Genomic DNA, 57,671 nt, shown 5'->3' on the forward strand with positions numbered 1-57,671 from the left:
AAAGTACCTGCAGTGAAGCGTAGAACCTCCTGTGTTTATGCAGATTTGAGAAAGCTTTATGTAGAAGTAAACAATTTAAAAGCGGTATAAATGCAGGCAGATATACAGCGGACTACCTGTAATGTGGAAACCAGCCGTATCCGGCATGGGAAAAGTGCGTATCCGCACGAATTCTAAGTTACTGGCGTATCCGCCGATATTTAGTCTTGCCGTTTAAAACGGCTGAGAAGCATGTGACTTTAGCCATGTGAGGTTCACCCCCATGGACGAAAATGTTATAATTTTTATACTTTGGTTGCCGGAATCCTACGGCACAATAAATCGAAATGAGATGAATAAAATGCAAAAAAATCAAAATGATAAATCATACAAGAGAGTACAGCCAAGTGAAAAGCAGGAATCCCGGATTCCAGCGGAAGGCGTTCGTTTAAATCGCTTTTTGAGCGAGGCGGGCATCTGCTCCCGGCGGGAGGCGGATCGGCGGATCGCGGACGGGCGTGTGACGATCGATGGGCGCGTGGCAGAGGTCGGGCAGAAGCTGATGCCGGGACAGCGCGTGGCGTGCGATGGTGTAGCGGTGTCCGGCAAGGATGCGCCGGTGCTTTTAGCGGTCAATAAGCCGCGGGGGATTGTCTGCACGACTTCTGATAAAGATCGGGCAGAAAATATCGTAGAATTTTTAGGTTATCCGGTCCGGATTTACCCGATCGGGCGTCTGGACAAGGATTCAGAAGGGCTGCTTCTCATGACGAATGAGGGCGAGCTGGTCAACCGGATTCTAAGGGCTCGTTACGGACATGAAAAGGAATATCTGGTAACGGTGGATAAACCCATTGATAGTGAGTTTGTCCGGAAGATGAGCGCAGGAGTGAAGATTTTAGATACGGTTACCCGTCCTTGTGAGGTGGAAAAGACCGGGAAGACGAGTTTCCGGATCATCCTGACCCAGGGACTCAACCGCCAGATCCGCCGGATGTGCGAGGCGCTTGGGTACCAGGTACAGACATTAAAACGCGTCCGGATGCTGAACATTACGCTGGATGGGCTGAAAACAGGCGAGTACCGGGAAGTGACAGCGGCAGAGAGACAGAAATTAGAAGATATTTTGAACGGAAAGAAGAATGGCTGAGACAATGTTGTCTGGCAGTCAGTGCAGGTTCACATATGAGGTTGCATAGAAATGCTTGAAAACGCATTCAGAGGTAGTTGGAGAGAGCGATGGGAAAGGTGGAGTCAGATAGATGGCAGAGGACAAGACAAAACGGATACGGGAGCTGATTGGGACGCTGCGGGCAGCAGGGCGCGCCTATTATCAGGAGAGCCGGGAGATCATGAGCAACTTTGAGTATGATAAGCTTTATGATGAACTGGTTTCATTGGAGAAAGAGACGGGAATTGTGTTTGCGAACAGCCCGACGCAGAATGTAGGATATGAGGTAGTCAGTGCGCTTCCGAAGGAGCGCCATGAGAAACCGATGCTTTCGTTAAATAAGACGAAGAGCGTGGAAGAGCTGGCAGACTGGCTCGGCGGGCAGACCGGGCTTTTATCCTGGAAGATGGACGGTCTGACGATCGTCCTGACCTATCAGAATGGAACACTTGTCAAGGCGGTTACGCGTGGAAATGGTGAGATCGGCGAGGTTATCACGGCAAATGCAAAGGCGTTCGTCAATGTGCCGTTAAATATTTCCTACCAGGGTGAGCTTATCCTGCGCGGTGAGGCGATCATCCGATATTCGGATTTTGAGAAGATCAATGAGCAGATCGAGGATGTCGATGCGAAATATAAGAATCCGCGAAACTTATGCAGCGGTTCGGTGCGTCAGTTAAACAGCGAAATCACAGCGCAGAGACAGGTCCATTTTTATGCGTTCAGCCTTGTAAAGGCGGATGGCATTGATTTCAAAAATTCGCGGAAAGAGCAGTTTGAGTGGCTGAAAACACAGGGGTTTGAGGTCGTAGAGTACCATGAGGTGACAAAAGAGACGCTGCCGGAGACGGTCAAAATGTATTCTGAGGCGATTGCGGAAAATGATACGCCGTCGGATGGACTGGTGCTTTTGTATGATGATATTGCCTACGGCCAGTCGCTGGGGCGGACGGCAAAATTTCCGCGCGATTCGATCGCATTCAAGTGGGCGGATGAGATTCAGGAGACGAAGCTTCTCTATATTGAATGGAGCGCGTCGAGAACGGGGCTGATTAACCCGGTGGCAGTATTTGAACCGGTTGAGCTGGAGGGAACGACGGTCAGCCGCGCCAGTGTCCACAACATCAGCATCATGGAGGCGCTGGAACTGGGGGCAGGCGACCGGATTACGGTTTATAAGGCAAATATGATCATTCCGCAGATCGCGGATAACCTGACGCGCAGCGGCGTCCGGGATATTCCGGAGGCATGTCCGGTGTGCGGCGGTCAGACGGAGGTGCGCCAGCTCAACGATGTAAAATCACTCTACTGCACGAACCCGGACTGCCAGGCGAAGAAAATCAAGAGTTTTACTCTTTTTACAAGCCGCGATGCGTTAAATATTGCGGGGCTTTCAGAGGCGACGCTGGAGAAATTTATCGGTGTCGGCATGATTCATGAGTATGCGGACATTTTCCATCTGGACCGCCATCAGGAAGAGATCGTCGAGATGGACGGATTCGGGCAGAAATCGTATGACAATCTGATTGCGGCGGCTGAGAAAGCGTCCCACACGACCCTGCCGAGAATGGTGTACGGTCTGGGCGTTGCAGGCATCGGTCTGGCAAATGCCAAGATGATTTGCCGTCATTTTAAAAATGATTTTGAGGCGATGCGCCACGCCACCGTGGAAGAGCTGGTCGAGATTGATGGAATCGGGGAAGTTCTGGCGCAGGCGTGGACGGCATTCTTTTCGGATGGAAAGAATAATGCGATCGTCGATCATCTGCTGGCGGAGCTGACCTTTGAGGCAGGAGACGAAGAAAGCAGTGAGGGTGCAGATGAGGCATTCGCCGGGATGAATTTCGTCATTACCGGTTCGCTGGAACATTTCAAAAACCGGAAAGAGCTGCAGGAGCTGATTGAGCGCCGCGGCGGCAAAGTGACCGGAAGCGTGACGTCCAAGACGAATTATCTGATCAATAATGATGTGGCGTCGTCTTCTTCGAAGAATAAGAAGGCGCGGGAATTGGGGGTGCCGATTCTTTCGGAGGAGGAGTTTTTGAAGCTATAAGAGAGGTGAAAAAGCCGGACGCCAGACAGTGTTTAGCTGGCTTTTTTTTGCAGCTTGTGTTATGATTAGGAATGCTGATATAGTTTTTATTGTAAGTAGAAATGAATCATATCGGTATATAATAGAATCCTAAAATTCAAACGAATTTTATATAAAAAGGGGATATATAACCATGCCAATTAAAATACAAAAGGATCTTCCTGCTAAGGCAATTTTGGAATCGGAGAATATATTTGTGATGGATGAGGATCGGGCGATGAGCCAGGATATTCGTCCGCTTGAGATTTTGATTCTGAATCTGATGCCGATCAAGGAGGATACGGAGACGCAGCTTCTGCGGGCACTTTCGAATACGCCGCTGCAGGTGGACTGTTCATTCCTGATGCTGGAAACGCACGTTTCGAAAAATACATCGCAGACGCATTTGAATAAGTTTTATGTGACGTTTGACGAGATCCGCCGCAAGCGCTTTGATGGTATGATTATTACCGGTGCGCCGGTGGAGAATATGGAGTTTGAGGAGATTAACTACTGGGACGAGCTGACGAAGATCATGGAGTGGAGCAAGACGCATGTGACTTCGACACTTCATATCTGCTGGGGGATGCAGGCGGGACTCTATTATCATTATGGAATCCAGAAACATCAGAGAAAGACGAAGCTTTCCGGCATTTACAGACATCGTCTTTTGAACCGGAAGATCCCGCTGGTCCGTAGTCTCGATGATTATTTTTACTGCCCGCATTCCCGTTACACGGAAGACCGGGAAGAGGATATTCTGAAACATCCGGAATTGCAGATTCTGGCGAAATCGGATGAGGCTGGCGTATTTCTGGTGATGAACCAGGATGGAAGCCAGATTTTCGTTCAGGGGCATCCAGAGTATGATCGCATGACGTTAAACAACGAGTACCACCGCGATCTGAAAAAAGGCTTAAATCCGCAGGTACCGTGCAACTATTACCCGGACAACGATCCATTTTCCATGCCGGTGCTGAAATGGAGAAATATGTCCAACACGCTGTACACGAACTGGCTGAATTACTATGTATACCAGATGACGCCGTACGTGCTGAAGGAGGACGAGCAGGAGTAGGAACAGAAATCTGCTATTTATGAGAGTATAAGATATAGAAATAGAGATTTCGATAAAATTGATCGGGGAAAATATCTTCTTCGAACTGGATGGTGGGAGCCGCCGTCGGAGTGGTGCTGCTGGCAGCTGGAATGTTTTTGATTTGGAAGAACCGCAAATAAGGCTGCAGATTAATAAAACGGTAAAAAGATAGATATAATACAGATATGAAAAAATACAGGCAGGGCTGTCGGAATTTTGCACAGTGTGGTTGAAACCATGTGTGGGAAAGATTCTGACAGCCCTGTTTATGCGGATTTTTGTTTTTATTAATTCCAGAAATCGGTTTCTTCTTTCAACTCAATATCAGCTGCTTTAAAGACCGGATTCTTCCCAGCCTGTTTCTGTGCCCGGTAGTCTTCCAGGCAGCGGAGCGCCGGCTTGGCAATCAGGAAGATAATTGGTACGTTGATGACTGCCATCAGTCCCATCAGAACATCGGCGGTATCCCACACGATGCCGAGACTTGCCACAGAACCGATGAGGACAATCACGATAGCGATCACTCTCTGGGTAATCCGGATGCCCTTGACTGGAGTTTTGCCGCAGAGATAAGCCATGCCGGTTTCAGCAAAATAGTAGTTTCCGAGTAGCGTGGTAAAGGCAAATAAAATCAGGGCAACTGTGATAAATACAACACCTGCGGTGCCGAATACGTTATTCATAGCTGCCTGCACATATGCCATGCCAGCCATGTCTGCACTCGGTGCAACGCCGGAGCAGAGCAGTAAAAATGCGGTTGCAGAGCAGATGACAATAGTATCGATAAATACGGATAATACCTGAACAAGACCCTGTTTGACCGGGTGGCTGACACCCGCGGAACCGGCTGCGGTAGCGGAAGCACCGACACCTGCCTCATTGGAGAACAAGCCTCTCTTGATGCCGAGCATCACAACGGATCCCATGAAGCCGCCGAAGATAGCCTGAATATCAAAAGCCCCTTCAAAAATGCTTGCGAACATACCCGGAATCATGTTTCCGTGGAGAATAATCATCAGCAGGGCAGCTGCAATGTAAAGTCCGCCCATTACCGGAACAAGAATTCCTGTGATTTTAGCGATCTGTTTGCCGCCGCCGCTGATGCAGATGCCGAAGATAACAGCCTGGATGATACCGATGAGAATCGGAGTCAGGCTTGGATTGTAGAAACTGTATACTTTAAAAGAATCTGCCACATTGAAGGATGCAACGAGGTTAAATCCAACCATGTAAGTCAAAATCATGAAAATAGCATAGAGAACACCCAGCCATCTTTTTTTCAGAACGGCTTCAATATAGTAGGAAGGACCGCCGTAGCAACTTCCGTCCTCGGCACGGCGTTTGTAGATCTGTGCCAGCGTACTTTCTACAAATGCGGTTGCACTTCCGAGGATCGCGGTCATCCACATCCAGAAGATAGCGCCCGGACCGCCGAAACAGATGGCGGTAGAAATGCCGGCGATATTTCCGGTGCCGACGCGCGAAGCAGTGGAAACCATCAATGCCTGAAAGGCGGAAATAGACTCATCTTCCTTGTCGGATGGCTCCAGGATAACCCGGATAGATTCAAGTAAGTAACGAAGCTGTACCCCTTTGGTGCGGATGGTAAAATAGATGCCGCCGCCTACCAGCAGGATGATTAACACGTAGCTGTAAAGATAGTTGCTTGCTGTGCCGATTATCTTTGCGTATAAATCTGCCATTTTAAAATACCCCTCTCATACAATTTACATATTGTTTTTGCTATAAAGTGTGCCGCTGCGGATCAAACATATGGAGATGCAGTTCATGTGACATATATTCAAGCACGCATTCTCCAGCGACGCTGTTCCCCTTTTTATCTAACGCCGGTCCGAAGATGCCGATTCCCATCTCGCCGTCTACCACTGATAAGATACCGCCGCCGACGCCGCTTTTGGATGGGATGCCGACCCGGACGGCAAATTCGCCGGAACCATCGTACATACCGCAGGTAAACATGAGTGTTTTGACGATTTTAACCGCCTGGCTGCTTAAAAGCCGTTTCCCCGTGTCTGGATGAATGCCATCGTTGGCGAGAATCAGTCCCAGTCCGGCGAGGCTTTCTGCCGTCACGCTGAGAGAGCACATTTTGACATAAAAATGCAGGCTGTTTTCCACATCTTTATTCTTTTCGATGTACCCCTTGCTCTCCAGCAGATAGGCGATTGCCCGGTTGCGGGAAATATGAGACATTTCCGAGTGATAAACCTTTTTGTCGAGGTTGATGTCCGGATCCATGCAGAGAGCCCGGATGGTATCAAGCATGGTATCGAAACTGATTTCGGAAGCAAGGCAGCTTGCCACTACGATAGCGCCTGCATTGATCATCGGGTTGTAGGGGGAACTGTCCGTATTTTCCAGTTTCATCAGCGAGTTAAATGGATCGCCGGTCGGCTCCATGCCTACTTTTTTAAATACCTGGTCGAAGCCGCAGATTTCCAGCGCGACTGCAAGGGTGATGATTTTGGAGATACTCTGAATACTGAATCGGACTTTCGTATCCCCGACGGAAATCCGTTTGCCGTTCCGGCAAAAAACACTGACTCCGAGCTGACTGCCATCTACCTTTCCAAGTTCTGGTATGTAGGTGGCAACTGCACCCTCATGGGTATGTGTTTTTCCCAGTGCAACGGCCTGTTCAAGTACATCTCTCATACTTAAACGCCTCCTGTTTTTTATTCGGTGTTGCTTTCTGATAGTATGGTAGCATGGGGAAGACAGTTTGTATAATGCGTGTCAGCTTTAAGGGATATGACAAAAAGGTATAACGGGATATATATGTCAGATATGAATAAATATTTATGATGAACGGGGAAGAGGTGCTGAAAAGGATAAAAAAAAACTGCCGGGACGGCTGTGAATGTCCGGCAGCTTTGATGGTGTTTTTTTAGAGAAGTTTTTTCTTTAAGTCATAAATAAATTCTTGTACGATCGCCGTCATTGGCGTGTCTTTCCGCATTGCATATCCAAATTCCAGCATAAAACCACAGTTTGGAATCGGAATAGAAGTGGAGTGGTAGGAGGCTTCTTGTTTGGCGAAATCGTGGATGCCGATGCTGTAGCAGTCACTGATCGAGATCATGTACATCAGGGTGGCGCGGCTGGAAAGATAGGTGATTTTCGAGCGCATTTTTTCTGCATCCTGATCCCCTTCGGAGAGAAGCTGGTAAATATAATCATCGCATTGTCCAAGATACCAAAGAAAGCCGTACTCTGCCAGTGTGTGCAGGTTGACCGGTTTCTGTTGCAGCAGAAGCGGATGTTTGCGGGAAATGATAATGTGTGGTTCGATGTTGGCAAGAAAATGGTATTCCAGCCCTTTTGATTCGAGCAAGGCCTCCATTTCACGCCGTTTGCGGCTGTCAAAATGAAACACGCCTACATCGACACGCCCGGATACCACATCCTCGATGACTTCGTCTGAATTGCCTTCATACAGTCGATGGGAGAAGGATGGCTGATCGCGGTGACGCAGGATTATTTCACTGAAACTTTCCATGATATGAGAAAAACGTGTCATGGAGACAGCCAGCGGATCAGAAATTTTGATTTGTTCCTTCTTTTTCTGAAACCAGAGCTGTTCCATTTCGTCAATGATTTTTTCGGAATGTGTCAGAAATTCCATTCCTTCAGGCGTTAATGTTACGCCTGAGCGGCTGCGGTTAAAGAGCCTGGCGCCGAGATTTTCTTCCAGATCGTGCATGATTTTCCCAAGATACGGCTGGGAAATATAGAGCGCCTGGGCGGCTTTATTGATGGATCCGAGGCGCGCTACCTTGATAAAATATTCTAAATGCCGAAAATTGATATCGTATTTCAAAAAAGTTCCCCCTTTGTAAATCCCCCTGAATGTAATAAGTATAAAATAAAAAAATGTAAATTGCCAGAAAATACCTAAACATATTGCATTTAAGGGATATAGCAAAATAGCATATAATTTATTGTTTGACTGTACCTGTATGTAAGAGAAGCAGTCCTCCTATATACAGCAGGCAAAGGATACCGGACTGGATGAGGACAGGCGGAAACAGGTGAGGCAGGTAAGACGCGTTTGGAATAACTTCTAACATCCCAATCGAAACCAGCAGGCAGAATGCCGGTTTTACAATGCCCTGGCTGACTGGTAGGCGGATCGGGACTTCGCAGGCGAGGGCGTGGATGTGGAGAAAGGCGAGCACCAGTTCGCTGATGAGAAGCGCCGCCAGATAGGCGAAAATCCCCCATCGCGGGATGGCGAAAAGGACGAGCGACAGGGTGAGAAGCATGGAAACCGTATGGTGGATGAAGACGGTTCCCGTTTTCCCAAGCCCGTTTAAAATACTTCCCATGGTAGTGGAGAGGTAGAGAAACGGGCAGAGCCAGGATAAAATCTGGATGAAACGTCCGGCATCGGCGTTGTGGTAAAAGGTTTCGCCCAGTGCTGGACCGAAGCGGGTGAAGAGCCCGACGCAGAGAATTCCCATGTACAGGCTGTAGCGGAGTGCCATGGAGATGGTGCGTTCGATTTTGTCCGGCTGATTCTGCGCCTGCGCCTCCGAGACTGCCGGGAGCAGGACGACGGCGAGGGAGTTGGTAATGGCGGATGGAAAGAGGACAAAGGGGAGTGCCATGCCTGTGAGAACTCCGTAAATACTGACCGATTCAACCCGCGAGAGCCCGGAGAGGAGAAGCTGGTTCGGTACAAAGATGGCTTCGAGACTCTGGAGAAAGCTGAGCGTGAGGCGATTCGCCATGAGGGGGAGTGCCATGGTGAGGAGGGGGAGGAGCAGGGGGGGAGTGTGGGCGGATTTTTTTTGTGAGGGAGGCGTGGTGCTGGAAGTGTCAGGGGTATAAGGGGGCGTAGAACGGGATGAGTATTGAAAATGGGTGGTATTTTTTCGTGTTTGACGAGAATAGCTGGAAATATGCGTGTCTGTATTTTGCAGTGTGGCAGCAGGCTTCGAGCATCCATAAACCAGCAGACAGAACACCGCCGATGCCGCTTCCCCGATCAACAGCCCCCAGACAGCCAGCAGCACCGTGATCGGAATCCTGTTCGTGCGGCAGACATGGACGATCAGCAGGACGGAGAAAATACGGATGCACTGCTCGACCACCTGTGAAAACGCCGGGACTGCCGTTTTTTTGAGCCCGTAATAATACCCGCAGCAGCAGGCATGGATCGCGCAGAAGGGGATCGAGAGGGCGAGTGCGGGCAGAAGCGGCGCACATTCGGGCGCAAGAAGGACGCGCGCGGCGAGAAAATCGGCGAAGGTGTAGATCAAAGAGGTCAGCGGCAGGGCGATCGATAGTGAGAGTGCGAGGCTGACCCGCAAAAAGGCGCGTCCCTTTTCCGGGGAGGCGGCGGTCAGGCGGGAGAGCGAAGTCTGGATTGGACCGGCGCAGAGAGCAAATGCGATGCCATGTATGGGAAAAATCATCTGATATAAACCCAGACCTTCGGCGCCGATCGTCCGGGAGAGAAAGATGCGGTAGAAAAAGCCGAGAATCCGGCAGAAAAATCCGACTGCCGTCAGGAGCAAGGTTCCGGTAATCAAAGGATGAAATCTTCGCATGGCAGATCTCCGGGGAGGGTATGTCAGAAAAGTATATGAGGAGGAAGATGAAAGTAGAAGAAAACCAAGATGTTTATAAAACACTGGGGACACATTTTTTGGGAAACTGAAAGAAGACCCGAGTTGGCAGAAGGGCAGAAATAGCTTAAATTAAAGGATACAAAAATAAACTGTATTTAATACATAAATTAACAGATGGACATTGAGTTAGAACAGGAATATACTAAAAACATCAAAAAATAAAAAATTACTGCGAAAAATAACTGGTTGGTAGGGAAAAGAGTGTGAAGCTATGTTAGAAGGAATTGTATTACTTGCATTTATCGCGGCGCTGGCAGGCTGCGTGTTTACCGGCGTATCGGTGCTCTGGGCGCTGGCGGGCGGCTATCTGATCTTCTGTGTGTACGGTTTGATTCGGAATCACAGCCTTGCGGAACTCGGAAAAATGTCGCTTTCCGGCGTTAAAACCGTCCGCAATATCCTGATGATTTTCGGACTTATTGGCTTTATCACAGCGCTGTGGCGGGCGTCCGGCACGATCGCCGTGATCGTGTGCTGGTCGTCGAAGCTGGTGTCGCCGTCGGCATTTCTTGTGATCGCGTTCCTTCTTAACTGTATGGTGTCGATCCTGACCGGAACCTCCTTTGGAACCGGCGCGACGATGGGTGTTATCTGTATGGCGATGGGACGTGCGATGGAGCTTGACCCGTTCTGGATCGGCGGCGCGATTCTTTCTGGCATCTATTTTGGCGACCGCTGTTCACCGGTATCGTCCAGCGCGAATCTTGTCTGTGTGCTGACGAAGACGGATATTTATGAAAATATCCGCGAAATGGTAAAGACATCGCTGGTGCCATTTGTGGCTACATGTATTCTCTATTATATAGTGGGACGTTCCATGAGTGCCGGAAACGGACGGATGGATGTGGAAGGGCTGTTTTCCAATCGTTTTGTACTTCATTGGAGCGCGGTGATCCCAGCGGCGATTATCCTGGTGCTGTCTGTGTTCCGGGTGGAGGTCAAGAAAACGATGCTGATCAGCATTGTGTTGGCGGCGTTTCTGAGCGTGGTGTTGCAGGGGCGGACAATCGAAGAAATTTTACAGATGTGCCTGACCGGTTATCAGGCAAGCGATCCGGCGCTCAATGCTATGATGAACGGCGGCGGCCTGAAATCAATGATTAAGGTGGCTGCGATTGTGAGCCTGTCCTCCTGTTATGCAGGAATTTTCGAGGGAACTGGGCTCTTGAAGCCGATTCAGGGGAAAATAGAGGCGTTGAGCCGGAAAATTACTCCGTTTGGTGCGACCTTTGCGGTGGCGGCAGTTGCTTCCATGATCGCTTGTAACCAGACGCTTTCGATCATGCTGACCCATCAGCTCTGCAAGGAAGGAAATCCAGATAATAAACGATTTGCAATCGATCTGGAAAATACGGCGGTTGTGCTGGCACCGCTGGTTCCGTGGTCGATCGCCGGAGCCGTTCCTCTGGCAGCCGTCGGTGCTCCGATTGCGAGTGTGGTGGTGGCGTCGTATCTGTACATACTGCCGATCTGGAGTTTTTTGGTTCGTCTCATAAGAAGGCCGTAGGAAAAGGAGGAAGAGCCATATGAATTTACTCGAACTTTGCAACCTACAGGGTTCTTTATTCTTGATGATACTGGCGGGTGCGGTACTGAAACGGCGCGGGATCATCAGCAAGGAAGGCGAAAAATGTCTGACGGATCTCTGCGTGAATATCGTGATTCCCTGCAATATTGTGAAATCGTGCCTGATTTCATTTGATGCTTCGATTTTTAAAACGTGCGGGTTGCTGTTGGCGGTTGGATTTGTCTTGCAGCTTGTCTGTGTGGCACTCAACAAAGTGCTGTTTAAGGGATATTCAGAGCAGCACCGGAAGGTGCTTCAATACTGTACGATCGTTTCCAACGGCGGATTCCTCGGAAACCCGGTTGCGGAAGGCGTATATGGAAGTATGGGACTTCTCTACGCATCCATTTTCCTGATTCCGATGCGCGTTGTCATGTGGTCGGCGGGTACATCCTATTTTGTTGGAGGCGGTTCTGACCGGAAAAAGGTATTGAAAAATGTCCTGACGCACCCGTGTCTGGTCGGTGTCTACATCGGTATGTTCCTGATGGCGACACAGCTGCAGCTTCCGGGCGTGCTGAAATCGACGGTTACCTACATTGGAAACTGTAACTCGGCGCTGACGATGTTTATTATCGGTACGATTCTGACCGATGTGAAACTGCGTGAGATTATTAATCCGACGGCCCTCAAATTCAGTGTGCTCCGTCTGTTCCTTCTTCCGCTTCTGGCATATGGAATCAGCCTGGCGGCCGGATTGGATTCGGTGGCAGCAGGTGTGGCAGTCATCATGACGGGAATGCCAGCCGGTGCAACTGCAGCGATTTTTGCGGCGCGCTATGACAGCGATGCACCGTTTGCAGCGAAAACGGTAGTGCTCACGACGCTGATTTCGATGATTACGATTCCGGCGTGGTGTCTGTTTATAGGATAAAAAGAATAGGTAAGAAGCAACAATAATAGAAAGAATACTAGAAAAATTGAGAAAATAATGTAAATATGGTAAATGAATATAAAAAGACCTGAAAGGTGCGGTAAATGGCTGCTCTTCAGGTCTTTTATATTTTAAAATGAATAAAAGGATAAGCAAACAGAGGTTGAAAGAATTAGTTTATGATTCTTATTCATTCGTTTCACTCTTTCGTGAAATCCGCGCTTCTTCCAGATAATTATACAGTGTATACTTGGAAATCTGCATCGCGTCGCACAGGAGCAGGCTGGTTTTTGTGATCTTGAAGACGCCTTTCTGGTCAAGATAGTCGAGTGCACGAATTTTTTCCTCCTTGTTCATCAGCATCATCGGTTTTCCGATCATGGACTCTGCCTGATAAATATAGTGCTGTAAAATATCATCGACATTCTTTTTGAGAATAAAGTCGCGGTCAGACATGGCTGCCTGATTTGCGCCATTCGTGCCGTCCGTGCTGCCAGTTCCTGAAAAGGTGCCATCAGAAGCCATTCCGGATGGTGTGCAGCCAGACATGCCGTCGATCTGTGCGCCCACAGCTGCCGATACGCCGATGGTGCCTGGGCGTCCGATCAGATTTTGCAGGGCGCTCTGTGCCAGATAGAGATCGCGAACATCCATATTTAAGCAGACAGATCCGATAATTTTGTGATGTTCGTCCTCGATGAGCGTTGTGCAGGACTTAAAAAGCCGGTCTTTCTGGCTGGTATCGAGGGAAATGATCGAATGCTTGAGCGGCTCGATATCATTGCCGAGCTGTGTGATCATGCCGCCGCGCGGGGAACCGCCGACGTCGCGCCCGCTTAGCTGTGAGTTGAATGCGTAGACGATCGTGTGATCGTAGCCTTTGCGGTAATCGTGGACGATGATCTCACAGTTATCTCCGAGAAACTTTTGAAGTCCTTCGAGAAAACGGATGAGAAACTGAAAGTCCATGTAGTTGGAAATTTCCATGAATACCTCCTTTGGGGTGCTCTGTGCCCCGAGTGTGTATCGCAAAATTTTGCGGCTTAAAATAATTCGGAAAATGAAATGCACAGGGATTGTCTTTCTTTTGTCAAAGTTCCTGAAAAAAATTTTATCGCGTTCATTTTGCTGCGTCAATCCTGTTTCTATAGAAAAAAGTTAGTAGATAGGGAACATAAATAAGAGAATGTTCTCCTTTTTTGTTTAAAAATCAAAAATTCAGGTACAAGATAACGGGAAATGAGAGCAAACCTGTTTCTTTCATCATACTCTCAGACAAACTGTTTGTCAATTAACAAACCAAACTGTAAGTTTTTCTTGACAATTTGTCAGTGCATCCCTATAATCGAGAAAAAATCAAACAGACAGTTAGTCAAACAAAAAATAAGTTTGGAAAAATACAAACTGAAAGTGAGGGAGCAGGATGGACAGGGACAGTTATGTATATAAGACACCGGCTTCAAAGCTGGTACAGGTGTCTGCGATTGCGGCGGAATACAAGGGCAGACCGGATATGCTGATGACAGTGATCATCCGGGCGCAGAAGGTTGTGTCGGCATTTTCCAAGGAGGTGGCGTCAGTCATCGCCAGGGAGATGGATATTCCGATGAACAAGGTGTACAGTTTCATCACCTTTTATGCGATGCTGTCGGTAAAACCGAGGGGGCGCTACATTGTCCGGATGTGCAAGAGCGCGCCGTGCCACGTACATGGGGCGCAGGCGGTCGTTCAGGCGCTGGAGGATCAGCTCGGCATCAGCATCGGGGAGACGACCGAGGACGGAAGGTTCACCCTGGAATACTGTCCCTGCCTGGGACTGTGTGAAATATCCCCGGCGATCATGATCAATGAGCACGTGTACGGCAACCTGACGCCGGAATCGGTGAGGGATATTATCAAACAATATATACGGGAGGATGTGGAATAGTATGGAGGAAATGCACGTATTGCTGAAAAACCGCGGCAAGATTAATCCGAGAAGTTCACAGGAGTATGCGGACCGCGGCGGATTTGAAGCGCTGAAAAAAGCACTTTCGATGGACAGTGAAGCGATTATCGATGTGATCCGCGCCTCCGGACTTCGTGGACGCGGCGGTGCGGGATTCCCGACCTATCGCAAGATGGAGTTTACCGCCCACGCATCTTACCCAACGAGATACATCGTCTGTAACGCCGATGAGGGAGAGCCGGGTACGAATAAAGACCGGATTCTTCTCTCGACCGACCCGTGTGCGGTCTTCGAGGGCATGGCGATTGCTGGAAAAGCAGTCGGCGCCCATACCGGATATATTTATCTGAGAGCCGAGTATACATATTTGTTCCCGGTATTAAAAGATGCGCTGGAGGATGCGGAAAAACGCGGATTTTTAGGAAAAAATATGATGGAGAGCGGTTTTGACTTTGAAATCAAGTTCCGCTCCGGTGCGGGTGCTTACGTCTGCGGCGAGGAGACGGCATTGTTTGAGTCCATTGAGGGAAAACGAGGAGAGCCACGTTTCCGTCCGCCGTTTCCGAGCATTCACGGACTCTTTGGAAAACCGACCATGTTAAATAACGTAGAGACGCTGGCGAATATTGCACCGATCCTCTTAAACGGAGCGGAATGGTACCGCAGCATCGGCACAGCTAACAGCCCGGGCACAAAGCTTTTTACGGTCTGTGGAAATGTAGTCTGCAGGGGCGTATTTGAATTTCCGATGGGCGTGAACCTCAAAGATATCATTTATGAAGTGTGCGGCGGCATCGCGGATGGAAAAGGGCTTCTGGGCGTGCAGACCGGTGGTACCTCCGGTGCGATCATCAATGCCGATCAGATCGATATGACACTGGATATTGATACAGTTTCGGCATCCGGCGGACGTCTTGGCTGCGGTACGATTCTGGTCATCGACGACAGCAACTGTATTGTAGATATTGTGCGAAACAATTTGGACTTCTTCCGCGGCGAGTCATGCGGAAAATGTACACCGTGCCGCGAGGGCGGCCAGCAGCTGTACAATCTGGTTACCCGCATCAGCCGGGGGCTGGCGACTCTGCCGGATCTGGAAAAAATCGATGAGCTGACGGAGACGATGCGTCTGACCGCACTTTGTGGTCTGGGACATTCGACCGCAGTTCCGGTGCAGACGAGTATCCAGAACTTCCGAAAGGAATATCTGGCGCACATTGATCGGGATTACTGTCCGGTCTGTACACAGGCAGCTGTGGCGGAAGGCATTTATGAAGCAGAAGAAGATTATAGAAACGATGGGAACAGCCGGATAGGAATACGGCGTGCAGCAGTCGGTGAACGTGATGTCATGTATGATTCGTATGACGCGTATGCGAGACACCGCAGCCGGGGAGCATCCTACGCGGGACGATTTGAGCGGAAAGGGGGAAGAGAAGCATGATGGTACATCTGACAATCGACGGACAGCCGGTAGAGGTGGAGGAAGGAACGACGATCCTCCAGGCGGCGAAGAAAGCCTGTATCCACATTCCGACTCTCTGCTATCATGAGGATTTGAGCATCAAGGCGGTCTGCCGTATCTGTGTGGTTGAGGTAGAAGGACAGAGACTTCTTCCGACCGCGTGCAGTACACCGGTTTCGGAGGGAATGGTCGTGCAGACGGCATCCCCGAAGGTACTGAAAGCGAGAAGAAATATTCTGGAACTGATTTTTGCGAGACATCCGCAGGAATGTCTTGTATGTCCGAAGGATGGAAAATGCGATCTGCAGAAGGTAGCGCAGGATGTTGGTATGCATCTGGACATCCGCTATGACAAGCAGCTCCGCCATCAGAAGGAGGACTGGAGTTCCCCGGCCATCATGCGGAATCCGCAGAAATGTATTCTGTGCGGGCGTTGTATGGAGGTCTGCAATGAGATTCAGGGAATCAACGTCCTTTCGAAGGAAAACCGTGGATTCCATACGCTGATCGCCCCGGCCTATGGGGAAAAACTGGCTGATACCAACTGTATTAACTGCGGCCAGTGCGTGCAGGTGTGTCCGACCGGCGCATTGACGGTGCATTATCATACCTACGGATTATATCGCCAGAAAGAATTAGGCAAAAAACTGATTATTCAGGTGGCTCCGTCCGTCCGCATTACGCTGGCGGAGGCACTGGGCGAACAGCCGGGCGTTGTCAGCACAGGACGTCTGGTGTCGGCTCTCAAGCGCCTGGGATTTTACAAGGTATTCGATTCCGATTTCTCTGCCGATCTGACGATCATGGAGGAAGGAACCGAGCTTTTGAACCGCCTGCAGAACGGCGGAACCCTGCCGATGATCACCTCCTGCTGTCCGGCGTGGGTCAAATATTGTGAAACCTATGCACCGGAGTATACAAAGCATTTATCGACGGCGAAATCTCCGCAGCAGATGTTCGGCGCGCTGATTAAAACCTGGTTTGCAAAGCGCGAGGGAATCGATCCGGGTGATATCTGCAGCGTTTCGGTTATGCCATGTACAGCAAAGAAATTTGAGTGTACCCGTCCGGAAATGAAGGACAGCGGCTACCAGGATGTGGATATTTCCATCACGGTTCAGGAACTGGCTGCCTTGATCCGTGCCGGTGGAATCGATTTTGCCGAGCTTCCGGATACACCGTTTGACGATCCATTTGGCGAAGGAAGCGGCGCGGGACTTATTTTCGGTGCGACTGGCGGCGTCATGGAGGCGGCACTCCGCACCGTCTACGCGGTGGTAACCGGCAAAGAGATGGAACATCTCGACTATACACCGGTCCGCGGCTTCGAGGGAATCAAGGAATCACAGGTTGATTTGAACGGCAGAGTCATCAAGGTAGCGGTGGCACATGGCATTAAAAATGCGAAAGTTTTGCTGGAAAAGGTAAAAAACGGAACCGCCGATTATCAGTTTATCGAGATCATGGCATGTCCGGGCGGCTGCATCGGCGGCGGTGGAAATCCGCCTAAGACATGGTCGATCATGGAGAAGCGGAAGAAAGCCATCTATGAGGCAGAGGCAGAGCTTCCGGTCAGACAGTCGCACAAGAACCCGGCGATCCAGAAAATTTATGAGACGTATCTGGGAGAACCGTGCGGGGAGCTGTCACATAAGCTGCTGCATACAGAGTACTGCAACCGGCAGGATCTGTTGCAATAAATTATTTTATTCCAACCATCATTTTCTTAAAAACAAGGTGAAAACCTGAGAACGGCTTCCAGTGCTGCCGCTCTCAGGTTTTTCACGTCCCACTACGGCTCCTCCCAGGTTTCAATCCTCGCCTTACGGTTCAAAATTCCTTTCTCCCATATCATTAAATGCATCTTAAATTCAATCGAATCCTGCGCTGTCGTAAAGGGTTCTTCACGCAGCAGTTCGGAGCGGATGCCGCGCTTTTCAAGCTCTTTCTGTCTTTTTTTGGCAAGAAGTTCGAGAGCCAGGTGACGGGTCTGCTGGGCTTTTCCGAAGGTGCGGGACGGATAGGCGGAAGAGGCTTTTTGAAGTTTCCGGGTCAGGAGATCGACTGTCTTGGCATGGGTGTTCCGGTGCAGGAGGCGGGCAATCTGACGGGCACGGCGCTTGGTGGGGTGCTGCTCATAGTCCTTCAGGCGATGTAGCAGTTTTGGATCACCGGCTTCGACGGCGATGGACTGGAAGACGCGCGAAGCGTCTTCGGAGAGATGCCAGGGATTTTCACGGATGACGCGGTATTTTTCCGGGACCGCCGGGTAGCAGCAGACGTTTAGCGGAGGAAATTCCGCGAGGGAGGCAAGCTCCCGCTCGTTTGCGTTGCAGGAGTTTTCCCCCAGATAGTCGAGTTTGTCGCGCAGGATGGCGATGCGGTATTCGAGCTGGCGGAGGTATTCGTAGCCTTTCATCCAGAAGTGCCCGATCTGACTGTAGTCATAGTAGTGATTTTCGAGAGTCAGATCTTCGAAAAAGAGTGTGACAACCGAGTCTCCCTGATGGACGATCAGGGCGTAGCGTTCGTTTTCATCCTGGGTTAAGAGGGCATCGAGTTCGCCCTCGTATGCCGGATCGTAGGTACCGGTCAGGCGGGCGTTGTGGAAGAGAAGGAAACTTTCGACTGCATCATTCATCAGGTAAACCAGGCGGATCGTGTCGGGAGCAGAAGTGCCGGTTTCCGGGAGAATAAGTTCGAACTGGTTTTCGGATAATAGTAATTCTAACATGGAAAAGGGATCCATTTTATAAAACTCCTTAATGTATAAAAATCAAAATGTTTTCCGACACAGGCAGAAAAACGGAGCCAGTGACTATCGTATTCTCAATACAGGAAAACATAGAACAATCATGGTAATTATAAGAGAAATAAGAAGAGGATGCAAGAGAAGAGCAATGCTGCTGCCGGATTGTACAAAATTTTCAGCTCAGAAAAATTTTTCCAGTGAATCGTAACATTTTCTATGTTTCACAAAAAAAGATAGTAAAACCGCGCGATTCGTGTTAATATAAGAAAGCATAAGAATAATCGCGGTGTTTTTGCAGCGGCGGTGAAAACCGCAAAGCTGCGTAAGAGACTGCAAGTATGAATAGAAAGGAAAATTTATCATGGAAATCACAAAAGCAACCACGATGGGCGAGATGCTTCAGTATGATATGGGTATTGCATATGTTCTGATGGAGGCAGGCATGCACTGTGTTGGCTGTCCGTCTTCGATCGGTGAGTCTCTGGAGGAGGCCTGCATGGTACATGGTCTGAACGCAGACGAGGTTATGGCAAACATCCAGGAGTACCTGAACGCAAAGAAAGAGTCTGAGCAGGCTGAATAATTCAAATTTTAGATTTTAATAAAATTCTGGATAAAAAGACGCTGTGTACGAAGTAATGAGGCTTCAGCATAGCGTCTTTTTCGTTGTTTTATAGGAAAGAACGGCTCATAAAGCAAGAGTGAAAAATACTCGGATTGTTGTTTAGAGACTGAAAATTGTGTAAAATTAGTATACATTACAGAATTGACGTGATAAAAAGAACTCGTTATAATGACATAAAAAATATTTTTACTTTTTTTCGGAGAGTGGCTTAAACATATAACCGGACAAAAGATAAAGTAGTACGTAAAGATACAATGGAGGGATGGGAGTATGTTCAGTAAGCGTGAGTATGAATACGTGATGGAAATTGCGAAGGAAGGAAGTTTTTCAAAAGCAGCCCAGAAACTCTATATTTCCCAGCCGGCGCTCAGCGGTGCGATTAAAAAGATTGAGAAAGAGTTATATGGGATCTCGCTTTTTGACCGGAATGTGAACCCGGTGGCACTGACCCCGGCGGGGCAGTATTATCTGGAAAAAACGCGGAAGATATACGAGCTCAGCAATGAGATGGAGCAGCATTTTGCAGAGCTGGCGGGTATCCGTTCCGGTGTGATTAACATCGGAAGCTCCGGATATTTCTGTGCGTATTTTCTTCCGGAGGTGATCCGGGGCTATTGCAGACTGAATCCAAAGTGCCGGATCAACGTGACGGAGACGGATATTTCAGGGATGGATGCGGGGCTTAGAACCGGGCAGTTTGATATCACGATGGATGTCGAGGCACTCGACCCGGAGATGTTTGAGAGTGTGACGCTGGGGTATGAGTATATGATTATGGCGGTTCCTGCTTCCTTTGCTGTGAATGAGAAGCTGAAAGAGTTTCAGATCTCCAGGGAATCAATCCTGGAGCGGAGTTTTCTGGATGAAGCGGTGCGTGCGGTGGACCTTTCCAAAGTCTCGAAAGAACCATTTCTGATGCTGAAAAAGAATCAGGATTCTTATAAAAGGAGTATGGATATCTGCGCCCACGCTGGTTTCGAGCCGAAGGTGATTATGTATTTTGATCAGCTTCAGACTGCCTATAATGTGGCGCGGAGCGGACAGTCCGGTATCATCTTTTTTAGGGATGCACTGCTGAAATACACAGAGAAAACGGAAAAACTCTGTTATTACAAGATTGGCGATCCGCTGGCAAAGCGTGCAATCCTTTTGTCGATGAAGCGCTATCCGGGCGTGGGGGCAACAGTGGATGATTTTATCAAATACATTCTACTGGCTAAAAAATAGTTTAAAATTTCACAAAATACTGATAGGAATCTGCTTATAGAGCCATATTTAAAAATAACTCGGATTTTTAACCAGATAAAATACTGGAGTATATCCCATAGCTGAAAAAATAGAAACTCGGATGCAGAGCCTGGGCGGCGGCTATTCCCATAACTGTGCGAAAGCGATTGCACTGGTGCCGTTTTTCAAGGCTGCATATTAAAATAGGTGTTCAGATTCTCAGTGCCATGGACAGGCATAAGGATTCTCCTATGGACATCAAACATACTACTAGAATGATTAACTTATAAAAGCCATAAAGTACAGTTTACAAGGGACTACACAGGGTAGGTATCTGACGGGGGTTGCACCCGTCAGACTGTCCACCAGCTTTTCAATCTCGCTGTCCACATGGGCAAGCTCCACTTGCAGTGCTGCAATTTTCTGGTTTGCCTTTGCCGCTTTCTTTCTGCCTGTCAGAGTCTTGTAGCTTGCCAGTTTCTTTACCATCTGCTGATAAACAACCGCTTCCAGCTCCGAAGTGATGATTTTCCCGCACCCGGCACAGCTTTTATTGTCCAGCCGTTTCGTACAGCGAAGGTATTGCTTGCCGGAGGAATTGAAGATACTCATAAGGGCATACCCTCAGTTCCCGCACTTGATTTTTCCCGCCAGCCATGTATGGGTGGCTTTCCGGGCAGACTGGATTTTCATGTTGTTCATCAGCTTCTTGCGGCAGGTCAGCCAGATGTAAGAGGGGACAATGCCCTCATGGGGAGCCAGTACCAGCATTTGGTCTTTCAAGTCGTTCTTTTTGCTGGGCTTCACATCCCGCCCTTGATACAGATAGCAGCCGTTCATGCCAGTAAAATCGGCAGCGTCATTGACAATGACCGTCCCTTGACTTTTGAAAAACTCATACACATCAAGGTCTGCCTGCACATAGACAGGATTGCGTAACATCTGCGCCAGCGTGGGGCGTATCAGATCTTTGCCATGGAACAAAATCCCCTGTTCGGCAAAGTACCGGGTAATGTCCCCGTAGGAGGTTGTGGGCTGAGCATACATCTCAAACATCAGCCGGATATTTGCCGCTTCGTCTGGATTTACCACCAGCTTTTTTGTATTGATACCGTCCATCTTAATCGGCTCTGTATGGAAGCCGTAAGGGGCTTTCCCACCCATCTTGAAACCTCGCTGGCTGCGGGAATAGTAAGCGTCCGTTACTCGCTTCTGTATGGTTTCCCTCTCAAGCTGGGCGAACACGATACAGATATTTAACATCGCCCGCCCCATCGGGGTGGAGGTATCAAACTTTTCCGTAGAGAACACAAACTCTACATTGTACTGCTGGAACAGCTCCATCATGTTGGCAAAGTCCAGAATGGAACGGCTGATACGGTCGAGCTTGTAAACCACGACCTTTGCAATTAAGCCCCGCTTGATGTCCCGCACCAGTTCTTGAAACTTCGGACGGTCTGTATTCTTGCCGCTGTACCCTTTGTCTGTGTATTCCTTGCAGTTACCGCCTTTCAACTCGTATTTGCAAAATTCAATTTGGCTTTCAATGGAAATGCTGTCCTTTTTGTCTACCGATTGTCTTGCATAGATTGCGTCTATTCGATTATTCATATTGTCGCTCCTTTTCTTAAAAAAGAAACGGAGCTGCTGACACCTTTATTATACCGTCAGCAGCCCCGCAAATCAACGATGGCTTTGGAAAACCTTATGCCCCGGCTTCCTCACTCTGCCGTTTGTCGGCATACTTGCGGAACACCTCATAAAGCTGCTGTTCCAGCTCCCGGCGTTTTGCCGCTTCCTGCTCCGGCGTGAACACCGGGGAGAGATTTTCCAGCGTGATTTCCTTTCTCTGAAAAGTCACGACTTCGGTTTCTTTCTTGTATCTGATATGCTCCATAGTACCTCCGTATTTAATTTTCAAAGTGTAGTGCCGTCATACCGCGGCGTGAAATGTTTTCTGTCATCGATCACCGTTCCCTTGTGTGCCGCTGCTGCCGTTTCAGTTCTGCCAGCACCTCCGGCGGGATACGGTCTACCAGCCGCTGAATGTCTTTCAGCTCGCTTTCCAGCTTTGCCCGTTCCATCGTATCTTTCATCTTGCCTTTTTCGCTGGCTTTGGCTCTGGCTTCCAACTGTTCATTTTCTGCCAAAAGGTCGTTTATCGTGACCTTGTATTTTTTGAACTGTCCGAAGAAGTTCTCCATCTGCGGAAACCACTTTTTCAGCAGGGAGAGGGCTTCCTCTTTCTTCTTTCCGGCATTGAACGGGGTAATACCGTCCAGCGTGGCTTCAATGGCTCTTGCCTGTTTGGAGAGATTGACCGCCTGCTTAAACAAACGGGTGGGGATATGCTTCCTGCCTGTCTTGCTGGCACTTTCCCCACGCTCCAAGTCGGGATATTTCTCCACCATATAGGCGTGAAAATCGTCCTGCCATTTTGTGAGGTTGGCTCTATTCCCAATAATCTCCTTTGCACACAGGCGGTTGTCCTCTGTCAACGGGACAAAGACCAAATGCAGGTGGGGCGTTTTCTCGTCCATGTGTACCACCGCCGACACGATATTTTCTTTCCCTACCCGCCCGATTAAGAAATCAGCCGCCCTCTGGAAAAACGCCTGTATCTCCTTTGGGAATTTTTTCTTGAAAAACTCCGGGCTGGCGGTTATCAGCGTATCGACAAAGCGTGTGCTATCCTTGCGGGTGCGGCATCCGGCTTGTTCAATGCGGCTCTGAATGAAATGGTAATAGCGGCTCTCCGGCTTGACGATATGGAAGTTGTATTTACTCCGGCTTGTGTCAATGTCGGGATTGCTGGCGTACTGTTCCTTTTGCCGTTCGTGATGGGCTTCCAGCGGTCTTGCCGGATTGCCTTTGTGTTTTTCAAATCGCAAGATTGCGTGTTGTGCCATGAAACTCCTTTCCCTATTCCGTTCTTTTCCGGGACTTTTCCACAGGAAAATCCCGCAGAAAATATCTCAGATAGGATAGGAATGGATAAGATATAAATAAAATCGTTTTAATCTCTGTATTTCTATATACCGTCCGGTTTTCGTACTTCAAGAGGATTGATTATCGTACTTGTGGAGTGCGGTTTTCAGTCCTCCGGCGTACCATAACCGGATTTCTTGAAGTCGGTGTTTGGAACCGCTTCATAGGATTTGGGGTAAATGCGGTTGGGTTTTCCACAGCCCTGCTTCTGGATCTCCACCAGTCCGGCATATTGCAGCTCCCGCAGGGTGTTGACCGCCTTCTGCCACCCGCAGTGGAGCAGTTCCACTACCTCATTGATGGGATAGTAGAGGTAAATGCGCCCATATTCGTCCGCCCAGCCGTTTTTCCGGGACAGGTCTGTCCGGCGCAGGATAAAGGCGTACAGTACCTTTGCTTCGTTGGACAGGGGTGTGAATGTGGGGGCTTCAAAGAGGAAATTGGGAAGCCGGATAAAGCTGACCACCTTTTCCGGCTGATGGATATAAATGGTGTTTGTCATATCGTGTTTTGTGGACGGTTAGAAGCCTGTTTCCGGGGGCAGACGGTAGTTTCTATTGCCTACCCCTGTTCTGTGCTTGTAAAGCCTTGTAAATCAAGGACTTTTCAGCCTCTAACTGTCCACACAAGACCTCCTTTTCCGTTCACTTTCTGTTTTCTGCCGCCTGTGAACTCTGGCGGCGCAGTCGGGACAGTATTTCGCCCGGTTGGACTTTGGGACGAACACTCTGCCGCAGACCGCACAGCGTTTTAGCTCCTTATCCCGGAAAACCTCCGCTTCCAGCGTTCCGATTTGCGGCAAGACCGACCAGCGGAACCACTTGCAGCAGACCGAGAAAGAAATGGTCTGGGGGCAGGCGTGGATGTCTCCATCGTCAAGGAACATACAGTTCCCGTCCTCATAACAGCAGCACTCCCGGCGGATCAGGGCGTTTGCCTGTTTCCTCTGTGTCGGTGTCATGCGGTAAAGGGAGCCGTCCGGCTTGCGCTCTATGGGCGGCAGTTGTTTATATGGGTTCTCTCTCATGTGTTCCCTCCATTTTTCCTTTGCCGTTCTCCCCGAAAAGGCTTCCTGCCCCATTCCTGCGGCGTGTTCCAGCGTTGGCACGCTCCCCGGACTTCGGGACATTTTGTCCCGAAGTGGCTCGTTGCGGTGCTTCCCCTACCGGGGTATTCCTTTTCGGATGGTCATTCATTTTTCAAGGTGCAGTTCATCGATGAACTACCCTAAGTCTACACGAAAAAAATGCAATTCCCGGAATCTTGCGAGAATTGCATTTTAGGGCAATATTCAATTTCAAAATTGCAGTTCTGCAATTTTCTTGTATAATGGGAAATAGGAAAAGGAGGTGCTGTGTATGGCTTTACCCGGAACACCCGGACAAAGGATTTCTGATTTGTGCAACGGCAATCATATTTCTCAAAAGCAACTTGCGGAGAAGATAGGCGTATCTGCTTCCCAGTTGAGCCGCATTGTCAGTGGGGAAACAAAGACGGTCAGCAGCGATATTCTCATAGGCGTGGCAAAGGAATTTAAGGTATCAACGGACTACATATTAGGCTTGTCCACCTTGAGTGTCCGTAAAAGTTATGATATTTCTGAATTAGGATTGTCCGAGGGAGCTGTGAGAGGGCTTGTGGCAGGTACAGTCGATGTGCAAATCCTTAACCGTCTGTTGGAACACAGGAACTTCCCGAAACTGATGGATTTGATACGGATTTATTTTCAAGACACAGCGGCAAAGGGTATCATGGCACGAAATCAGCTGATTGAACTGGAAACGGCTTCCTTGTCCGATCTGATGAAAGAACACCCGGAACATCGGGCAGAAGCAAAACAGGATTTGCAACTTCTGAACGCACAGAAGATGGGAGAACATGAAGCGGAAATTGAAAAAATCAAGAATGTATTTCTTGCTATCCTGCGAGATATTAAGAAAGATATGGACAACAGAGAACAGCCAGGAGAAGCTGTGACCACCGCTATGTTCCAAACCATGCAGGAAACCATGAAAGACCACCAGCAGGAGCTGCTTTCTATGGACGATGTAACTGCTATGATTGCCGGACAGATTGGGAAGTTTCTTCCGATGGACGAGGAAACGGCGGAACAGTTCCGGCAGTTGGCAAAGAGGATGATGGAGCAGGTAGGAAAATAATTGCAGAAAAATATATGTAGTTTTATAAAACAATCAGGAGGATTACATGAGACGGGTAAAAAAAGAAAAAAGGAATAAAGTGCTTATTTTTAGTGTGATTATCTTGCTTCTTGTATGTGCAGGCATTGCGATAGCCAGTTTGCATAAAGTAAATAATATTTTGTTGGAAAACTCGTCTGAGGCAACAATAGAAATTATTGGAAATTCAAGTACAACTGAACCTGCACAAGAGCTTCGAGGAACTGTAAAAGATGCAACAATGAATACTCTAACTGTTCAAGGTGAGGATAATCGTGAATATTATTTTGGAACAGAAGGTGTAAATATTTCAACTGGTGAGACAGGAATAGTGATTGGGAATCCAGTGACAGTTTCATATCATGGCAAATTGGATTTGAATGCATCTGTACAAGAGGTTGAATTACTTTCCATTACGGTTACGGATTCCAGTTTGAATACCGAAAATCCTGAACCAACAACTGGTGAAACAGAGCCAAGTCCCCCTTCTGCTTCCGTGACACAGAAAGCACAAGAAATTCTAAATGCAATGACGCTGGAAGAAAAAGTTGGACAGATGTTTATTGCACGCTGTCCCGAAATAAATAGCGTACAGAAGGTAAAGGAGTATAATCTTGGAGGTTATATTCTTTTTAGCCGAGACTTTTCTGGAAAAACAAGAGATGAAATTATCCAGAATATTCAAAGTTATCAAAGTGCAGCAAAAATCCCCATGTTTATCGGAGTAGATGAAGAAGGAGGCACTGTCAACCGTGTTAGCACAAACCCTAATTTGCGAGCTGTGCCTTTCTGGTCCCCTCAAGAACTCTATGCTGAAGGTGGCTTTGATTTGATTCAAAGTGACACACAAGAAAAATGTGAATTATTGAATAGTTTGGGGATTAATTTGAACTTTGCCCCAATCTGCGATGTTTCGCAAAATCCAGAGGATTTTATTTATGACCGGAGTTTTGGACAGAACGCAGAGCAAACTGCCGCTTATGTCCACTTAGTTGTGCAAACCATGTTTCAAGAAGGTATGGGGAGCGTCCTAAAGCATTTCCCCGGGTACGGAAATAATGTGGATACACATACAGGTATTGCTTATGATAATCGCACCTATGAAACATTTTTGAACTCAGATTTCTTGCCGTTTCAAGCAGGAATTGATTCTGGAGCCAATATGGTATTAGTTTCTCATAATGTGGTATCCTGCATGGATAGTCAAACCCCTGCTTCGCTGTCTTCACAGGTACACAAAATCCTGCGGGAAGAATTAAAATTTACTGGAGTTATTATTACAGATGACTTAGCTATGGATGGTGTGCGCAATTTTGCAGAAGACACAAAAATTGCAGTTCAAGCTGTGAAGGCAGGAAATGATATGTTATGCTGCACAGATTTTGAGGTGCAAATTCCAGCCATACTTGAAGCAGTCAAACAGGGAGAAATTACAGAGGAACGAATCGATGAATCTGTTTTACGCATATTAGAATTAAAAATTTCACTTGGGATAATATAAAGGTTTATTTACAAATAGTCTAAAATTTCAGTTTTTACGGGAGTGTGTCCACAAGTTCGGTGTAGAACGAGGAACGGGGACTTTCATATACGCCCTGTCTGCTGATGAAACCAGTCCTGCGCTTGCGGCTCCACGTCACGCAATCACAACCCTGTTTTCCTGCTGCTTCAAACGCCTTTGCCCTCCCCGGCGGCAACCTTATTTTCGCAGCAACGCCGACAGAGCGTATAACACACTACACTTTGCAAGCAAAGTCGTGTGCCAAGGGGCAAGCCTCTTTGGAAACCCCTGACAACAAAACAGGCTGAATATCCCGCACTTTCCCGGTGCTTGATACTCAGCCTTTATTTGTTGTCAGCAGCCCGTTTCTCGGTCTGCGTGTAGTTCCTTGTAAACTGACCTAATAAAACGATTATATATATTTAAAATCATACGTCTGGAACAGGCATTTCCACTTCCTCCAACTACAAGGAAAGCCTGTATCCAGGCGTATTTTCGCTTATTAGGGAAGGTCAAGTATCATTTTAGACACGTTATGGTCCATAACCATTTACCTATACGTCCATATTCGAAAGAGAGTTGGAACATTTTTGGTGGGAATGGTAAAGTAATGTCAGAAAGAAACAGAGAGCTTCAAGAGGTTGGGTTTCAGACGCTGAAACAAAATGAAAAGAAACAGACAAATAGAACTTCTGAAGAAGCAATCTCTGACAGATAAAGGAGGAAACCATATGAGATTTGCAACTATCAAAGTGAACGGAACAGAAAAAGCCGGTATCGTCTTAAAGAATGGAGTGCTTCCGATTGAGGCACTGAATGCAGCAAAGGGAACTGCATGGGCCGAGGATGTCATGAGTCTCATCCAGAAGCAGCAGATTCCGGGACTGACAAAATGGTATAACGCAGGCGGCAAGGAAGAGCTGGAAAGTATTCCGGGACTGGTTCCGAGCGAGAAAGTTGTATACGGACCGCTCTACCGCAACCCGAAACGTATCTTTGGTATCGGCCTTAACTATGTAGACCATGCCGGAGACATCGGTTCTGCAGCTCCGAAGGGATTTCCGGGAAGCTTCTTCAAACAGGCAGACACCCTGATTGGTCCGGACGATGAAATCCTGCTTCCGAAGTTGAAAGAAGCACAGAAAACCACCGCAGAGGCAGAGCTTGGAATCATCATGGGCAAGGATTGCAGAGATATATCCGAAGAAAACTGGCAGGATGCCATCGTCGGTTACACCACCATCCTTGATATGACTGAGGAATCCATCTTAAAGGGAAATGATTATGTAAGCGGCAACCCGAGATATTTAACCATCGTAAAGAACTTCCCGACCTTCTTCTCCTTCGGTCCGGAGCTTGTAACCCCGGATGAGGTACCGGATGTCAATGAACTTCTGGTCCAGAGTGTTCACAACGGTGAAGTTCATGCAGAAAACGTAGTAGCAAACATGACCCACAGACCGCCGCGTCTGGTATCCCTGCACAGCAGCATCCAGGGATGGTACGCAGGAGACATCCTTTCCACCGGAACACCGAGAGCGTTCCACATCCAGGATGGCGATGTAGCAGAGTGCCGCATCACCGGACCGGACGGATTCGAGATGACACCACTTGTAAACCCGGTTGTTGACTTAAAAAAACATCCGGAAAAGGAAGTGTAGGAAAATAAAAAATTCAAACAGAACATTCAAATCATTTTATATATTCATTTTACAGGAGGTAACAGTATGGATTTAGGATTAAAAGACAAAGTAGTTCTCTGTATGGCATCAGCAGCCGGACTTGGCAAGGGAATTGCAACCGAGATGGCAAGAGAAGGTGCAAAGGTTATGATTTGTACCGCAGAACCGTTTAAAGATCAGCTTCTGGAAGCACAGGCTGAGATTGAGAAAGAAACCGGAAACCGTCCGGAGACCTTCCTCTGCGATGTTAACAAGGCGGAGGACATTGAGGCACTTGTAAAACACACTGTTGAGACACTGGGCGATATCTACGCACTCGTAAATATGTGTCCGGGTCCGAAGCCGGGACCGTTCGTAAGCTTTGATGATGCGGCATGGGAGGGCGCTTTTGAGATGTGCCTGCTCTCCTACGTAAGAACCATCCGTGCGGTACTCCCGTCCATGAAACGTCTCGGCGGCGGCCGTATCGTAAACTCAACTTCTTCTTCCGTTAAGGATTGCCTGGATAACCTGATTCTTTCCAATACCATGAGAATGGGCGTTGTCGGCATGAGCAAGACCCTGGCAAGTGAGGTCGGCAAAGACAATATCTTAGTCAATGTCATTGGACCAGGTCGTATCGGTACCGCAAGAATCGAAAATCTGAACAAGATGCGTGCAGACAAGGCTGGCATCAGCGTAGCAGATTACGAGAAGGAAGACCTGAAGAAGTTCCCGATGGGACGCTACGGCACCATCGATGAATACGGACGTCTGGCTACATGGCTGTGCTCCGAGGCAAATACATACGTATCTGGTCAGACCATCCTGTTAGACGGTGCGATGACAAGAGCATACTAATTGCAAAACATGGCAAAGATGCATTTCCGGAATGCAGGACATCCGGAGGAGTTCACGGAAGGCATGTTTTGCAGGTGAATTGGGAAATTTACCCGGAACTGCAGATACCTCTCTCCCGGAGGACATTTGGGGAAATGAAATCTGGGAGAGAATATAGCATAGAGGAGGTTGTTTAAAGCAGGCACTTTTGAAATAGAAAGTGCTGTGAAACAACATGGTGGTCACATATGTGTGAACAGTAAGTGAGGGTATTGCATAAGAAGGGGAATATTCATGAAAGAAAAAAAGAAATTGAGCTTGGCGACAAAGACGTTCATCGGTTTTGGCCTTGGTATTGTCATCGGACTCGTATTTGGAGAAAAAGCAACCATTGTAAAACCTCTGGGAACCATCTTTTTAAATATGATTAAAATGATTGTCGTTCCGATGGTATTCTTTTCCATCACAGCGGGAGTCGCGAGCTTAGGAGACTTGAAAAAGCTTCGGAACATTGGCGTGAAGGTGGTTGGACTGTATGCGCTGACATCTGCACTCTGTGTAGGATTAGGGCTTATCATGGCAAACATCATCAATCCAGGAAAAGGATTTGATTTAACCGCGTTATCACAATCGACTGATTATGAGGCGCAGGCGATGCCGAGTATCATTGATACGTTAATCGATATGTTCCCATCCAACATTTTCACTTCTTTTACCAACACAAATATGCTGCAGATTATCGTATTTTCGGTATTCTTAGGCGTAGCACTTATCATGATGGGAAAAGAGGGGGAACGCCTTTTAGCAGGTGTACAGAGCTGTGCCAATGCAATGTATAAAATCACAGCCATTGTTATGGAGTTTTCTCCGATTGGTGTATGTGCACTGTTAGCAGATTCAGTTGGTGCATATGGTCTGAAAATCTTTGGACCGCTCGGAAAGCTGATTCTCACGGTTTATGCTTCCGATGTAATCCTTGTTTTACTGATGTATATTCCGATGGTAGCGCTTCTGGCAAAGTTCCCGGTAAAGAAATGGCTGCAGGGTATCTGGAAAGTATGGGTTGTAACGGCCAGCACCACCAGCAGCAGCGGTTCTCTTCCGATCACAACCTCTGTTACGAATGATGAGTTTGGCGTATCTTCCGAGTTATCATCGTTCTCCCTGCCGCTTGGCGCAACCATCAACATGAATGGTGGATGTATCTACTATGCAGCAGCTATCGTAATGACGGCACAGATTTATGGAATGAACCTGACACCGTCCGCATTGGTAAACATTATTATTTCTACTGTATTAGTAGCTATGGGCTGTCCGGGTGTTCCGGGAGGCGCGATCATCATGACCACGATTCTTCTGACGAACATGGGACTTCCGCTGGAGATTGTAGGTCTGATTGCCGGTATCTTCCGACTGATTGATATGGCAAATACAACCTTTAACGTAACCGGTGATGTGGTAACCACCATGGTGGTAGCACGCAGCGAGGGCATGATGCATACGCTGGGAACTGGTGCGGAAACCGAGACAAAGGCAGCGTAAGGGCTGGAGAACAGAAAAACGGAATTCCGGCCGGCTACCAGGAAAAATAAAATATTCTTGGAAAAGTGTCAGCAGATGCGGACCAATGAGAATCTGAGAGTATATGCAGAATGAAAAGGAGATTTTATTATGGATAAATTATTCGCAAAAAGAATGGATGAACTGGTTCCGTCTGGAATCCGTAAAGTAAACGAAAAGGCGCTGGCAATGGAGCGCGCAGGAGAGACGGTCATTCACTTTGAGTTAGGGCGTCCGGATTTCGATACACCGGAATACATCAAGAATGCCTGCATCGAGGATATCAAAAAAGGCGATGTATTCTATACTTCCAACTTTGGTACCATGGAGCTGCGGGAGGCGATTGCCTGGAAATTAAAGACGCAGAACAATGTAGAGTACAAACCGACTGAGATCATCGTCAGTGTAGGTCTTTCCGAGGCAGTTTTTGATGTCATGGCAGCAATTCTCGACGAGGGCGATGAGGTTCTGGTTCCGAATCCGGGCTGGTTAAACTACTTAAATGTTCCGAAGCTTCTGGGCGCGGTTCCGATTACCTATACATTGAAAGAGGAGAATGATTACCAGATTGATCTGGATGAGATTCGTGCAAAGGTTACCCCACGGACCAAGGCACTCGTTCTTATCACTCCGAGCAACCCGACCGGCGGTGTGCTGGCAGAGGATGTGCTGAAAGAACTGGCAGAGATTGCTGTGAAGAACGATATCATGATTATATCAGATGAGGTATATGAGAGACTGTTATACGATGATGCAAAACACATCAGCATCGCCTCTCTTCCGGGCATGAAGGAGAGAACCATCACATTAAACGGCTTCTCCAAAGCGTACTCCATGACCGGCTGGCGTCTCGGCTACGCAGCCTGCAGCGAAGAGATTGTCAAGACTGTCAATAAGCTGCATCAGCACGTGGTTACCTGTGCAAGTTCCTTCGTACAGAAAGCCGGTGTCGTAGCGCTGAAAGAAGAGAAGAACGAAGTAGCAGACATGGTAAAAGAGTATCAGAGACGCCGTGACTATGCAGTTAAAGCAATCAACGAGATCGACGGACTGAGCTGCCGCTGCCCGAAGGGTGCGTTCTACATCTTCATCAACATCGAAAAACTCGGCATGAGTGGACAGGAATTTGCCCCGTTGCTTCTTGAAAATGCCAAGGTAGCAATGGTACCGGGCGATGTATTCGGAAGCGAAGGCGACCACTATATCCGTATGTCCTTTGCAAACAGCTATGAGAATGTGGTAGAAGGGTGCAAGAGACTGAAGGAATTTGTGGAGAAGATCCGCAAGTAAAAGTTACTTAAAAAATTTGCTTTACGAATTGAAAGACCGAGTGAATGGTCGGAATCTGGATAAGGAAGAATAGTAGAATAAAAATTCTTCAAATGTTAAATAAATTCGACCAAGAAATGATAGAAAAATATGAAATAAAACACAGGCAGCTTCGACGGATATCGTCTAGGCTGCCTGTGTCTATTAGGGGCTGAAGTCCCATTTTGTACGTTTTGTGCAAAAATTCTAAAATATATGTAGAAACAGAATGCACAGAGAAAGAGCAAATTCTTATGCCTTAATCTTCTTTTCCTCCAGATTCCGGTAATACTCCTTCACCATATCGATAAAATCCTTCGCGTGTGGTGAAATAATGCTGTTCTTCTTATATAAAAGCAGCAGCGGCACGCTGAACGGTGGATTGTCTACGGTGAAGAATGCAAGCTGCTCCACGTGGGCAGTGTGGCGGATTCCGCCTTCCGGGAGGAAGGTGATGCCGAACCCTCTTGCCGCCAGGTTGACCGAAGTCGTACTGCTGGTGGTGTATAGGGCATCTTTTGGCTCCATATTCATCTTGGCAAAGAGATTTTTCATGGCGTGTCCCATGACCTGATCCTCCTGCAGCAGGATGAAGCGTTCCCGGCGCAGCTTTTTCATATCGATTGGAAGCGGATGGTCCGGAGTGCCTGCTTCCAGACCGCGGATAGCCGGATGGTCCTTGCTGGCTACCAGAAGGAGGCGCTCATTGAAGATGGTGTCATAGACGAAATCATCCAGATTGAGCGGCATATTCATCAGGGCAAAATCGATCTGATCCTCCTGTAACAGCTTGGAAAGCTGGGCAGTGTGGTGTTCACGTAAGGTGATGCGGACATCCGGGTGGCTTTCAGAGTAGCTTGGCAGGATATCCGGCAGCAGGACGGATCCGCGCCACAGCGTCATGCCGACATTCAGAGTACGGCTGCGCCCCGTTTTCAGCTCGCCGAGCTGTTCCTCAAACTGCCCGGTCAGGACTCCGACACTTTCCAGATAACGCATATAGATTTTTCCTGCCTCAGTTAGTTTGAGTGGCATATGGCTGCGATCGAAGAGCTTGACGCCTAATTCTTTTTCGGTTCGTGCGATACACTGGCTTAAATATGGCTGTGACAGATATAATTTTTCAGCCGCTTTGGAAATGCTTCCCTCACGGACGGTGGTAATAAAATACTCCGGGTTTTTAATATACATTTTTCTGCCTCCATTTGGCTTAATTAGCCTTTGCTTTATAGAACTATTTTTAAATGCTTATATTATTGTAAAAAAACAATATTTATATTCTCGTTCCGGGGATGGCATTTCAAGTCGATGCGTGTTATATTATAGCCATCAGGAAAAAAAAGAGTTTTCACTTAGAAGTATCCTAATAATATATAATAATATTACAATAGCGATATGTCAAGTGAAGAACCAACCTGATTCAATACCAATCCCTTTTATGTATAAGTATTGACAGGTATCCGTTACCAGTTTATTTCTTTTTATTTATGTAAACCCTATTGCATCAACCCTCCATGTGCGGTCAGAAGCCAATGACAGCACTACAGCAGTTATCCGAAGATTCCCTCTTGGAGGATAACATGCGTTTCCACGGAATTGCTGCCGATTGGGTAACGGATTTCAAGGCAGAAGTGGAGCAAAGATTTAATAAAAAACCGTTTAGTCAGGAGTTGACCCCTCCTAGCTGGACGGTTTTTTATTGTCTGGATAAGTAGGGTGGAATAGCTTGAGCACATTATATACCCCATTTTTAACTAGGTTTTTTCAAAAACCCGCTCATTCTTGCTTGTATTTTTTCAATTTTCCTATATAATAATAAAGAACGTAGATGAAGCTTTTACCTTTATTGCTACAAACTATGTACGCAGCAAATGTTTACAGGTGGGGAGTTCCTGCCGTGAGATTCCGTGTGATACAATCACAATAAAGGCAGGCGTGCATACACTAAGAAGAAAGGCGGATTTATTAGTTATGAAACAGTTGATTTATCTGGACAATGCGGCGACAACCAAAACGCGTCCGGAAGTAGTGGAGGCAATGCTCCCGTATTTTACGGAGTATTACGGCAACCCGTCTTCCGTTTATGAATTTTCGGCAGAGCCGAAGAGAGCGATTGCACAGGCCCGCGAGACGATCGCGAAAGCGCTGGGCGCAAAGTCCAACGAGATTTACTTTACCTACGGCGGCACGGAGTCTGATAACTGGGCGCTGATTTCTACAGCAGAGGCATATCAGGCAAAGGGCAAGCACATTATCACGACCAAGATTGAGCACCATGCGATTCTGCACACCTGTGAGTACCTGGAGCAGAGAGGCTTTGAGGTTACTTATCTGGATGTAGATGAGTTCGGTGTTGTTAAATTAGACGAGCTGGAGAAGGCGATCCGTCCGGACACCATCCTCATCTCTGTTATGTTTGCAAACAATGAGATCGGTACGATTGAGCCGATCAAGGAAATTGGTGAGATTGCGAAGAAACACGGCATTTTATTCCACACCGATGCGGTACAGGCATTTTGTCATGTTCCGATCAATGTAGATGAGTGTCATATCGATATGCTCAGTTCCAGCGCCCACAAGTTAAATGGACCGAAGGGAACCGGCTTCCTTTATATCCGTACCGGATTAAAGACTCGTTCCTTCATCCACGGCGGCGCACAGGAGCGTAAACGCCGCGGCGGTACCGAGAATACGGCTGGTATCGTAGGATTCGGCAAGGCAGTTGAGATTGCGATGGCGACGATGGAAGAGCGCACAGCAAAAGAAAAAGCGATGCGTGACCACCTGATCGAGCGTGTATTAAAAGAAATTCCATTTGCACGCCTCAACGGACATCCCTCCCAGAGACTTTCCAACAATGCAAACTTTGCATTCCAGTTCATCGAGGGTGAATCCATGCTGATCATGCTTGACATGGAAGGCATCTGTGGTTCCAGCGGTTCTGCATGTACCTCCGGATCCCTGGATCCGTCCCATGTACTTCTGGCGATCGGGCTGCCGCATGAGATTGCACACGGTTCCCTGCGTCTGACCCTGTCAGCCGAGACAACCATGGAGCAGATTGATTTCACGGTAGACTGCTTAAAGAAGATTGTAGAACGTCTTCGTTCTATGTCTCCACTGTATGAGGATTACATTAAGAAACATCCGCAGCAGTAAGATTTAGACATTTTAAGCAAAATGAACATCCACAGATAGGTACTTTTGCAACTGAAAGTGCCGTAGGATAACGTGGTGGCAGCAGAAATTTGCCGTATTTAAAGACGAAAGCACGGCAAATTCCGTTACTGTACACATACACAGTGAATGAAGATATAGAGAGGAAACACCCGATGTATTCAGAGAAAGTAATGGATCATTTCCAGCATCCGAGAAATGTAGGCGAGATTGAAAATGCCAGCGGTATGGGTACCGTCGGCAACGCAAAATGCGGTGATATTATGCGTATTTACCTGGATATCGATGACAACCAGATCATCCAGGATGTAAAATTTAAAACATTTGGCTGCGGTGCAGCCGTTGCGACCAGCAGCATGGCGACCGAGATGGTAAAAGGAAAAACTATCCAGGAAGCGATGGAAGTTACCAACAAAGCTGTTATGGAGGCACTGGACGGACTTCCGCCAGTTAAGGTACACTGTTCTCTGCTCGCAGAGGAGGCAATTCACGCTGCTCTCTGGGATTATGCTCAGAAGAATGGCATTGAGATCAAAGGACTCGTAAAACCGAAGACGGATATCGGCGAGGAAGAAGTCGAAGAAGAGTATTGATGAAAAAGAAAAAAGTAGTAGTCGGCATGTCAGGAGGAGTTGACTCCTCCGTGGCTGCCTGGCTTTTAAAAGAGCAAGGATACGATGTGATCGGCGTCACAATGCAGATCTGGCAGGATGAGACGAATGTAGAGCAGGAAGAGCATGGCGGCTGCTGTGGTCTGAGCGCTGTCGATGATGCCAGACGGGTTGCGGAACGGCTTGAGATCCCGTATTACGTGATGAACTTCAAAAAAGAGTTCAAAGAAAATGTCATGGATTACTTTGTACAGGAATATCTGGACGGACACACGCCGAATCCATGTATTGCCTGTAACCGATATGTAAAATGGGAGTCCCTTTTGCAGAGAAGTCTGGAAATTGGGGCTGATTATATTGCAACGGGACATTATGCGCGTGTGAGGAAGCTGCCGAATGGCCGCTATGCGATCTGCAAGTCTGCGACGGCGGCGAAGGATCAGACCTACGCGCTTTATAACCTGACCCAGCATCAGCTTGCACACACTTTGATGCCGGTCGGCGAATATACGAAAGACAAGATTCGAGAGATGGCGGAGGAGATTGGACTTCCGGTGGCACACAAGCCGGACAGTCAGGAGATCTGTTTCGTGCCGGACAACGATTATGCAAAATTTATCGAGGAAAATAGTAATTGCCGGATTGACGAAGGCAATTTTGTAGATAAGTACGGCAATATTTTAGGTCATCATAAAGGAATTACCCATTATACAGTGGGACAGAGAAAGGGCTTAAATCTGGCACTTGGTCATCCGGTGTTCGTGACGGAGATCCGTCCGGAGACGAACGAGGTTGTGATCGGGGAAAATGAGGACGTCTTTTCTAACCGCCTGACCTGCCGGAACCTCAACTGGATGGCGATTGAGGATCTGGGCGATCAGGAGATGCGCGTCAGTGCGAAGATTCGTTACAGCCACAAAGGGGCATCCTGTACGATCCGCAAGATTGGCGAAGATCGGGTGGAATGCGTATTTGATGAGCCGCAGAGAGCGGCGACGCCGGGACAGGCAGTCGTTTTTTATGACGGCGAATATGTCGTAGGCGGCGGTACGATCGAATAATTTAGAAATGAAAGAAGATTTTAATTGGGCAGAAATGTCTGTCGGCATCAAAGTTGTGTTGCGATGCGATTGATTGGAAACAGTGAATGCGCGGATCATGGAGAGGTTAGAATCTTCTGTAAGATTGGAGTTTTTTATAAATGGCAAGAGGAGAAAGCAGAAAAAGAAAGCCAGGCACACCGGATTACCGGAAACGTTTCTGGGCGGCGGTAACCGCGATTGTGGTCGCGGCGGGTTCCATTGGCGTAAGCCATGCGGGATTTACCCTTCCGAATCAGGCACAGAAGCAGGTGCAGATGGCGGCTGCTGAGACAGAACCGGCGGAACAGACAGCGAAGAAACAGGTGCCGAATGCGGCAAAGCGAAGTCTGGAGCTGGAAGATGCACAGGGCATTCAGGAGGCGGATGCAGCGGCGGTTGCGGACCAGAGCGAGCTGGAGAGTGACAAAACGACGGCGAGCGGCTTCCGGAGTGTCGATGAGACAGTGTATGCGACTGAGAACCTGCTCAATGTGCGTTCGGGCTGTGGAACGGAGTATGAGATTGTGACACAGCTGAATCAGGGTGACAGCGTGCAGCGCGTCGGTATCGGAGACGGCTGGAGCGAGGTGCTTTATAAGGACAAGAGCTGTTTTATCCGTTCCGAATACCTGACGACGACCGAGCCGGGCAGTGAGGAAGCGACGGTCACAGCGCAGGGGGCAGAAGCGGATGCACAGGGTGCACCGGTGTCCAACGGACGTATCGTAGCGATCGACGCGGGACATCAGGCAAAGGGCAATCCGGACAAAGAACCAGTTGGACCGGGCTCCTCGACCATGAAGGCGAAGGTGGCTTCCGGCACCGAAGGTGTATCGACGAAGCTGCCGGAATATGAGCTGACTTTATCAGTTTCGAAGAAGTTAAAACGGATTCTGGAAGAGAGAGGCTATCAGGTCGTCATGATCCGGGAGTCCAACGATGTCAACTTAAGCAATGCGGAGAGAGCGGAGATCGCCAACAAGAGCGGCGCCTCCATTTTTGTCCGGATTCATGGCAATTCGCTGGATAACACGACAGTCAACGGAACACTCTCCATGTGCCAGACGGCGACCAACCCGTACAACGGCGGGCTTCACGCGGCAAGCTATTCTCTTTCCAAGAAGATCACGGACTCTGTCTGCGCGGCAACCGGCTTCAAGAACCGCGGTGTGCAGGAGACAGACAGCATGAGCGGCATCAACTGGTGTAAGATTCCGGTTTCCATTGTCGAGATGGGCTTTATGAGCAACCCGGAAGAAGACCAGAAGATGGCACAGGATGATTATCAGGAATTGATTGCCGGGGGAATTGCGAACGGAATTGATGCGTATTATCAGTAAAATCGTTCAACAGGTAGAATAGAGATAAAATCAAAAATACCAGTTATTTGAGAAATGTTTCTTTGGAATGAAGACGCATATTTCAGGTGACTGGTATTTTTTTGGTCACAGAAAGAAATTAAAAAGGATAAGGGAAACATTTTGAATAAAAATAAAAAAGTGTTCTAAAATAGGAATTGGAGTTTCTAAAAGGTTGACAAAGAGACTGGTTTTTCGTAGTATAGAAAGAAATGACAACTATTCGACGGATTTTAGAAGGGAAAAAGGTATAATGGTTGTGAAGCGAAGGGAGAGGAGCCTATGAATTCATCGGAAAAAACGGCAACTTTATTAAAATTATTGGGACGGGCACCTTATGTACATAGTGTGACGGAGCTTGGCGAGCAGATCAGCTGTAGTAAGAGTGGGACCTTTAAATTGCTTGCATCACTGGTAAAAACAGGACTGGCAGCGCAGACACCGGAACATAAATATACATTGGGACCGGCGGTTTATGTGTTGGGACGTACATATGAAGACAAGATTGGTTTATCAAAGATGGTGAAACCATATCTGGTTCGTCTCCGGGATATGACAGGGGAAAATGCTTCATTCAGTATGCTGATCAATGGAAAGGCAATTCTGATCTACCGGGAAGAAAGTCAGCAGCTTGTTCGTGTTATGGGAAATGTTGGACAGGAACGTCCCTTATATGCAGGAGCAACCGGCAAGATTCTGGGCGCTTATCAGGAAGAAAGTGTGATTCGCAAACGTTTGATGGAAGAACCGATGAAAGCGTTTACAGAAAATACAATCTTGTCCCCAGAGGGACTTTTGAACGAATACGCGAAAATACGTGAGCAGGGATATGCGATCAGTGATGGAGAACTGAATTCAGAAACAATCGGAATCGGCGCACCGATTTATGATGAATCTGGAAATGTCTGGGCGGCGGTTTCGATCGGCGCGCCTAAAATGCGGGTGGATGCAGTCAAGATGGAACGTTATATCTTCCTGATCCGGGAAATTGCGAAGGAAATGTCGGAGCAGATGACGCAGGGAGAAAGCATTTCTGAATAAAAATACTGAATAAAAACAAAAATAGTAGATGACAAACAGGGAAAAATCGGGTATAATAGTACAGGTGTTTCGAGTAGAAGCACCTGTATAATTGGAGACGTAGCGAAGCGGCCGTAACGCGGCGCACTCGAAATGCGTTTGTCGGTTCATCCCGGCACGAGGGTTCGAATCCCTCCGTCTCCGCTTTCTATCCCCTGAACAGACTCAGGGGATTTTTTTTGTTCTTCTATAGGAAATCGTCTCTTATGAAATAGATAGTGGAAATAAAGAAACAAAAAAGAGAAAAAGAAAATATAGAAGCATATAGGAAACAGTATACAATAATGTACTCAAATAAGAAACAAATTGAATAAAAATACTCAAAAATATATTTTTCGTATTGACTTTTTTCGTCATTAGTGATAGTGTTTCTTATATAGAAAACAAGGTTTTTTATTAGAGAACGTTCGCCAAACGATTCATGTAAATCAATTTGTAAAGGAGCAAGCAGATTAGTGAAGTTTTAGGGTCAAAGGAGAATGTAAGATGAAAAAGGTAATTTGCGCGGCAGCTGCAGTTTTGATGGTAGCATCCCTGACCGCTTGCAGCGGACAGAGTGGAGAATCAGCAGCGGCAGGAGAGGGAAACACGCAACAGGCAGATGGATATCCGAATAAAACGATTCAGGTAATTGTACCGTTTAACGCGGGCAGTACGACCGATACACAGTGCCGATTTATTCTTCCGTATCTGGAGAAAGAACTGGGAGTTTCCATGGCAGTAGTAAATAATGGTGGCGCTTCTGGTGTTATCGGAACAACTGATTTCTTAAGCCGGGAGGCAGATGGATACAATGTTCTGTTTTCACTGCCGACACCTACTCTTTACAAACCAGCAGCGGGAGAGACTGAATATACGGTGGAAGATTTACAGCCGGTTTCGGAAGTGTTCAGCGCTCCGATGTACTTAATTGTAAAGAACGATTCGCCGTATGAAAATGCAGAGCAGCTGATTGACTTTATCAAAGAAAATCCGGGCAAGTTTTCGTATGCAAATGCAGGTAACGGAGGAATTGCCCAGCTTGCATTTAGCGTTTTTCTTCATGGCGAGGGGTTAGATGCAACGAGCGTACCGTCTGCAGGCGGTTCGGCTGACAATTACACAGCTGTTATGGGCGGTCATGTAGATTCTTATTCAGGAAATGAGAGCGAACTTTTAGGAAGAGACGATGTGCGCCCGGTTATCAACCTTGGAAGTAAATCCAATAATCCGGAATATGCCGACATACCAACCTTAGAAGAACTGGGATATAAAGGATATTGCACAGATACATATTCAGGCTTCTATTTCAGCAAGGATGTAGCACCGGAAATTGTAGAGACGTTTGATGCGGCAGTTAAGAAAGTATTAGAGGATCCGGAGGTAATTGCAGAAGCAAAAAAGCAGTCCCTGACCTTGTCTTATGCAGATTCGGAAACATTTGCGGCTGAGATCAGCCAGTCAAAAGAAGCGATCATTCCGGTTCTGGAAGAACTTGGCTTTAAGAAATAGGAGGACGCGATGAATCGAAAAAATTGTGTTTCTGGTATTTTTTGGACACTTTTTTTCCTTTTCTTTCTTTATCTGGATGTACAGATGGGAGAAAATGCATCGTATTGGCCGGGGATCATTGCGAAACTTGGCATTGCCCTCTCCCTTTTGTCAACGCTGGTATCAGGAATGAAATGGAAATCGGAAAAAGATGAGAAATTATTTCCGTTCACCGGCGCACAGTTAAAACGTCTGGGGATTGCATTGGCGCTTTTAATTATCTGGGTTGTATGCATCCGTATTCTGGGCTTTTTAACTTCCTCTGTGATTGTGATGGCGGCAACGGGGCTGATATTTGAACTGGCGCTTTCGTCGAAAACAGTGGTGCGTGATTTGATTGTAACAGTTATTTTTGCAGTAGGAATGTACGCACTGTTTACAGCACTTGGTATTACCTTCCCGAAGGGCATATTGATATAGGAGGACGGAAGATGGCAGATATTCTTACATATTTTGGAATGGCATTTACCGGGATCAATTTGCTGCTGGCACTTTTGGGAACGGTAATTGGAATCGTAATCGGTGCACTTCCAGGCTTTACTCCGACCATGGGTATTGCGGTGCTGATACCGGTTACATACACATTAGAGCCGACAGCAGGTCTGGTTTTTCTGGGCGCACTGTACTGCGGTTCTATGTTTGGAGGCTCGATCTCGGCGATTCTTATCAATACGCCGGGAACCTCGGCGGCCGCTGCGACAGCGATGGATGGTTATCCGATGACACAGTCTGGCCGGGCACACGAAGCACTGACAGAGGCAGCGGTTGCCTCTTTCTGGGGCGGCTGTATCAGTCTGATTGCACTTATTTTCCTAGCGCCGCCTCTGGCAAAATTTGCGTTTGAGTTTGGTCCACAGGAACGCTTTATGATGGCGGTGTTCGGGCTTACGATTATTGCATCTTTATCCGTAAAAAATGTTCTGAAGGGTCTTATGATGGGCTGCGCGGGACTTCTGGTTGCTTGCATTGGCATGGATCCGGTTCTGGGGCGGGCACGTTTTACCTTTGGACAGACGTTTTTAATGGGTGGAATCAATATGATTCCAGCAGTTATCGGTCTGTTTTCGGTTTCTCAGGTTCTGGGAAATCTGAAGAATCCGATTGAAATCGCGGACAAATCATCGATTGCACAGTTCAAATCAGCGCGGGTACGGCTGCTTGATTTAGTCCGGTATCCGGTTACATATATCCGTTCGGCAGTTCTGGGAATTATTATCGGAATTATTCCGGGTACAGGCGGAGATGTGGCTTCCTATGTTGCACACAATGTTGGTAAAATGTTTACCAAGGAGGAAAACTTCGGAAATGGAGCAAGAGAGGGCGTGGCGTGCTGTGAATCTGCAAATAATGCGGTAACAGGCGGAACCCTGATTCCAACTCTGACGCTGGGCGTACCGGGCAATGCGACAACGGCAATTCTGTTGGGTGCGCTGACAGTTCATGGACTGATTCCAGGATACGGGCTCTTTACAACCCAGAAAAGCATTACATATCCATTTATTGCGGCACTTTTTATTGCTAATGTGATTATGATGCTGATTGGCCTGTTTGGTGCAAAACATTTTGCGCTGGTTACATTGACCCCGAAAAATATACTTTCAGTCTGTGTTTTGATGCTGAGTATTATGGGATCCTACGCAATCCGCGGAAACGTGGGCGACGTCTTCGTAATGCTGGTATTCGGCGTAGCAGGCTTCTTTATGAGGGCATATCAGTATAATGTTGTTCCGATTGTACTGGGACTGATTTTAGGACCGATTGCGGAAGAAGGACTTTCTCAGGCATTGACCCTAAATCAGAATTCATTATCACTGGTTTTAGGTTCCTTGTTTACGAGACCGATTTGTGTCGTATTGATGATATTTATGGTTATTTCCGTTGCATATCCATTTTATACAGAATGGAAAGCGGAGAAGAAAAAAGAAACGAAATAAAGAGATAGAAAAAATGCTGTTGTGCGGGAAAGCTGCATGACAGCATTTTTTTGCAAGAAACAAAAAGAAGTCCAATGACACATAGTTTCTTAATAAGAAATAATAAAGCATAGATAGAAAACAAAATGTACAAAAAGTGAAAAATTATTTGTGCATGACGACAAAACGTGTCGAAATAGAAAAAATGGATTGACAATAAAAGATTGGTGTAGTATTGTTTAATTACGAATTGAGAACAAGGTTTTCTAATGGCGAACAGATAACCGAAACAAAAATAAATCTGGTAAAACCAGTGAAGGGAGAACAAAAATGGATTTAGATCAGGTAAAATCTTACAATGAGGATGTAGCAAAACTTCGCGAGCAGAGAGATGCAGATTATGCAGAATATGAGAAAGCTGGAAGAATCTGGGGACTGGTTCCAAGAGAGAGAATTACCAAGATTAAATTCCCGCGTGTTAAGAAAGAGATTATCGATCGTTATTATGCACTGGAAGATATGTCCACAACCGTTTCGGATATTCTGGATGGATATGGAATCGACGGAGCTATCCCAACTTCCTATTTAAAACCGGTCATCCCGGGTTCCAAGATTGTGGGACCGGCTGTTACGATTCGAAATATTCCGGTTCGTAAGACTCCGACACAGGGCGCACATGACCATGATTTCATTGCAATGTCTACCCGTGATATTTATTATATCGGCGAGCCGGGCGATGTTCTGGTATCTGACTTCGGCGGAAACCTGGAAGTATCCAACATGGGCGGACAGAGTTGTACTGTTGGTAAAAGCTGCGGATTTGCAGGAAACATCGTAAATGGCTGCTGCCGTGATGTAAGCTCCATCCGTGAGATGGGATATCCGGTATTCAGCTGCGGTACAACCCAGGTGACCGGAAAGTATCGTATGGAGTGCGTAGAGATGAATGGACCGATTACCCTGTGCGGCAAATTGGTTGAGCCGGGCGATCTGATGGTTGCAGATGATTCTGGTGTCTGCATTGTACCGGCAGAGCTGGCAGAGGCAGTTATCGAGGAAGCAGAGAAGATTGCAGCATCTGAGGAAAGAATGCGTCAGTTAATCGAGGAGAAGAAACCGATCAGCGAACTTCGCCCACTGTTCAGAGCACGTTACAAATAAATCGAAGCGTGTAGGGCGAAGTAAGAAAAGGAGAAATAGTTATGATGGATCCGAAGGTAGAAGCGGAGTATGAGGAATATAAAGCGGCTGGAAGAATCTGGGGAGTCATTGATAAGGAAAATATCAAAAAAATCAAATTTCCACGGGTTCCAAAAGAAATCGTAGATGGTTTTAAGGCACTGGAAGACGATCTAACCGGTACAGTCAGCGATATTCTGGATGCACTGGGATATAATAAAGTGATTCCGGGAAGCTATTTAAAACCGATTGAACCGGGACATATGATTGTCGGAACAGCAGTGACACTTCGCAGTATTCCGATTGAGAAAACAACTACACAGGGTTTGATAGACCATGATTTTATCAAAATGGCATCGAGAGAGGTAAATTATCTGGCAGAGCCGGGTGATGTCCTGGTCGGAGATGCCGGTGGAATGACCGATATGAGCAGCATGGGAGGACAATCCTTCGTATCTGCAAAAGCACGTGGTCTGGAAGGTGTTGTAATCGATGGCGCGGTACGCGATGTGGGTGAAATTCGAAAATATGGCGTTCCTACCTGGTGCCGTGGCGTGACACCAAAGACTGGAAAATGCCGTATCGAAGCGATGGAGATCAATGGACCGGTTGTCCTGAACCGCATTCAAATTAATCCGGGTGATTTGATTATCGCAGATGATTCCGGTATCTGTGCGGTTCCGCCGCAGCACGCAGAATTTGTCCTGAAAAAGTGTCAGGAGATTCTCCCGGATGAGGAAATCATGCGTGAGTTGATTGAAAAAGATGCTCCGATTGCGGAAATCAAAAAATTGTTCCGGAAACGATATGTATAAGTAAGTTTGAATAATCGTGAAAACTATATAGTACGCTTAACAGAAAGTACGACTTCCTCATGCTAGGAAAGATGTTAAGTGTATTATATAGTTTTTTCGTCATTTAAGAAATGTTGCATTTACATACTATTTGGGGACATTTTTTAAATTTTAAATTGAACGTATTTAACATATTTTTCACAAAATACTATCATTATGGTAACGTAGATCTCAGCGTATAGATTTCAGCAAAGGAAAAGGATACAAACGTATGGAACGAGACAGCACACAGGAACAATATGAAGAAATGACGCAGACGCCGGTTCCGAAACTGGTACTGCGGCTGGCGGTTCCCACCACCATCAGTATGCTGGTAACTAGCATTTACAATATGGCAGACACTCTGTTTGTCAGCCAGCTTGGAACGAGTGTCAGCGGTGCGACCGGAGTGGTATTTGCATTAATGGCAGTAATCAATGCGTTTGGATTCATGTTTGGACATGGTGCGGGCAGCAATATCAGCCGGAAATTAGGGGCGCATGATGTGGAGAGTGCCCGTGTGTTTGCTTCCACCAGCTTCTTTTTAGCGTTCTTAGCCGGAGGTTGCATTGGAATATTAGGACTTTTATTTCATGTTCCATTTATGCGGCTTTTGGGAAGCACAGATTCTATTTTGCCTTATGCGCTTGAGTACAGCACATGGATTCTCATTTCCGCACCGGCGATGGCTTCCAGCTGTGTGATGAACAACATTCTTCGTTATGAAGGGAAAGCTTTTTTCGCCATGCTGGGGCTGGCATCCGGCGGTATTCTCAATATTTTTGGTGATATGTTTCTGATTTTTGAACTAAATCTGGGAGTGCGCGGTGCCGGTATCTCTACGGCTGTTTCGCAGTACATCAGCATGGCAATCTTGATCAGCCCGTTCTTTAGAAAAAAGGTACAGAGCCGGATTCATATCCGCTATATGACCCGGAGACTTTCCGATGTGACCAACATTATCGCAACCGGTTTTCCAAGCCTGATGCGTCAGGGACTTAACAGTATTTCTGTGATGATTTTAAACCAGTGTTCGGCTCCTTACGGTGATGCCGCCATCGCTGCCATGAGCATTGTGACCCGGGTCATCATGTTCCTGTTCTGTATTGCACTTGGCATCGGTCAGGGTTTTCAGCCTGTCAGCGCCTTCAATTACGGCGCGAAAAAATACAGCCGTGTGCGTGAAGCATTCTGGTTCAGCATCCGAAGCAACCTTGCTGTTATGAGTGTTTCTGCTTTGTTTGGAATAGTATTTGCTGCTCCTATTGTAAAAATGTTCCGCGATGATCCGGCGGTTATTTCCATCGGAATCACCGCGCTGCGTATCCAGTGTATTGCCCTGTTTTTCATGCCATTTTCCCTCTGTGGAAATATGCTGTTCCAGAGCATCGGACAGAGTGGAAAAGCAACTTTTTTGTCCATGATTCGAAGCGGTCTCGTCTTTATTCCGGTTTTGTGGATTCTCAGTTATCTGATTGGGCTTTTTGGAATTCAGACGTCACAGACGATTGCGGATGGGATAGCTGCGGCGATTACCATTCCGATGGTGGTGAGGTTCCTTCGGCGGATGCCGGAGGATGGGGAAGAATTTAGCAATAAAAGCGGATTTCTCTAAAAGTTGAATACCACAAATCAATAACCGATTTATTCCGGGCTTCGATGATCTGCATGATGATTCGGAGTTGTTTGTCTGGAATTTTCGAATTATTGTGGCACAAAAGACATTTTCCGGACTTTGTAATCCATATTTTGGTAGCATTGGGAGAAGGAACGCCCTTAGCAATATGAACGTGGACTGGTTCGAGCGGATTGTTTTCATTGACCCAGAAATAAACCGTATATCCAGCAATTTTAAAAACCTGCGGCATGATCAAGACCTCCTTCGATTCCACCTTCTCTTGCCAGCTGCAAAATGATGTGGGCGACGGATTCCAGAAGCTCCTGAAAATAATGGATATCTTCCTGAGAGAATCCCTGAATGTTTTCCCAGCGGTATTCCGGAAGCCAGCAGGTGGCGGAATAAAAGCCGCCCTGAACTGGTTTTTCGATTCGAACTTCGACTTCTTCTTTTCCTGAATTTTCCAGTATTTCGGAATGGACAATTTCTGTATTGTCATTTAAGGTCATAAAAGGGTATAACATTTTAAAAACGCCTCCTATATTTTTATATATTGCAAGTGATTCTATGTTGAGTTTGATTTTGTGAATTTTCAGCTATATGGTTGAACTTCACAGAATTTAAATGTTGCAGATTTTAGTGATTCTTTAACAAATCATTGATTTTGATGCTCAGACCCGGATAGATCCCAACCGGAATATCAGAATCAAACGAGTAAAGACAAGGGTCACTATCACGGTCATAATAGTAAACCACAACTTTTTCCTTTGCAGGATCGATAATCCAGTATTCCCGGACACCTGACTGGGAATAGATTCCATTCTACAGTTCGATTTCTATTACTGTTAAAGTAGCATATGAAAATAAAAATTGCAAGATACTTCGGTAATCTAAGATGAGGCGGCACTAAGATTTCAGACGGACAGCGGGAAAAATATGAAAAGAATTAAAAAAGAGCTGCCACGTTTTGAGTGACAGCCCTTGATTGGCAAATTTATGGATTTTTACCGTACCTTCGTATCTTCCGCATAAAACTCCGCATAAGCATCCTGCAAAGTCTTCAGCGTCTTCGGATCCTTTCCTCCGATTGGTTTACCATCAAGCTCAACGGCCTGGATGCAGAGCCCACCGGAGCTGCTGACGATGATTTCGTCGGCGTCTGCCAGTTCCTGCATGGTAAATGGTGCCTCGCTGGTCGGGATGCCGTTTTTCTCAGCTAACATCAGCAGGTGTTTTAACGTGATGCCCGGAAGAATCAGATTATCTCTCGGTGGGGTGCAGAGAACGCCGTCCTTGATGATTAAGATATTGCTGTGGGCGCATTCGGTGACGCGTTCGCCGCGGTGGAAGACCGTTTCCTGGCAGCCCTGTTCGATGCAGCGCTGGTAAGCGATGACACTTGGAATCAGGTTCAGCGTCTTGATGTTGCAGTGCAGGAAACGGGTGTCCTCCATCGAGATCAGGCGGAAAGTCTTATCAAATGGAATCAGGTCGCACGGAACAGTAAAAATCATCAGATTTGGTTTTACGGTAGCAGGTGGAAACTGATGTCCACGATAGGTAGTTCCGCGGGAACACTGCCAGTACAGCATACCGTGGTCAATCTCATTGGCATCGATGCATTTCTGCAGCTCGGCACGCAGTTCTTCGCGCGACATTTCAAACGGGATTTCCAGCAGCTTGCAGCTGTTGTAGAAACGGTCGAGGTGGTCGTCTGCGGCAAAAATGTTGTTGTTTGCAAAGGTGGTGGCATCGTAGCAGCCATCTCCAAAATAAACGGCGCGGTCCAATATCGGGATTTTCATTTCCTCGAGGGGGCCGATTTCTCCATTGTAATATCCGACATATTTCATTGCATATACTTCCTTTCTATGTTGATTCGAAAATACCTCGTCAAGTGTTTACATTATACCACATCCGCCTATAAGATGATATCTACCACAGGCGGATGTGTTCTTATCATTACATATTTATTTGTCTTTATGTTTAATAATCTTATATCCGCCTACCAGCAGCGTCGGCAGCAGGTAGAAGAGGATAAATCCGTAAGACAGGTACGAATAGCCCTGCTCGATCAAGGTGACAACGCCGACGCGGGATAATACGAGTGCAGCGATCAGCGTGATGACCGTAATCAGACCGCGGTTTGTATCGGACAGCTTGGCAGCGCCCTTTTCCTCCATGGCAACGTCGAAACGGTCGATGATCATGTGGATGCAGCCAGTTGCCGTCTCAACCAGCGTCCAGCCCATAACGAGACTGAACAGTGCCATCAGTGCCGGTCCGCCGTTGACTGCCTTGATCATTTCCATCCACGGGGTTGTGACATCCGCGCCGACGATGGAGGTGTCACCGTAGAAGCACATCATCGCAAAGTAAGACAAAAACCACGGAATAACCATCAGAAGACCGGCGATCAGACCGGAAATAAAGGTTTCTTTCCGTTTGGTCTGGCGTGTCAGGGAGAACATGCCCATCGGGATGGAATTGATGTTGTAGGCAACATACAGGATACCGGTGTAAATGCACAACGGAACAGTGACAGAGCCGTCGTAGGTGCTGGTGTCCATCGTGCTGAATACATGGGAAATGTTGCCGCCCTTGTTGACGAGTACCAGAATTGTAAACAGAATATAGCCGCCGTACAGTAAAATAGTACCGATCGATTCAAATTTCTCGATCATCTTGGAACCCTTAAAGTTCAGGAGTCCGCAAATCAGAACGATCACAACGGAGCCGAGAATATTCGGAAGTCCGACCTGCTCGAAAATACTTCCGGTTGCGGCTGCCATAACGGCAATCAGCAGAATCGCGATGAGGACAGTTAAAATATCCATCATCGGCCAGAGCGGTCCAATGACCTGCTTGATATAGTTTTTATAATCGTAAACCTTGTAGATCCGGCAGATCTCAAAGGTCAGGAAGGCAAACAGGGCAAAACCGATGCCGATCGTCAGTCCGGAGATCCAGCCCATCGCTCCGAATTTCGCACCGTAAGAATAAATCTCACGTCCGGTTGCATAGCCGCCGCCAATCAGAACCGATTGCAGCAGGACGCCCGGCAGAATGTACTTGGCGTATGTGCCTTCGTAGAAATTTTTGAATTGTTTCATACCTTTCACTCACTTTCTTTTGTTGACTATTAAAAATTATAAAGGATGAATGAAAAACTTGCCAATAGAAAGAACAGATATTATAATAAGGGAAACTTATAACGAAACAGGAAAAGCCAGATCGAAAGCCCGTAAATTGGGCGGCGTGATTCATTTTTTTGCTCGATCGAAAAGACGCGATTACATATAGGATATAGAAATGGGGAAATGAGATGAATTTAAAACAAATGGAATATTTTGTGGCGGCGGCGGAGCAGCTGAATTTTACGCGGGCGGCGAAAAAATGTTTTATTTCGCAGACAGCGATGACGCTGCAGATTCGGTCGTTGGAGGAGAAGATCGGGGTGCCGCTTTTTGTGCGGGACAAGCACCATGTCGAACTGACGGCGGCGGGAAAGGTATATCTGAACGAGGCGCGGGCGATTCTGGTCCGCGCCGAGGAGGCGGCGAAGCTCGCGCGGACGGCAGCGGAAGGCGTAGCTGGGGAGCTGACGATCGGATTTATCCGGGGATATGAGCAGAGCCGTTTTTCGGAGACGCTCAGAAGTTTTCATGAGGCGTACCCGAATATTTCGATTCATCTGCTGCGGGAAAATATGAGCGCGCTCTATGAGCTGTTAGATAATGGAACCTGCGATCTTGCGTTTAATCTGTCTCTGTACACGCAGAATTACGAGGATTTAAAGCACCGGTTCCTCAAACGGTTTCCGATGATGGCGGTTCTTTATCCGGGACATACGCTGGCGGGAGAGAGCCATCTGATGTACTGTGATCTGGCGCGGGAAGACTTTATCATCATGCAGCCGCAGGGGCGTTCCAACGATGAGGCGGAAGAAGTATTGATTTGTTACAATAAAGGCGGTTTTATACCGAATATCGTGGCGCGTGAACGGGAGGTACAGACGGTGCTTCTGGAGGTGTCAGCGGGATTTGGCGTGGCGATTCTCCCAGAATATGCCGTCCGCCATTATCGGAATGCGCGGAATCTGGTAGTGGTTCCGCTTCTCCGCGCGGACGGCAGCCCGGAAGAGCTTGATTTTGAGATCGCATGGCGTCAGAGCAACCCGAATCCGGCGATTGAAAAGCTGCTGCAGTGGGTGGAGACACATGAGTATGTGGAATAATGAAAGCTGGAAGCTGCTGTTCATATCTGTTGAAGGGAGATTAACTGGAAAAATGAACACAACCATGTGCTTATAAAATGAAAAACAGGCATATCGCAGAGAAAAGGATGAAAATCATGCATGGATTCCTGCGGTATGCCTGTTTTGGAATAAATGGATAAGGGCTGCTATCAGTCGGGCTGCATGGTAAAAAGAGTTTGAGCGCAGTCTTTATTTAAATGGGAAAACAACCGTCAACATCCATTTAAATGCTTCCGGTGCATAAACGGCGTGCGGCTTTTTCGCCGGCATGACGAGAACTTCGCCTGCGTGAACCAGGTGCTCGACGCCATCGACCGTGAAGCGGCCGGTGCCTTCCAGAACGGTCACCATCGCATCTCCGGTGGAATTATGGGTGGAGATTTCTTCGCCTTTTGCAAATGCAAACAGAGTAACGCTGACAGCTTCGTTCTGTGCCAGAGTCTTGCTGACGATCTGACCGTCTTCTGCGTTTACCAGGCCGGCTAAAGACTGCACTTTTTCGTGAGTAATGTTTTTGATGTATGGGTATTCCATAATGAACCTCCTTAATAAAATCTCGTTTAGATATATAAATTTTCGTATTCTTTTGAGTCTGATTGAGTCCATTCGGCAGGTGTGTATAGAGAGCGGAACCTGCACGAAATGGTTGGGTAGGTCAATCGGGGGAATGGCAGATATTAATCTAAAATCCGCCCATCGATCGAAATGGTTGTTACCTGCCATGGAATGAATTTTCCGCTTGCCTGCAAGGCATTTTTAACTGCCTGTTCAATGCCTCCGCAGCATGGAACCTCCATGCGGACAACGGTCACGCTCTTGATATCGTTGCTGCGGATAATTTCGGTCAGTTTTTCGGAGTAATCGATGCTGTCCAGTTTCGGACATCCGATCAAGGTTATTTTACCATGGATAAAGTCCTGATGGAAGCGGCTGTATGCGTAAGCGGTGCAGTCGGCAGCGACCAGGAGCTTTGCCCCATCGAAATACGGTGCATGGATCGGAGCTAATTTAATCTGAACCGGCCAGTTTTGAAGGGCGCTCACCGGGATGGATGCTGAATCAGAAGGATTAAAAGTCTCGGCGCTATCTGCATGAGTATCGTCATGTTCAGAAGGAGCGCTTTCAGTGCGCTTCAGGAAACGGCTCATGGATCCTGGACATCCGCTGAATGCAGGGCGGGCGGAAGCGTTTGCAGAAGCAGCAGTATTTGCATTTTCCAGCACCTGTTTTGCCTTGCGGGCAGCCATATGAACCTGGACGGCCGCTTCATCGTAAGCCGCTGCTTCGCGCTCGACAAAAGAGATGGCACCGGTCGGACAGGCTGGCAGGCAGTCTCCCAGACCGTCACAGTAATCATCTTTTAAAAGAGCTGCCTTTCCATCAACTATGCCGATGGCGCCCTCGTGACAGGCAGAAGCGCAGAGCCCGCAGCCGTTGCATTTTTTTTGATCAATTTCAATAATTCTTCGTATCATGATAAAAACCTCGTCTTTCTTAACTTTCATGTATAAATTTCCTGTCCGTGAGGATAAAAGCACGGAACAATTACTGTTTCAATTACGAGATTAAGTATAATTGTTTTGCTGAGAAAAGTCGGTTGTTTTTACAACGTTTTTAGAAAAGCTACGGCAAATTCCGTTGTTGGACACGCCTTTACTTTCCTATATGCTTGTACTATAATTAATACTTATATAGCCAGATAAAAAGAATGGCGGAGAAAGGCTGAGAACCAGAAAAATCAAAGATAGAACGATGGAGAATGACAGAGTCAGGGGCTGTTGACTCAGCTGGTGGATAGAAGAACTTCTGAAAGCGAGGAAAAACATAAGATGAAATTTGCAAATAGAATGGACCGGTTTGGCGAGGGCGTGTTCTCCATGCTGGCGCAGATGAAGAAGAAAAAATTGGAAGAGGGGGAGATGATCGTTGATCTGAGCATCGGCGCACCGAATATTGCCCCCGCACCGCATATTTTAAAGGCGCTCAGCGAAGCCTGTCTGGTACCGGAAAATTACCTGTATGCAATTCAGGATCAGCAGGCACTTCTGGAGGCAGTGTCCGACTGGTATGCGCGCCGCTATGGAGTGGAGCTGAACCCGGAGACAGAGATTTGCTCTTTGCTCGGTTCCCAGGAGGGACTGGCGCACATCGCACTTTCGATCGTGGACGAGGGCGATGTGGTTTTGGTACCGGATCCGTGTTATCCGGTGTTTGCGGATGGTCCGTCTTTGGCGGGGGCAGAGCTTTACTATATGCCGCAGCGCGAAGAAAATCACTACATCATTGATTTGAAGGAAATTCCGGAGGAAGTCGCTCAGAAAGCGAAATTTATGATTGTTTCCTACCCGAACAATCCGACGGCGGTGCTGGCTCCAGACAGTTTCTATGAGGAATTGATTGCATTTGCAAAGAAATATGATATTATCGTTCTTCACGACAACGCCTACAGTGAGCTTGTGTTTGACGGAAGAACCTGCGGAAGTTTCCTGCGTTTTCCGGGCGCACGCGAGGTCGGCGTGGAGTTTAATTCGCTGTCAAAAACGTACGGATTGGCGGGCGCGCGCGTCGGCTTCTGTGTGGGAAATGAGGAAGTGGTCAGTCATCTGAAAACATTGAAATCCAACATGGATTATGGTATGTTCTTGCCGATTCAGAAAGCGGCGATCGCGGCGATCAGCGGTGACCAGAGCTGTGTGGCTTCGACGAGGGCGGCATATGAGAGACGGCGCGACTGTCTGTGCGACGGACTTGCATCCATCGGTTGGAAGATGGAAAAACCGGAAGGCACGATGTTTGTGTGGGCGCCGATCCCGGCAGGATTTACGGATTCGCTGGAATTTGTACAGACTTTGTTTGAAAAGGCTGGGGTTCTGGTAACACCGGGCAACGCATTTGGACCGTCGGGCGAAGGTCATGTGCGGATGGCACTGGTGCAGGACGAGGATGCGATTGCGCTGGCGGTGCGCCGGATTGCAGAGAGCGGCATTTTACAATCCAATCAGTAAAGATATAAATCAATAGAAGATAGAATGGATACAGGAATTTATAGATGAATGTGGAAAAAAATATCCGGGGAAGACAGAGAGTCCTGGTGACGGTCTGGATCTGGCATATTGTTTTAATTTTATATATTTTGTTTATCTACTCCAATTCCATGCGTCCGGCAGTACAGTCATCGGCGGAGAGCGGACGGATCCTCCGGTTTTTGCAGAAGCTGGCAGCAGAGTCCGGAGTGGCTGTACCATGGCTGACCGAACATATTGTGCGCAAATGTGCTCATTTTATTGAATATACAGGGCTGGGAATGCTGCTTAGACAGAGTGATGCCTGTGTGCGCAGGAACCGGACTGTCTCAGAAAAAATGCGGATAGAGGATTTGGTTGATCGGGGAGATGGGACTGGGAGAATGTGTGCGCTGACACCGGACGGACATGTATGGCTGGAACTCCATCGTATCGCTATTTTTGCGGTCCCGTTTCTGGATGAGACGATTCAGCTGTTTACCGAAGGACGTTCCGGGCAGCTCAGCGATGTATGGCTGGATATGGCGGGAGCACTGACTGGAACGGTGCTGTATCTGGCAGCGAGGCGGATATATTTGCGAATAAAGAAAGAATGAAGATAGATAACACATGGAGAAAAAATATGCCAGATCGAAATATAAAAATTACCCTGCAATATGACGGAAGCCGTTATGACGGCTGGCAGAAGCAGGGAAACACGGACAAGACGATACAGGGAAAATTAGAGCAGATTCTGGAGAAAATGGCAGGTCAGCCGATTGAAGTGCACGGCTCCGGACGTACGGATGCCGGTGTCCACGCGTGGGGCCAGGTGGCAAATTTTCACCTTCCGACATTGTGTAGTGGGATGGATGCGGAAGAGGTAAAGGCTTATCTGAACCGCTATCTCCCGGATGATATCGCTGTTTTATCGGCACAGGAGGCGGGAACGCGTTTTCACAGCCGTTTAAATGCCGTTTCCAAGACCTACTGCTACCGGATTGAGACGGCAGCGAAGAAAAATGTATTTGAGCGCCGATATGTGTACGGTCTGGGGGAACCTCTGGACATAGCGGCCATGAGGCGGGCGGCTGCGTATCTGACAGGTGAGCACGATTTTAAAGCATTCTGTTCGTTGAAACGGATAAAAAAATCGACGGTGCGGAATCTCACTGCCATCGAGATTGCCATGCGGGAAAGTGTGTGCGAACTGCATTTTCGTGGCAATGGCTTCCTATATAATATGGTAAGAATCCTGACCGGAACACTGATAGAGGTAGGACTTCATAAGCGGACACCGGAATCGGTGGCGGAGACGCTTTTTTCCTGTGACCGAGCGTTGGCGGGCTTTACGGCGCCGCCGGAGGGGCTTTTTCTGGAACGGGTCGAGTATGAATAAAGCTGCATTGATTTTTGCCAGCTGCTGCGAGGAGCTGGACAGGAATCAGAAAAAATTCATAACAAATGCAATAAGAACTGGTTTATCTGCATTAAGTTATATAGAAAGGAAATTTCGTCCATGTTTTTGATGGGGCTTTTAACGACCATGGAAGAGACGGTCGCCTATGATAAGATGAGCGATGAAAAGCTGCTTTTGCGAGTGGCAGAGGGAGATAAGGCGGCGTTTCAGCAGCTTTATCAGAATACGGATAAAACTATATACGGTTTTATTCTGTCGATTTTGCGGAATCCGCAGGACTCTGAGGAGGTCATGCAGGAGCTTTATTTAAAGGTCTGGACTTCGGCTGGAAGCTATCAGTCGCAGGGCAAACCGCTGGCGTGGATGTTTACGATCGCTAGAAATCTTTGCTATATGCGTTTCCGTGACCAGAAGCATGAAGCGGATATCGGGCTTTCGGATCTTTCTGAGATGGAGACAGGGGAATTCTGTCCCCAGATAGAGGATGCTGCGGATAAGATGGTATTACACGCAGCACTCAAAATATTAAATGAAGAAGAACGGCAGATTGTACTTCTGCGGACATCAGCGGGGTTAAAACATCGTGAGATCGCGGCAGATTTGGAGATGCCGCTGGCAACGGTGCTTTCCAAGTACAACCGTGCTATGAAAAAACTGAAAAAACACCTGAGAGAGGAGGGAGTACATTGACCGATCACTCTGAAACAGCGTGGGAACAGGATGAGATTGAGTCACATCTGCGGTCGGCGATGGACGCCCTGACTCCCAACGTATTTGATAAAATCGATCTCTCGACGCCACAGGAGATCTATGTAAAACCATCCAGACGTGTACGGATGTACCGCCGGATGCGGACCGTGGCGATGGCAGCAGCAGCCTGTCTGTGTGTGGCTGTGTTAGGAGGCGGTGTTTCATTTTACCAGAATCACCGTGTCGATTCGGTGATTGGCATCGATGTCAATCCGAGTATTGAGCTTTCCGTCAACCGGAACGAGAAAGTATTGCAGGCGAATCCGCTTAATGAGGATGCGGAGACGATCCTGGATGATATGAATTTGAAAAATGTAGACCTTGATATTGCGGTCAACGCATTGATCGGTTCGATGGTCCGGAACGGTTATCTGGATGAACTGGACAATGCGATTCTGGTTACCGTGTCCAATGAGAATGAGAAAAAGGCATCATCTTTGCGTCAGGATGTCGTAGGGGATGTAGAGTCTTCCCTGCAGGAACACGCGGTACAGGCGGTTGTCTATGACCAGCGGATGAAGGTAACCGGGGAGATTCAGGATCTGGCGGAGAAATACAATATTTCTTATGGAAAAGCGTATTTTCTGCGAGAGCTGATTCGGGATAACGACCTGACCGAAAATGATATGAAAAAATTTGCCGGTATGACGATGGAAGAGATTGCGCGGGAGATCGCGGATCGTGCTTATACGGTAGGTTATTCGAAGACGGACAGCACCATTGAGACGGATGCGGCTCTGGTTCGTGAGGTGACATTGCCGCAGACCGAGGAAGAAACCTTAGCGGAGACGACCGTGGAAAGCACCGGTCAGCCGGAAAATGAACCGACGCCGGCAGAACAGCCATCGACTGCAGTACGCCCGGTGGAGACAACCGCCGCAGCAGATGAGGACGAGGAAGAAGTCGATTCGGGAGGCAAGAAAGCGAAGATTGACTATGTAGATTACGAGAGCGGTTCGCTGAACATCGTTTTTAAGGAAAAGGTTAAATGGAAAAATCCGACCGTGTCGGTGGTAGATCCGGACGGTCAGAGCTATTCGGCGAGAATCACGGACACAGGCGGAACCTCCTGTGAGATTCACGTCAAAGGGCTTCCAGCCAATACGGAGTGCACGTTTACGCTCGGCGGAGTGGCAGTGCGGGACGGCGGTTCCTTTGGTACGGTAAAAGGCTATTTCGAGACGCCGGATATTGCGGACGATCTGATTGATGAGGATGACGACGATGCGGATGATGAGACAGTGGAGACAAAGCCGTCCGAGACATCCCGTGCGCCGGAGACACTGACAGAAGCAGTAAAAGAGAGCACGCACTCGGAGACAGAGTACAGTCAGATGGAGACAAAGCAGACGGAAAAAGAAACGAAGACAGATGCGGAGTCAGCTAATTA

The 57,671-nt window shown here is 47.6% G+C and carries 50 protein-coding genes, 1 tRNA gene and 1 pseudogene (1 of these 52 running past the window's edge); 34 read left to right on the plus strand and 18 right to left on the minus strand.

Annotated elements, in window-relative coordinates; all coding sequences use genetic code 11:
- The first annotated feature begins 340 nt into the window (after window positions 1–340).
- The 3 genes from DXD12_RS13165 (at window position 341) to metA (ending at window position 4,299) form a co-directional block, all read left to right on the plus strand.
- Window positions 341–1,129 (plus strand): pseudouridine synthase, encoded by a 789-nt coding sequence (locus DXD12_RS13165; RefSeq protein WP_118638513.1) that lies wholly within the window; start codon window positions 341–343, stop codon window positions 1,127–1,129.
- Window positions 1,130–1,241: 112 nt separating this feature from the next.
- Complete coding sequence (ligA, locus tag DXD12_RS13170) at window positions 1,242–3,203, plus strand: NAD-dependent DNA ligase LigA (RefSeq protein WP_118638514.1); 1,962 nt, start codon at window positions 1,242–1,244, stop codon at window positions 3,201–3,203.
- Between the two features lie 172 nt (window positions 3,204–3,375).
- On the plus strand, window positions 3,376–4,299 hold the full coding sequence (gene metA, locus DXD12_RS13175; protein WP_107001283.1) for a homoserine O-succinyltransferase: 924 nt from the start codon (window positions 3,376–3,378) through the stop codon (window positions 4,297–4,299).
- A 308-nt stretch (window positions 4,300–4,607) separates the two neighbouring features.
- On the opposite strand, the gene DXD12_RS13185 is transcribed toward metA, so the two are convergent.
- The 4 genes from DXD12_RS13185 to DXD12_RS13200 form a co-directional block, all read right to left on the minus strand.
- The gene (locus tag DXD12_RS13185; protein ID WP_117796004.1) at window positions 4,608–6,023 is read right to left on the minus strand and encodes an alanine/glycine:cation symporter family protein; all 1,416 of its coding nucleotides are present in this window, start codon (window positions 6,021–6,023) and stop codon (window positions 4,608–4,610) included.
- A gap of 40 nt (window positions 6,024–6,063) precedes the next feature.
- On the minus strand, window positions 6,064–6,996 hold the full coding sequence (glsA, locus tag DXD12_RS13190) for a glutaminase A (protein ID WP_107001281.1): 933 nt from the start codon (window positions 6,994–6,996) through the stop codon (window positions 6,064–6,066).
- A 232-nt stretch (window positions 6,997–7,228) separates the two neighbouring features.
- The gene (locus tag DXD12_RS13195) at window positions 7,229–8,161 is read right to left on the minus strand and encodes a LysR family transcriptional regulator (protein ID WP_118467010.1); all 933 of its coding nucleotides are present in this window, start codon (window positions 8,159–8,161) and stop codon (window positions 7,229–7,231) included.
- A gap of 118 nt (window positions 8,162–8,279) precedes the next feature.
- Window positions 8,280–9,896 (minus strand): polysaccharide biosynthesis protein, encoded by a 1,617-nt coding sequence (locus DXD12_RS13200; protein ID WP_107001279.1) that lies wholly within the window; start codon window positions 9,894–9,896, stop codon window positions 8,280–8,282.
- A 292-nt stretch (window positions 9,897–10,188) separates the two neighbouring features.
- On the opposite strand from DXD12_RS13200, the gene DXD12_RS13205 reads away from it, so the two are divergent.
- Both DXD12_RS13205 and DXD12_RS13210 read left to right on the plus strand, forming a co-directional pair.
- Window positions 10,189–11,484 (plus strand): Na+/H+ antiporter NhaC family protein, encoded by a 1,296-nt coding sequence (locus tag DXD12_RS13205; RefSeq protein ID WP_118629699.1) that lies wholly within the window; start codon window positions 10,189–10,191, stop codon window positions 11,482–11,484.
- 19 nt (window positions 11,485–11,503) lie between these two features.
- Window positions 11,504–12,418 carry an AEC family transporter gene (locus DXD12_RS13210; RefSeq protein ID WP_118523995.1) on the plus strand — a complete coding sequence of 305 codons (915 nt, stop codon included), beginning with the start codon at window positions 11,504–11,506 and terminating at the stop codon, window positions 12,416–12,418.
- 186 nt (window positions 12,419–12,604) lie between these two features.
- Here DXD12_RS13210 and DXD12_RS13215 read toward each other — a convergent pair whose 3' ends face one another.
- The gene (locus DXD12_RS13215) at window positions 12,605–13,405 is read right to left on the minus strand and encodes a helix-turn-helix transcriptional regulator (RefSeq protein ID WP_107001276.1); all 801 of its coding nucleotides are present in this window, start codon (window positions 13,403–13,405) and stop codon (window positions 12,605–12,607) included.
- Window positions 13,406–13,841: 436 nt separating this feature from the next.
- Here DXD12_RS13215 and DXD12_RS13220 point away from each other — a divergent pair, with 436 nt between their 5' ends.
- Genes DXD12_RS13220 through DXD12_RS13230 form a run of 3 tightly spaced genes read left to right on the plus strand, consistent with a single transcriptional unit; the run spans window position 13,842 to window position 17,531 of the window.
- Window positions 13,842–14,345: an NAD(P)H-dependent oxidoreductase subunit E gene (locus tag DXD12_RS13220; RefSeq protein ID WP_118481989.1), complete on the plus strand. Its 504-nt coding sequence runs from the start codon at window positions 13,842–13,844 to the stop codon at window positions 14,343–14,345.
- Window position 14,346: 1 nt separating this feature from the next.
- Window positions 14,347–15,810: an NADH-quinone oxidoreductase subunit NuoF gene (nuoF, locus tag DXD12_RS13225; protein ID WP_182457090.1), complete on the plus strand. Its 1,464-nt coding sequence runs from the start codon at window positions 14,347–14,349 to the stop codon at window positions 15,808–15,810.
- Window positions 15,807–17,531, plus strand: a complete 1,725-nt coding sequence (locus DXD12_RS13230; protein WP_333490944.1) for an NADH-dependent [FeFe] hydrogenase, group A6 — start codon at window positions 15,807–15,809, stop codon at window positions 17,529–17,531. Before nuoF ends, DXD12_RS13230 begins: the two co-directional genes overlap by 4 nt.
- A 92-nt stretch (window positions 17,532–17,623) precedes the next feature.
- Here DXD12_RS13230 and DXD12_RS13235 read toward each other — a convergent pair whose 3' ends face one another.
- Window positions 17,624–18,565 carry a DUF3878 family protein gene (locus tag DXD12_RS13235; RefSeq protein WP_182434345.1) on the minus strand — a complete coding sequence of 314 codons (942 nt, stop codon included), beginning with the start codon at window positions 18,563–18,565 and terminating at the stop codon, window positions 17,624–17,626.
- 379 nt (window positions 18,566–18,944) lie between these two features.
- On the opposite strand from DXD12_RS13235, the gene DXD12_RS13240 reads away from it, so the two are divergent.
- Both DXD12_RS13240 and DXD12_RS13245 read left to right on the plus strand, forming a co-directional pair.
- The gene (locus tag DXD12_RS13240) at window positions 18,945–19,166 is read left to right on the plus strand and encodes a DUF1858 domain-containing protein (RefSeq protein WP_107001272.1); all 222 of its coding nucleotides are present in this window, start codon (window positions 18,945–18,947) and stop codon (window positions 19,164–19,166) included.
- Between the two features lie 312 nt (window positions 19,167–19,478).
- Entirely contained in the window at window positions 19,479–20,435 is a 957-nt protein-coding gene (locus DXD12_RS13245; RefSeq protein ID WP_117795998.1) for a LysR family transcriptional regulator, read from the plus strand.
- 345 nt (window positions 20,436–20,780) lie between these two features.
- On the opposite strand, the pseudogene DXD12_RS13250 reads toward DXD12_RS13245, so the two are convergent.
- The 5 genes and pseudogenes from DXD12_RS13250 to DXD12_RS13270 form a co-directional block, all read right to left on the minus strand.
- Window positions 20,781–22,046: pseudogene (locus DXD12_RS13250) on the minus strand (recombinase family protein); the annotation flags it as partial.
- Between the two features lie 94 nt (window positions 22,047–22,140).
- The gene (locus DXD12_RS13255) at window positions 22,141–22,332 is read right to left on the minus strand and encodes a hypothetical protein (protein WP_118467024.1); all 192 of its coding nucleotides are present in this window, start codon (window positions 22,330–22,332) and stop codon (window positions 22,141–22,143) included.
- A 70-nt stretch (window positions 22,333–22,402) separates the two neighbouring features.
- On the minus strand, window positions 22,403–23,344 hold the full coding sequence (gene mobV / locus DXD12_RS13260; protein WP_118481992.1) for a MobV family relaxase: 942 nt from the start codon (window positions 23,342–23,344) through the stop codon (window positions 22,403–22,405).
- 185 nt (window positions 23,345–23,529) lie between these two features.
- Window positions 23,530–23,925, minus strand: a complete 396-nt coding sequence (locus DXD12_RS13265) for a replication initiator protein A (protein WP_118467027.1) — start codon at window positions 23,923–23,925, stop codon at window positions 23,530–23,532.
- A 111-nt stretch (window positions 23,926–24,036) separates the two neighbouring features.
- Window positions 24,037–24,450, minus strand: a complete 414-nt coding sequence (locus DXD12_RS13270; protein WP_117558696.1) for a cysteine-rich VLP domain-containing protein — start codon at window positions 24,448–24,450, stop codon at window positions 24,037–24,039.
- Between the two features lie 331 nt (window positions 24,451–24,781).
- Here DXD12_RS13270 and DXD12_RS13275 point away from each other — a divergent pair, with 331 nt between their 5' ends.
- The 6 genes from DXD12_RS13275 to DXD12_RS13305 all read left to right on the plus strand — a co-directional run bounded on the left by DXD12_RS13275 (window position 24,782) and on the right by DXD12_RS13305 (window position 32,452).
- Window positions 24,782–25,582 carry a helix-turn-helix transcriptional regulator gene (locus DXD12_RS13275; protein WP_118481993.1) on the plus strand — a complete coding sequence of 267 codons (801 nt, stop codon included), beginning with the start codon at window positions 24,782–24,784 and terminating at the stop codon, window positions 25,580–25,582.
- 46 nt (window positions 25,583–25,628) lie between these two features.
- On the plus strand, window positions 25,629–27,101 hold the full coding sequence (locus tag DXD12_RS13280; RefSeq protein WP_227589721.1) for a glycoside hydrolase family 3 N-terminal domain-containing protein: 1,473 nt from the start codon (window positions 25,629–25,631) through the stop codon (window positions 27,099–27,101).
- A 731-nt stretch (window positions 27,102–27,832) separates the two neighbouring features.
- Window positions 27,833–28,762, plus strand: a complete 930-nt coding sequence (locus DXD12_RS13290) for a fumarylacetoacetate hydrolase family protein (protein ID WP_117795997.1) — start codon at window positions 27,833–27,835, stop codon at window positions 28,760–28,762.
- A gap of 66 nt (window positions 28,763–28,828) precedes the next feature.
- The gene (locus DXD12_RS13295; RefSeq protein WP_107001269.1) at window positions 28,829–29,623 is read left to right on the plus strand and encodes an SDR family oxidoreductase; all 795 of its coding nucleotides are present in this window, start codon (window positions 28,829–28,831) and stop codon (window positions 29,621–29,623) included.
- Between the two features lie 273 nt (window positions 29,624–29,896).
- The gene (locus tag DXD12_RS13300; RefSeq protein ID WP_107001268.1) at window positions 29,897–31,144 is read left to right on the plus strand and encodes a dicarboxylate/amino acid:cation symporter; all 1,248 of its coding nucleotides are present in this window, start codon (window positions 29,897–29,899) and stop codon (window positions 31,142–31,144) included.
- A gap of 129 nt (window positions 31,145–31,273) precedes the next feature.
- Window positions 31,274–32,452, plus strand: a complete 1,179-nt coding sequence (locus tag DXD12_RS13305) for a pyridoxal phosphate-dependent aminotransferase (protein ID WP_107001267.1) — start codon at window positions 31,274–31,276, stop codon at window positions 32,450–32,452.
- Window positions 32,453–32,722: 270 nt separating this feature from the next.
- Here the strand turns inward: DXD12_RS13305 and DXD12_RS13310 are convergent, their stop codons facing one another.
- A complete protein-coding gene (locus DXD12_RS13310; protein WP_107001266.1) occupies window positions 32,723–33,661 on the minus strand; it encodes a LysR family transcriptional regulator in 939 nt (312 codons plus the stop codon).
- A gap of 780 nt (window positions 33,662–34,441) precedes the next feature.
- Between DXD12_RS13310 and nifS the strand changes: the two genes are divergently transcribed.
- The 12 genes from nifS (at window position 34,442) to DXD12_RS13370 (ending at window position 46,848) form a co-directional block, all read left to right on the plus strand.
- Window positions 34,442–35,629, plus strand: a complete 1,188-nt coding sequence (gene nifS / locus DXD12_RS13315) for a cysteine desulfurase NifS (RefSeq protein WP_022358754.1) — start codon at window positions 34,442–34,444, stop codon at window positions 35,627–35,629.
- Between the two features lie 173 nt (window positions 35,630–35,802).
- On the plus strand, window positions 35,803–36,240 hold the full coding sequence (gene nifU / locus DXD12_RS13320; RefSeq protein WP_117795995.1) for a Fe-S cluster assembly scaffold protein NifU: 438 nt from the start codon (window positions 35,803–35,805) through the stop codon (window positions 36,238–36,240).
- Entirely contained in the window at window positions 36,240–37,319 is a 1,080-nt protein-coding gene (mnmA, locus tag DXD12_RS13325) for a tRNA 2-thiouridine(34) synthase MnmA (RefSeq protein WP_118467033.1), read from the plus strand. The genes nifU and mnmA overlap by 1 nt, the downstream gene beginning before the upstream one ends.
- A gap of 140 nt (window positions 37,320–37,459) precedes the next feature.
- Window positions 37,460–38,680 carry an N-acetylmuramoyl-L-alanine amidase gene (locus tag DXD12_RS13330; protein ID WP_118638517.1) on the plus strand — a complete coding sequence of 407 codons (1,221 nt, stop codon included), beginning with the start codon at window positions 37,460–37,462 and terminating at the stop codon, window positions 38,678–38,680.
- A 300-nt stretch (window positions 38,681–38,980) separates the two neighbouring features.
- Window positions 38,981–39,739 (plus strand): IclR family transcriptional regulator, encoded by a 759-nt coding sequence (locus DXD12_RS13335; protein ID WP_118467037.1) that lies wholly within the window; start codon window positions 38,981–38,983, stop codon window positions 39,737–39,739.
- A 93-nt stretch (window positions 39,740–39,832) separates the two neighbouring features.
- Window positions 39,833–39,922: transfer RNA gene (locus tag DXD12_RS13340), tRNA-Ser, on the plus strand.
- 342 nt (window positions 39,923–40,264) lie between these two features.
- Window positions 40,265–41,269: a tripartite tricarboxylate transporter substrate binding protein gene (locus tag DXD12_RS13345; protein ID WP_118467039.1), complete on the plus strand. Its 1,005-nt coding sequence runs from the start codon at window positions 40,265–40,267 to the stop codon at window positions 41,267–41,269.
- A gap of 9 nt (window positions 41,270–41,278) precedes the next feature.
- The gene (locus DXD12_RS13350) at window positions 41,279–41,728 is read left to right on the plus strand and encodes a tripartite tricarboxylate transporter TctB family protein (RefSeq protein WP_118467041.1); all 450 of its coding nucleotides are present in this window, start codon (window positions 41,279–41,281) and stop codon (window positions 41,726–41,728) included.
- A gap of 11 nt (window positions 41,729–41,739) precedes the next feature.
- Complete coding sequence (locus tag DXD12_RS13355; protein WP_118467043.1) at window positions 41,740–43,242, plus strand: tripartite tricarboxylate transporter permease; 1,503 nt, start codon at window positions 41,740–41,742, stop codon at window positions 43,240–43,242.
- A 309-nt stretch (window positions 43,243–43,551) separates the two neighbouring features.
- Window positions 43,552–44,382: an RraA family protein gene (locus tag DXD12_RS13360; protein WP_118467046.1), complete on the plus strand. Its 831-nt coding sequence runs from the start codon at window positions 43,552–43,554 to the stop codon at window positions 44,380–44,382.
- 41 nt (window positions 44,383–44,423) lie between these two features.
- Window positions 44,424–45,215, plus strand: a complete 792-nt coding sequence (locus DXD12_RS13365) for an RraA family protein (RefSeq protein ID WP_118522617.1) — start codon at window positions 44,424–44,426, stop codon at window positions 45,213–45,215.
- Window positions 45,216–45,465: 250 nt separating this feature from the next.
- Complete coding sequence (locus DXD12_RS13370; protein WP_118638518.1) at window positions 45,466–46,848, plus strand: MATE family efflux transporter; 1,383 nt, start codon at window positions 45,466–45,468, stop codon at window positions 46,846–46,848.
- Here DXD12_RS13370 and DXD12_RS13375 read toward each other — a convergent pair.
- The 4 genes from DXD12_RS13375 to DXD12_RS13395 all read right to left on the minus strand — a co-directional run bounded on the left by DXD12_RS13375 (window position 46,823) and on the right by DXD12_RS13395 (window position 49,964).
- Window positions 46,823–47,101, minus strand: a complete 279-nt coding sequence (locus DXD12_RS13375; protein WP_118467052.1) for a DUF4160 domain-containing protein — start codon at window positions 47,099–47,101, stop codon at window positions 46,823–46,825. The genes DXD12_RS13370 and DXD12_RS13375 overlap by 26 nt on opposite strands.
- Window positions 47,085–47,375 carry a hypothetical protein gene (locus DXD12_RS13380; protein ID WP_118467054.1) on the minus strand — a complete coding sequence of 97 codons (291 nt, stop codon included), beginning with the start codon at window positions 47,373–47,375 and terminating at the stop codon, window positions 47,085–47,087. Before DXD12_RS13380 ends, DXD12_RS13375 begins: the two co-directional genes overlap by 17 nt.
- A 480-nt stretch (window positions 47,376–47,855) precedes the next feature.
- Window positions 47,856–48,704 (minus strand): aminotransferase class IV, encoded by an 849-nt coding sequence (locus DXD12_RS13390; protein WP_118522615.1) that lies wholly within the window; start codon window positions 48,702–48,704, stop codon window positions 47,856–47,858.
- A 117-nt stretch (window positions 48,705–48,821) separates the two neighbouring features.
- Window positions 48,822–49,964: a hypothetical protein gene (locus DXD12_RS13395; protein WP_107001263.1), complete on the minus strand. Its 1,143-nt coding sequence runs from the start codon at window positions 49,962–49,964 to the stop codon at window positions 48,822–48,824.
- A gap of 212 nt (window positions 49,965–50,176) precedes the next feature.
- Between DXD12_RS13395 and DXD12_RS13400 the strand changes: the two genes are divergently transcribed.
- Window positions 50,177–51,088 (plus strand): LysR family transcriptional regulator, encoded by a 912-nt coding sequence (locus DXD12_RS13400; protein ID WP_118638519.1) that lies wholly within the window; start codon window positions 50,177–50,179, stop codon window positions 51,086–51,088.
- A 210-nt stretch (window positions 51,089–51,298) separates the two neighbouring features.
- Here DXD12_RS13400 and DXD12_RS13405 read toward each other — a convergent pair whose 3' ends face one another.
- Window positions 51,299–51,643 carry a cupin domain-containing protein gene (locus DXD12_RS13405; RefSeq protein WP_118638520.1) on the minus strand — a complete coding sequence of 115 codons (345 nt, stop codon included), beginning with the start codon at window positions 51,641–51,643 and terminating at the stop codon, window positions 51,299–51,301.
- 143 nt (window positions 51,644–51,786) lie between these two features.
- Window positions 51,787–52,584 carry a 4Fe-4S binding protein gene (locus DXD12_RS13410; protein WP_118638543.1) on the minus strand — a complete coding sequence of 266 codons (798 nt, stop codon included), beginning with the start codon at window positions 52,582–52,584 and terminating at the stop codon, window positions 51,787–51,789.
- A 354-nt stretch (window positions 52,585–52,938) separates the two neighbouring features.
- Here DXD12_RS13410 and DXD12_RS13415 point away from each other — a divergent pair, with 354 nt between their 5' ends.
- The 5 genes from DXD12_RS13415 to DXD12_RS13435 form a co-directional block, all read left to right on the plus strand.
- Window positions 52,939–54,114 carry an aminotransferase class I/II-fold pyridoxal phosphate-dependent enzyme gene (locus tag DXD12_RS13415; protein WP_118570469.1) on the plus strand — a complete coding sequence of 392 codons (1,176 nt, stop codon included), beginning with the start codon at window positions 52,939–52,941 and terminating at the stop codon, window positions 54,112–54,114.
- Window positions 54,115–54,158: 44 nt separating this feature from the next.
- Window positions 54,159–54,728, plus strand: a complete 570-nt coding sequence (locus tag DXD12_RS13420) for a VanZ family protein (RefSeq protein ID WP_118467064.1) — start codon at window positions 54,159–54,161, stop codon at window positions 54,726–54,728.
- Between the two features lie 26 nt (window positions 54,729–54,754).
- Complete coding sequence (gene truA, locus DXD12_RS13425) at window positions 54,755–55,510, plus strand: tRNA pseudouridine(38-40) synthase TruA (RefSeq protein WP_118638521.1); 756 nt, start codon at window positions 54,755–54,757, stop codon at window positions 55,508–55,510.
- A 120-nt stretch (window positions 55,511–55,630) separates the two neighbouring features.
- Window positions 55,631–56,221, plus strand: a complete 591-nt coding sequence (locus DXD12_RS13430; protein WP_118471852.1) for a sigma-70 family RNA polymerase sigma factor — start codon at window positions 55,631–55,633, stop codon at window positions 56,219–56,221.
- Window positions 56,218–57,671 carry the 5' portion of a hypothetical protein gene (locus DXD12_RS13435; RefSeq protein WP_107001257.1) on the plus strand. The gene runs 1 nt beyond the window's last position, so only the first 1,454 of its 1,455 coding nucleotides appear in the window; it begins with the start codon at window positions 56,218–56,220; only part of the stop codon is in view: it crosses the right edge, with 2 bases visible at window positions 57,670–57,671. The genes DXD12_RS13430 and DXD12_RS13435 overlap by 4 nt, the downstream gene beginning before the upstream one ends.

Origin of the sequence: Clostridium sp. TF11-13AC, from assembly GCF_003481065.1 — a bacterium.
Classification (GTDB): domain Bacteria; phylum Bacillota; class Clostridia; order Lachnospirales; family Lachnospiraceae; genus Otoolea; species Otoolea fessa.

Bases quoted from the DNA above. Each gene is read 5' to 3' on its own strand.
- DXD12_RS13165 (WP_118638513.1), top strand. From the start codon at position 341: ATGCAAAAAAATCAAAATGATAAATCATACAAGAGAGTACAGCCAAGT.
- ligA (WP_118638514.1), top strand. From the start codon at position 1,242: ATGGCAGAGGACAAGACAAAACGGATACGGGAGCTGATTGGGACGCTG.
- metA (WP_107001283.1), top strand. From the start codon at position 3,376: ATGCCAATTAAAATACAAAAGGATCTTCCTGCTAAGGCAATTTTGGAA.
- DXD12_RS13185 (WP_117796004.1), bottom strand. From the start codon at position 6,023: ATGGCAGATTTATACGCAAAGATAATCGGCACAGCAAGCAACTATCTT.
- glsA (WP_107001281.1), bottom strand. From the start codon at position 6,996: ATGAGAGATGTACTTGAACAGGCCGTTGCACTGGGAAAAACACATACC.
- DXD12_RS13200 (WP_107001279.1), bottom strand. From the start codon at position 9,896: ATGCGAAGATTTCATCCTTTGATTACCGGAACCTTGCTCCTGACGGCA.
- DXD12_RS13205 (WP_118629699.1), top strand. From the start codon at position 10,189: ATGTTAGAAGGAATTGTATTACTTGCATTTATCGCGGCGCTGGCAGGC.
- DXD12_RS13210 (WP_118523995.1), top strand. From the start codon at position 11,504: ATGAATTTACTCGAACTTTGCAACCTACAGGGTTCTTTATTCTTGATG.
- DXD12_RS13215 (WP_107001276.1), bottom strand. From the start codon at position 13,405: ATGGAAATTTCCAACTACATGGACTTTCAGTTTCTCATCCGTTTTCTC.
- DXD12_RS13220 (WP_118481989.1), top strand. From the start codon at position 13,842: ATGGACAGGGACAGTTATGTATATAAGACACCGGCTTCAAAGCTGGTA.
- nuoF (WP_182457090.1), top strand. From the start codon at position 14,347: ATGGAGGAAATGCACGTATTGCTGAAAAACCGCGGCAAGATTAATCCG.
- DXD12_RS13230 (WP_333490944.1), top strand. From the start codon at position 15,807: ATGATGGTACATCTGACAATCGACGGACAGCCGGTAGAGGTGGAGGAA.
- DXD12_RS13235 (WP_182434345.1), bottom strand. From the start codon at position 18,565: ATGTTAGAATTACTATTATCCGAAAACCAGTTCGAACTTATTCTCCCG.
- DXD12_RS13240 (WP_107001272.1), top strand. From the start codon at position 18,945: ATGGAAATCACAAAAGCAACCACGATGGGCGAGATGCTTCAGTATGAT.
- DXD12_RS13245 (WP_117795998.1), top strand. From the start codon at position 19,479: ATGTTCAGTAAGCGTGAGTATGAATACGTGATGGAAATTGCGAAGGAA.
- DXD12_RS13255 (WP_118467024.1), bottom strand. From the start codon at position 22,332: ATGGAGCATATCAGATACAAGAAAGAAACCGAAGTCGTGACTTTTCAG.
- mobV (WP_118481992.1), bottom strand. From the start codon at position 23,344: ATGGCACAACACGCAATCTTGCGATTTGAAAAACACAAAGGCAATCCG.
- DXD12_RS13265 (WP_118467027.1), bottom strand. From the start codon at position 23,925: ATGACAAACACCATTTATATCCATCAGCCGGAAAAGGTGGTCAGCTTT.
- DXD12_RS13270 (WP_117558696.1), bottom strand. From the start codon at position 24,450: ATGAGAGAGAACCCATATAAACAACTGCCGCCCATAGAGCGCAAGCCG.
- DXD12_RS13275 (WP_118481993.1), top strand. From the start codon at position 24,782: ATGGCTTTACCCGGAACACCCGGACAAAGGATTTCTGATTTGTGCAAC.
- DXD12_RS13280 (WP_227589721.1), top strand. From the start codon at position 25,629: ATGAGACGGGTAAAAAAAGAAAAAAGGAATAAAGTGCTTATTTTTAGT.
- DXD12_RS13290 (WP_117795997.1), top strand. From the start codon at position 27,833: ATGAGATTTGCAACTATCAAAGTGAACGGAACAGAAAAAGCCGGTATC.
- DXD12_RS13295 (WP_107001269.1), top strand. From the start codon at position 28,829: ATGGATTTAGGATTAAAAGACAAAGTAGTTCTCTGTATGGCATCAGCA.
- DXD12_RS13300 (WP_107001268.1), top strand. From the start codon at position 29,897: ATGAAAGAAAAAAAGAAATTGAGCTTGGCGACAAAGACGTTCATCGGT.
- DXD12_RS13305 (WP_107001267.1), top strand. From the start codon at position 31,274: ATGGATAAATTATTCGCAAAAAGAATGGATGAACTGGTTCCGTCTGGA.
- DXD12_RS13310 (WP_107001266.1), bottom strand. From the start codon at position 33,661: ATGTATATTAAAAACCCGGAGTATTTTATTACCACCGTCCGTGAGGGA.
- nifS (WP_022358754.1), top strand. From the start codon at position 34,442: ATGAAACAGTTGATTTATCTGGACAATGCGGCGACAACCAAAACGCGT.
- nifU (WP_117795995.1), top strand. From the start codon at position 35,803: ATGTATTCAGAGAAAGTAATGGATCATTTCCAGCATCCGAGAAATGTA.
- mnmA (WP_118467033.1), top strand. From the start codon at position 36,240: ATGAAAAAGAAAAAAGTAGTAGTCGGCATGTCAGGAGGAGTTGACTCC.
- DXD12_RS13330 (WP_118638517.1), top strand. From the start codon at position 37,460: ATGGCAAGAGGAGAAAGCAGAAAAAGAAAGCCAGGCACACCGGATTAC.
- DXD12_RS13335 (WP_118467037.1), top strand. From the start codon at position 38,981: ATGAATTCATCGGAAAAAACGGCAACTTTATTAAAATTATTGGGACGG.
- DXD12_RS13345 (WP_118467039.1), top strand. From the start codon at position 40,265: ATGAAAAAGGTAATTTGCGCGGCAGCTGCAGTTTTGATGGTAGCATCC.
- DXD12_RS13350 (WP_118467041.1), top strand. From the start codon at position 41,279: ATGAATCGAAAAAATTGTGTTTCTGGTATTTTTTGGACACTTTTTTTC.
- DXD12_RS13355 (WP_118467043.1), top strand. From the start codon at position 41,740: ATGGCAGATATTCTTACATATTTTGGAATGGCATTTACCGGGATCAAT.
- DXD12_RS13360 (WP_118467046.1), top strand. From the start codon at position 43,552: ATGGATTTAGATCAGGTAAAATCTTACAATGAGGATGTAGCAAAACTT.
- DXD12_RS13365 (WP_118522617.1), top strand. From the start codon at position 44,424: ATGATGGATCCGAAGGTAGAAGCGGAGTATGAGGAATATAAAGCGGCT.
- DXD12_RS13370 (WP_118638518.1), top strand. From the start codon at position 45,466: ATGGAACGAGACAGCACACAGGAACAATATGAAGAAATGACGCAGACG.
- DXD12_RS13375 (WP_118467052.1), bottom strand. From the start codon at position 47,101: ATGCCGCAGGTTTTTAAAATTGCTGGATATACGGTTTATTTCTGGGTC.
- DXD12_RS13380 (WP_118467054.1), bottom strand. From the start codon at position 47,375: ATGTTATACCCTTTTATGACCTTAAATGACAATACAGAAATTGTCCAT.
- DXD12_RS13390 (WP_118522615.1), bottom strand. From the start codon at position 48,704: ATGAAATATGTCGGATATTACAATGGAGAAATCGGCCCCCTCGAGGAA.
- DXD12_RS13395 (WP_107001263.1), bottom strand. From the start codon at position 49,964: ATGAAACAATTCAAAAATTTCTACGAAGGCACATACGCCAAGTACATT.
- DXD12_RS13400 (WP_118638519.1), top strand. From the start codon at position 50,177: ATGAATTTAAAACAAATGGAATATTTTGTGGCGGCGGCGGAGCAGCTG.
- DXD12_RS13405 (WP_118638520.1), bottom strand. From the start codon at position 51,643: ATGGAATACCCATACATCAAAAACATTACTCACGAAAAAGTGCAGTCT.
- DXD12_RS13410 (WP_118638543.1), bottom strand. From the start codon at position 52,584: ATGATACGAAGAATTATTGAAATTGATCAAAAAAAATGCAACGGCTGC.
- DXD12_RS13415 (WP_118570469.1), top strand. From the start codon at position 52,939: ATGAAATTTGCAAATAGAATGGACCGGTTTGGCGAGGGCGTGTTCTCC.
- DXD12_RS13420 (WP_118467064.1), top strand. From the start codon at position 54,159: ATGAATGTGGAAAAAAATATCCGGGGAAGACAGAGAGTCCTGGTGACG.
- truA (WP_118638521.1), top strand. From the start codon at position 54,755: ATGCCAGATCGAAATATAAAAATTACCCTGCAATATGACGGAAGCCGT.
- DXD12_RS13430 (WP_118471852.1), top strand. From the start codon at position 55,631: ATGTTTTTGATGGGGCTTTTAACGACCATGGAAGAGACGGTCGCCTAT.